This window comes from Falsihalocynthiibacter sp. BN13B15, assembly GCF_041205415.1.
Lineage (GTDB): Bacteria > Pseudomonadota > Alphaproteobacteria > Rhodobacterales > Rhodobacteraceae > Falsihalocynthiibacter > Falsihalocynthiibacter arcticus.
Map to the genome: position 1 here is coordinate 1 of NZ_JBGFCE010000019.1, position 43,087 is coordinate 43,087.

The following is a 43,087-nucleotide window of genomic DNA, read 5'->3' on the forward strand; positions in this document are numbered from 1 at the left end:
CAGACTGTCATTACCCATATTACCCGACAAAGTATCGTTACCAAGGCCACCAAAGAGATGGTCATCCCCATCGCGCCCATAGACGGTATCATGCCCCGCTCCCCCCCAAAGACTGTTGGCATTGTTGTCGCCCAGCAAAAGGTCGTTAAAGGCAGTCCCAACGAGGTTTTCGATGCTGGAATAGGTGTCGCCGGTGGCATCTCCGGAATTGGCGGCCACATAGAAAAGGTCTGCTCGAAGCGCAGAAGCTGCTTGGGTATAAAGGGCAGTATCATTTCCTGATCCCCCAATAAGCGTGTCTGCACCTTGGCCTCCGCTCAAGCGGTCATTCCCATCCTCTCCAGAAAGCAAATCATCACCGTAATTGCCAAATAATTGGTCATCTCCGGAACGCCCGAAAAGCTGGTCGATCCCACCATGCCCTACTAGGGTGTTGGCGCCATTGTCGCCAAAAAGCATGTCGTCATAATCACTGCCAATCAGATTCTCAATCAGTGTGTAGGAGTCGCCCTCAGCCTCACCTGTATTGGCTGCAGCGCTCAGTAAATCCGCTCGGACCCCTGCCAATGCACCAAAATATGAAGCCCAATCGTCGCCTTCGCCGCCATTAAGATCATCCCCACCGCTACCGCCTGATAGAGTGTCATCCCCATGATCCCCCAATAGAGAATCTTCACCTTGGCCGCCAAAGAGAATATCGTTGCCTATGCCCCCAAGGAGGATATCGTTTCCCCCATGGCCGTAAAGGGAATCATGACCGGCATCACCTTTAAGTTGGTTTGCGGCTTCGTCGCCGCCCAAATAGTCATCAAAGGCAGTTCCCTGCACGTTTTCGATCGAGGTATAAGTATCCCCATTTGCCGCACCTGTGTTTTCGCTCGGATCATCCAGCTCGACGGTCACCCCCATCGTAGCCCTCAAATATAAAACCCAGTCTGACCCCGCACCACCGTCCATCGCGTCGCCTCCGCCCGAACTGAACATAAAGTTGTTTTGCGCATCGCCGGTCAAAATATCGGCATGAAGTGATCCAATAAGCCCTGCAAAGGTGCCACCAATGATCACATCTCCGTCAGCATCACCACCACTCGCAACGCCCGTTTCAAGATTGATATTCACACTGGTTGAGGATGTGAAATAGCTCAGGACGTCTTGGCCGCCTCCGCCATCCAACGTATCCGCCCCTGCTCCTCCTTCAAGAACGTCATCGCCTTCACCGCCGTGTATGAAGTCACCACCTTGTGACCCAATAATCGTTTCGTCACTGCTGTCTCCGCTTATTAGAAACGTGTGGGTATAGGCGTCGTTAGCATCAAAAACCGTAATTCCCGCTAGGGTGAGAAAGGTGATATTTCCCATCGCTACTCTTGTTATTTCCTGCGTGTTCGCATGGCTATCTAAAATAAATTCCGCCGTAGAGGATATCCCCGCGCCGAATTGATCCGCATTCAAACGAAGTGTCCGTGTCCCCGTGGTATTGCCCGCGCCAAAAACAACACTCTCGATCGAAACCAATGTGTCATTGTCGAGCGCGTGTTCCAGTGAACCTAGCCCCCCTAATAGAAGCCAGTCGTCGTCGTCACCGCCATCAAAAACTTCGCCAACATCATCGTCTCCCTCGCCAAGAATAAAACCCGCGTGATTGAGGAGATCACGGCCCCCTTGACCCATTAACGCATCAACACCGCCACGCCCAGTAAGGGTATCAGCACCATTCCCACCCCATAAAACATTGCTTCCACTGTCGCCGCTAAGTTCATCATCGTAACCCGTTCCTAAAACACTCTCGAACCCAACATAAACATCGCCCTCGCTGTCGCCTCCGGAGCTTGTTTCGCTTTCCAAATCTACGACAACAGAAGAATTTGAACCCGCATAACTTAAGATATCAACGCCCTCACCACCGTCGAGTGTATCTCCGTTTCTGCCGCCTTCGATGATGTCTTGGCCGCTTCCGCCATTGAGTGTGTCGTATCCAACGCCACCCCAGATTGCGTCATCACCGCCGTTCCCATTGATCGTATCGTTCAGCCTTGTCCCAACAATGAAATCCGCAACGGAAGCTCCCGTAACAAATAAACTCAACGTCGAAACTGTTCCAGAAAACCACAGATTTGAGAGGTCTAAGCTCGCCTGACTCCCCATTTGGATGTAGATTTTTTCATAAGAATCCCCCCATCCGTCTACGTTTATTTCTGCAGTTAGGGATATTCCGACCCCAAATTGATCCCCACTTAAAAAGACTTCTCGCGTACTTCCGATCCCCGGATCCGAGATTTCCAAGTAATCAATAGAGACGAGAGTATTGTCACTAAGTGTATGGGAAATAGTGGTGGACGCTTCACTACCCATAAGTTTGAGAACGTCAAAACCGTCGCCGCCCTCAAATACATGGTTTCCTGCGGCCACAGAGTCGCTGTCGAGCGTGAAAGTATTGCCGCTCACGCTCTCACCGGCCTCAACTTGCTCACTTGGCGTGCCTGTTTTAGGAATGGCTTTCAATGGGGCGAAATCATAAAGTAACCGCGAGAAATCAGCATCAGGTGCATCCATAGTTCTCACTGCCATCTTCAATACCCCTGCAGGAATTCGATCCGAATTGTTGCTTGCCGGAACTGGAGTGTTCTGTGCCCGAGACAACAATCACAGCGCCAGATGGCCCATGCGAAAGCATTATTCGTTGTGGAAATCTAAAAATGTATTAACAACACCAAAGCGAATTCGTGGCATTTCATTCAAATTATCGGAATATTAGCCAAGACGGCTTGTTTCTGACCGCTTTGAAAAAAGTGAACCAAACTGGAAGTATTTCTGCCTAATTTTACTGACAATAACTGGGGAAATCGCCCTATCTGGACCTTCTCGGGATCAAAGTTCCGACAATTAGGCTCATTTTAACCGATAAATTGGATGATTAATGTCGGGCAAAATCACCCAACGAGAACGCGACCGGTCCGTTCTAGGCCGCGGCGTCGAGGACGCTTCGCAACTGCTTGATCTTCTGGGGATCGGTTTTATTCATAAATTCAGGTGCAAAACCAAAGCCTACCGTGGTTTTGTCTTGCTCCACAGGGCTGCTACAGGACGCATGAAAGGATCGCACGCCGGTTGCACGTCCGATCTCTAGGATATTGCGCGCGTTCACACCACTCCCAGCCACGATTTCAATGCGCCCTCGCGCGCGTTCTTGAAGTTTGCGCAAACACGCCATCCCGTCTTGCGCATTGAAGGAACTGCCCGAGGTCAAAATGCGCGAAAAGCCAAGGTCAATTGCTTGATCCAACGCAACAAAGGGGTCATCTAACGTATCAATCACACGGTGGAGGGTTCGGATAAGGCTGCCCGAAGCGGCGATCATCTTGTTGAGGACAGGTAAATCAAGCATCGCCTCCGCCGTTGAGGCTCCGATGACAATCCCAGCCAATTTCGCAGATTTAACAGCGTCAATATCGCCTAAAGCGACGTCAATCTCATGGGGTGAATAAATAAAATTTCCAGCCCGAGGCCGGATCATGGCATGCACAGGCACGAAACTGGTGCGCGCCAAGGATATCTGCCCCGCAGATGGCGTCAGCCCGCCAACGGCCAAAGCACTGCATAGCTCGATTGTGTCCACGCCGTTTTGACAGGCCTGCAATCCCTCGGGCGTGTCAATGCAGACTTCAAGCTTAAAGGGGTTGGCCTCCATCAGTTTAAACCAATTCGCCAGTAAATTCCGCCAAGGTTCCTCGCACTGTCAAATCATCGCGCAAGACCAGAACATCCTCTAAAACGCGCCCCTCAAGCTGCCCTAAATGCTTCAACCCCATACAGGCAGCAGGTGTCGAAGTCGCCATTTTCAGCGCCTCAAGGAGGTGCGTTCCTGTGCGCTCAACCAAACGTTTCACGCCCTCGGCTTGAGTCACATGCGCACCCGCAAGGCTGCCTTCCGAGTTGACCAACATGCCTTCGCGCAGGTAAATATTCTTTCCGTAAAGTTCGAAATGATCTTGGCCACCAACCGTCGCCATGGCATCGGAAACCAGAAACATACGGTCGCGTATGGGGCGTGCGCGAACGGCAAGCCCGATCATTTCGTCAGCGACATGGAAGCCATCGCAGATAATTCCAGAATAGAGGTCGGAATTGATAACCGACCCGACCGCCCCCGGCTCACGTCCGAGCATCGGCGACATGGCATTAAACAAATGCGTCGCACAGCGCGCGCCGGCCTTGATCGCCACCGCCATTTGCTCTGCCGTGGCCGCCGTGTGCCCAAGGGAAACAACCGCGCCCAGAGCCGCAAGTTGCGAGATATACTCAGGTTTTGTGGCTTCAGGTGCGAGAGTAATCATTACAGGAATGCCCGCTTTGCGAAGCCGCGCCACAACCGAAAGGGTGCGCTCATCCATGGGCCTAACGAACGCGCCCAGATGCGTTCCGCGCCGTTCCAGCGAAATATGGGGCCCCTCAATATGCAGCCCCATAATGCTTCGATCGCCCTGTGCTGTCACCGCAGCCTTGGCCACAGCATCCATCACGTCCGGCCCATCGGTGATGACCGTGGGCATGATCGCAACCGTGCCAAAACTGCGATGCGCCTCGGCAATCGTCTGCATTCCTTCACGTGTAGGCGTCTGATTTAAAAGGACATCTCCGCCACCGTTGACTTGCAAATCCACAAATCCTGGCGTTACAAGCCCCTTAATTGGCCGCGCGTATTCCGCTTTGGGCAAAGGGTCCGATGTAACTTCAACAATGACCCCTGCTTCAACACGTAGGCTTGCATGTGTCAAAATCTCATGCCCTGTAAAAAGCTTTTCTGGTTGCAACCAAAGCGCCATCATTCCCCCTTCGCGTGTTCAGAAGTACCAAGATCAAACGCCTGCGCCTGTTGATGCTGAAAGCCAGCATAGGCCGCACCGCGTGCGCCACTCGCATCACCGCCCTGCGCCAAAACAATCGCAGGTATGGCAAAGTCGCCAAATTGAGCGTTTTGGGTCGCCGCCGTGAGCGCTTCAATCGCACCGTCAATTTTGGACAGGCCACCACCAATGACGATCACATCTGGATCAACAGCCAAAGTAAGGTTGCACAGAAGATCTGCTGTAAAGGCACACCAAATCTCCCAAACGCGTTGCGCCAACAGATCCGTTGCACGTTGTGCGATAATGTCTGGCGGGCTTACGCGTGCCCCCATGATCGTTTCGGCAATTCGGCTCATTCCCGGACCCGCAATATAAGTCTCGCTACAACCACGACGTCCACAGCCACATTGCACGATGGGCAAACCGTATTGCTCCACAAGGTGCGCAGGCGCTGACATATGGCCAAATTCGCCACCGGTCATCGTGGGACCCGCATGGATGTCGCCTCCAATGGCAACGCCGCCGCCAACTCCCGTTCCCAAGATCAGGGACATGACCGTCCGATGCCCTTTTCCCGCGCCAAAAATCGATTCCGAAAGAGCCAAAGCACGACAGTCGTTGATGAAAACAACCTCACGCCCCGCCGCGCGTTCAACATCCCGATGAAGGGGACGCCCCGTTGCACAAAGGTTGGCCGTAAGCGCCAATTCCGTCGCAGGATTGATCAAGCCCGCCGCGCCAATTCCCAGCGGAACCTGATAGCCAGCTTGGGTATCAGTCCACGTCACAAGCCCCGCTAAAGCCGCAATAAGCGCGTCATAGGTTTGCGGGGTCGGCACACGTTTGCGCGCGACAACCTCCCAATCGTCGCCAAAAACTTGGAGTTCGATCTTGGTGCCCCCCAAATCTATGCCTGCTGCTCTCATTTCACCACCGGATATAGCTTTACGCCCGCAACTACACGACTAAGCGTGCCGCGACCAGTGAAAGGGTCATCAACATTCAGGCCCAAAGCTTCGGCCCATTGCACCCCAGCGCTTTGCGCGGATGCCACACACAACGGAGCAGCCCAAACTGCCCCAAACGGCATAGCAATATCAAGGTCGCCGCCAACTCCAACGGCCTGCACGCGTGCTCTGGGGAACTGACTGCGCAGCTCTGCAACAAGGTCCATATCATAGGCATTTGCAGGGGATTCTGGGCTGACGAAAACCGTGATCGCCGTAGTATCGGTCACGAAGGATTTTGGACCGTGGCGAAACCCAAGCGAACTATCCCAGAGCGCAGGGATTTGTCCCGCAGACAGTTCCATAACTTTGAGCGCGGCTTCACGGGCGGCGAAGGCCAGCGCCCCCGATCCCACATAAACCGCGCGCTCAGGGAGAGGCGTTTCCGCCCCCATCAAAGGCAAAAGATCGCGCAATTGATCCGACAAGGCAGCGAAACGTTCCACCACATTACAGGGCGTATCAAACAACGCCAATGTGGTCAAAAGCATCGTAGAGAAACTGCTGGTCATAGCGAAACCCGCGTCATGGGTCGCATCTGGTAATACAATAACCTTGAGTGGCCCCGAACTGGGCCGCGTGGCCAATGCGCCATCGCGATTACAGGTGATATGTAAACGTGGCGCAGTCGGCGCTAGGGCATCTAACGCGTCCAATGTCCCGATACTTTCAGTGCTATTCCCAGAGCGTCCAAAACTGACAACAAGCGGGCGAACCCCAGACAAAAACGCCTGCGGACGGCTGACAATATCTGTGGTCGGAACGGACCTAAACCGTTTCCCCTCCAAGCCCGCCGCGACAATGTCGCCAATATAGGCGCTTGTTCCCGCGCCACAAAACCAAACTTCCTCAACGTCCAGTGACGCAATCCACGCACGCAGACCCGCCACGTCCAATGCTTGCCCCCAATCGCGCCAAATATCAGGTTGTTGATGGATTTCGGTCCAAGTGGCCCAGCGGCCAAGGGCGTTCAAATCGGTCATGTGGTTTGTGTTACCTTCGAAAGAGTGGTCGGAGCATCAGGGTTTAAGCCCAGCGCCAATGCCGTTTCTAAAATCACCGAATACATGAGCGTCAGGAGGAGCGCGGCACTCGCCGCAGGGGTCAATCCCTCAACCCCAACATCGGCGGGACTGATGCGATGCACGTCACAACCTACCCCCCGAAAACGGGCTTCTGCTTGGTCCAAACTGTCTTTTGTGCTGGACAAACCCGTGTCCAAGATCAGGACCATAAGCGGGTTTGTCGCGAGTTCAAGCGGGCCGTGCAGCACTTCAGACGACGAGTAAGCCTCCGCATGCAAAGCACAACATTCCTTAAGTTTCAGCGAAGTCTCGATAGCAGTGCCATAACCCGTATCACGGCCAATCACATAGATATTTCGCGCCCGCAGCAAAGCGGATTTTAGTGCTTCGGAATGGGGATGAATGGTCGTCGCGGTCTTAAGGGTTTCCACAGAAGCTTGCGCACGTTCGCGGTAAGTAGGGCTAAGCGACGAGAGCAGTGCCATCCCAGCGCCAATGGACCCGACAACGGTTTTCGTCGCTGGGACCGCAAGCTCTGGTCCCGCGCCAATCGCTACCGTCGTATGCGCGGCGACTTCTACTGCTGAGTTGGGCTGATTTGTGATGGCAACCACCGAGGCGCCGTGCGCGGCAGCCCCTTTGGCCGAACGCACCAAATCATCACTCGCACCCGATTGCGAAATCACAAGAACCGAAGCGCCGTCCATTTGAACGCCCTGCCCGACGGAAAAAACCGACGGTGGCAGGGAGGTCACAGGAATGCTCAACTCGCGCATCATCTCATACGACAGGATATTGGCCGCCGCGTCAGAGGAACCACGCGCAATCGTGTAAATCGCTTTGGTGTCGACCATAGACGCAACATCCACGGCTTGTGACGCGGCGCGGCAGAAAACATTCCGCGCCTGAGCTGTTTCTTTGGCCATATGTTGGCCTGCGATTACGTGTTCCATGCTCATGCCCTTAATTTCCAACTGTCAAATTCCGCCCAAGTTTCGGACAAATCTACTATTCCACCCGCAACGCGGGCCTGATCCAAAGCCATTGCCACAAGCCCCGCTTCAAGCGCATCAACAACGCCCACAGGTAAGCTTTTGGTTTCACCGCGCAAAAACGCTGCAATATCGCTGACCATCATATGATCCGCGCCGTAATGCGCCGACATTTTCGCAGGGTCGCCCTTGGTATAGTCATGATCGGCAATTGTTTCCCCGTCGCGCGCGGTGGCCTTGAGATAGCCGCGTACGAAGTCGCCTTCGGCCATGCCCAGCGCCCCCATCACACAGAAACGCCGATGCTCGTCGGGCGTGTTCAGATTGGTATGAAAGGCCAAACTCGCGCCCGTTTCATATTGCAAAATCGCGGTTTGATAGTCGATGATATCGCCATCCGAATGGAAGGCATCAGGAACGCTCTCCCATGCACTGGTTTTGCGATGCATGATCTCGTTCTCGGTGTTTGACGTGGGTGCAAATTCGGGAACAAAGGATTTGCGGCCACCAAAACTTGCCACCCGCGTCGGACGAGAGCCCGTGACCATGTTATAAATATCAATGTCGTGGCAGCATTTTTCGAGCATAAATCCGCCCGACCATTTTATCATCCGCCGCCAATCGCGCATAAAGAACGCACCGTGATAGGGCGCGATATGCTCGTTCGCCTCAAGCGAGGTGATCGGCCCCAAGCGGTCCAGAATGGCGCGCAAATCCACCATATGTTGCGAGTAGCGCAGCACAAGGCCAACCATCACTTGATCGATACCGTATTGCGCCAGAAGCTGGGCCAATTCCATCGTGTCATCTTTGGTGGTCACGACGGGTTTCTCGGTGAAAATCCGCACACCCGCCGCAAGGCCGAGCTTGATATGCTCCAGGTGGAAGCTGTTGGGCGACCCGACAAAAAACAAATCCGGCTTGGTTTGGGCCAGCATATCGGCCACGTCATCAAACCGCGGCACATCCTCGCCGATCATATGAAGATAGGTCGGTTGTGGATCGAAATACCCGACGAATTCAATTTCCGGCATGGACTCTTTCAAGATCGAAAGAACATGCCCAGCGCGAAGCCCAATACCTGCAGTTACAACTCTCATGATACGAGTTCCGGTGCGGATTGGCGGCGCAAGACATCGCCTTGAGCGTCAAACACATGGCAATCCTGTGGGTTGATCGACAGGATGATATTTTTGCCCTCAATGATGGGCACATCTCCCGGTAGCGACGCACTAAACCGAGTTCCGTCGCCCACAGTGCCATGGGTGATCGACACCCCGCCCAAGCGTTCAAGGACGCGCACGTTTACGTCTAAACCACTCTCTCCCAGCGCGACATTCTCGGGGCGAATACCCACCTCAACGCGGTCGCCGACGTGTACGGTGCTGGTGTTCACGGGGAGAGTCATTTTGTGACCGCCCTCTAGCTCAACCGACAATCCATCGCGTACAGAAGTAACCTCAGCGGGGATGAAATTCATATTCGGCTGACCGATGAAGCTTGCGACAAATTTCGTGGCAGGGTGGTGATACAATTCCATTGGCGAGCCAAATTGCTCAACACGCCCCGCGTTTAATACAACAATGCGGTCGGCCATCGTCATCGCTTCGACCTGATCGTGGGTCACATAAACCATGGTCGCATCGAGTTGACGGTGCAATTGACTCAACTCGACCCGCATGTCGCCCCGCAAAGCGGCATCTAGGTTTGAGAGCGGCTCATCAAACAGGAACACTTTGGGGTTACGCACAATCGAGCGCCCGATGGCGACACGCTGGCGTTGGCCGCCCGAAAGCTGCCCGGGTTTGAGTTGAAGTTTGTCCGTGAGTTGCAGAATTTCGGCAGCACGGCCTACGCGGTCGTTGAGTTCGGAGCCGGATATTTTTTGAACCCGCAGCGGGAAGGCGATGTTTTCAAAAACCGTGAGGTGCGGGTAAAGCGCATAGGACTGAAACACCATCGATATGCCCCGATCCACCGGATGCGCTTTGCTAACGTCCTTGCCTTCGATGATAATTTCACCACTGGTCGCCTCTTCTAGGCCTGCAATGATCCGCAGCAAGGTGGATTTACCACAGCCAGACGGGCCCACAAAAACAACGAATTCCTTGTCTTCGATCGCGAGACTGATGTTGTGCAGCACTTTCGCTGTGCCAAAAGATTTACTGATTGCATTCAGGTCAAGCGTAGCCATGGCGCATGCGTCCTATCGTAAAGGTAAGAAGGGAAAAGTAATGTGGGCGGCCACGTGGGCCGCCCAACAAGAGACAACTCTTAAAGAGCGTCGTCGAGTTCAACACCCGCGATGGTCACAAGGTTTTCAACGGTATCATCCTCAAGGATGATGCCCTGAACCATATTTGTGAATACGGATTGCAACGATTTGAAATCTTCAACCAGCGGCTCTGGTCCACCTGTGGCAATCGAGGCAGTGAACGTGGGCCACATGCCATCGGCGTAGTACAGATCGGTTTTACCCAAGGCTGCATAGTCAAGGATCGGTGTCAGGCCCCATGTGCTGTCGAGGTCATACTGGCTGTCACCAGAGGTAATGGCTTGGGCCAATTCTTGCGCCAATTCTTCGTGGCCTGAGCCTTTGAACACAACGATCGAGTCGGTGATCAAGATTGTGCCGCTTACGCCCGATGGACCTGCGGGAATAGGAGCAACCATTTGGTTGATGCTCTCGTTGTGCTGTCCGTAACCCCAAGGACCCGAGATATACATCGCGATCTTGTTGTCGTTGAACAGATCTTTGAGCTGATCGCGTTCCCAAGCCGTTGGGCCGTCTTGCGAAACGTTCACAAGTTTACCATAGAACGCAAGGGTTTCGCGTGTTTGCTCGCTGTCGAGCATGTTTGCGCCCGTTACGGGATCAACCACCGCACCGCCATTGGAATAGAGGTAATTCAGGAACTGGTGCATTGTGTTGTCGAAGTCTTTACCTGCAAGGCCAATGCCCGCGGCGTCAGTGTTGTTCACAACCCCTTCGGCCAAAGCATAAAGGTCGTCCCAAGTCGCAGGTGCGGCGCAGGTTTGGCCGGACGCTTCGATCAGGTCACAATTCATATAAAGCGCTTTTGTCGAGAACGCGTGTGGGTAGCCCCAAGCGGTTCCTTCAATCGTCACAGTGTTCAAAACACCAGGTTGGTAAGGCGTGGCAGGATCGATGTTCGCAGGAACGATCAGGTCGTTATTGGCCAATTGGCGCAATGTTCGTGAGCCCATATAAGCCACAGAAGGCGGATCGCCCGCAGCGGCCAACGTCAGGGATTTGTCTTGGCATGTCCCCCATGGCACCGCTTCAAGGTTTACCGTCACGCCATCGTGGTCAGCGACAAACTTGTCGACAACGGCCTGATCGGCCTCGCGCACTTCGCCGCCACACATGATGAAGTGCAGTTCCTCATCGGCCTGTGCCGCCATAGCTGTGCCAGACAGTAGCAAAGCCCCGAGTGTAATTTTCATTGATTTCATTTTTGTAGTCTCCCTAGGTTGAACTTTTTATTATTCTTTGACCGCGCCTGCTGTGAGACCAGCGACGAGGTATTTTTGCAGGAACAAGAAGATGACCATGACAGGCAACACACCCACCAAGGCAGCGGCCATCATTTCGTTCCAAGTCACCGATTGATAACCGATGAATTCGTAGAGGCCCGCAGGCAAGGGTTGCAGTTCGCGGGTCTGGTTGAATGTGATTGCGAAGAGGAATTGCTGGGCATAGGCGCCGATAAACACGGCCACGCCCACAACGATCAATCCTGGGGTCGCCAGCGGCAAGACCACACGGCGCAGAGTATACATGCGGGACGCGCCATCGACAAACGCTGCCTCCTCCAATTCGCGCGGAATTTTCTCCAAGTAGGAGCGCAACAGCCAGATACCCGTCGGGATCAAGAACGCCACACCCGGAACAATCATCGCCCAATAGGTGTTGAGCAAGCCAAGGCTGCGCAGCACCCGATAGAGTGGGATCAAGAGGACCGCTCCCGTAAACATGTTTACTCCCAAAAAGATGGATAGCGAGAGGTTTTTGAACGGAAACTTGAGCCGCGCATAAGCATAAGACGCTGGAATGACGAAGAACATCGTGATTGCCGTCACCGACGATGCAATGAAGATCGAGTTAAAGATATAACGTCCGAGCAGAGGCACCGTGATCCACATTTGCTTATAGGCATCAAAGCTGAAGTCATCGGACCAGAATTGGTAAGGGCTGCGGAAAAGATGCTCCAAGGGGCGCAGCGACGTCATAAACATCTCAAAGAACGGCAGCAGCATGAAGATCAGGAAAAGCGTGATACTGAAATAGATGCCAACCATTTGTAGCTTTGTGTAACGGTCCATCATCTTACTTCACCCCATATTTCTTGTTCACCTTGTTCAGGAAGAACAAGTATCCCAGCGAGAATGTCCCCAGCAGCAACACAATAATCACCGCCCGCGCCGAACCTTCGCCGAATTTATAATTGCCAATGGCGGTTTTATAGGTGTCCACAATCAGGGTCGTCGTCGCGCTACGAGGGCCACCCTCGGTCAAGATCCAGATGATCTCAAAACTGTTGAACGTGAAGATCGCGGACAAGAGCGACATCGACACAATCACAGGCATAATTTGCGGGATCGTGATGCGACGGAAGCGATACCAACGCCCTGCCCCATCCACCCATGCGGCCTCATAGAGATCACGATTCACACCCTGCATGGCCGCTAGGAAAAACAGCGTCACCATAGGAACGCCCACCCAAACATCCGTCACAATCGCCGAATAAAACGCCGAGGATTTATAGGCCAAGAATTCAAACGGCCCGTCCGTCAACCCAACCCTTTGAGCCAGCCCAGACAGAACGCCGAAATACCCGTTGTACAGCCACAACCAGCCAATACAGCCAATCGCGATTGGAATAACCCAAGGCGGCATGACCAAAACCCGAAACAACGCACGCCCCGGCACGGCGGCATTCAACAGCACCGCCCCAATCATTCCCAGCACCAATTTGAGCGCCACCGAGAGGAACATCCAATAAAACGTCCGCACGATTGTTTGGTGGAACTTCCTGCTGGCGAGTAATTCTTCGTAGTTGGCCGTCCCGATGTATTTCTCGCCGCCCAAGCCCGCCTCCATAAAGGATAGACGGACGGTCTCGACCAGAGGCCACGCAACGATCACCCCAATGAAAATCATCGCAGGCCCCACAAGAAGCCATGCAAAAAGGCTTTCCGAGATAACGCTGCGCCGCTTCACTTCAGGCGCGTACACTTCATTTGGAACATTCGTGGCAACTGTCAATTTCATCCCCCCAGATACACCTCAACGAATCAGAGGCGTTCTCTAACAATACCAAAAGGTGTCAATATTTCTACAGTTTTAATACCAAAAGGCGCGACATCAAAAACCTGTTGTTTTACAAGTATATTATGGTAAATTGAACTCCAAAGCATGCAATTTTAAATCGAAATAGGTTTCTTTTTTATAATACCACTGGAGTGATTCCCGATGACCGAAAATTCTGAAATCTATGCTTTGGAGCACTGGTTCAATTCTGGGAATGGGCCGCGCTATCAACAACTACATCGTCATATTGCGAATGCTATCTCATCGGGGAAACTCCTGCCGGGGTCGCGCCTCCCTGCAGAGCGCGACATGGCGGAACTGGCTGGAATCAGTCGCGTCACCGTTCGCAAGGCTGTTGCCAAACTTGTGGCGGACGGGTTGATTGAACCGCGCCACGGGGCGGGGTCTTTTGTGCGAAACACCACCCAAAAACTCAAACAATCGCTCTCGACCCTCGTGTCCTTTACCGAAAACATGTCGGCGCGCGGGGTGGTCCCCACCAGCGAGGTGTTGTCAGCAGGGTTGTTCGCGCCCAGCCCTCAAGAGATGATCGCCCTTGGCCTCTCCGCCACGGATCAAGTTGCGCGGGTTCAACGTTTGCGGTTTGCGGGCAACGTGCCGATGGCGCTTGAAACCTCCTCACTACCGCAAGACATCTTGCCCTTTCCCGAGCGTGTGAAAGTATCGCTCTATGCCATTCTGCGCCAAACGCGACAGGCCCCGACCCGCGCCATTCAGCGGGTCACCGCCGTCAATATTTCGGGCCAAGAAGCCAGCCACCTAAAACTACCCGATGGAACGGCCGTGTTGAAGATCGACCGCACAGGCTATCTCGCAACGCGACGCCCCATTGAATACACAACGGGTTTTTACCGATCCGACATCTATGATTTTATTTCAGAACTTGGGGTCGAATAAATGGACTATACTTGCCGCCTCGATGGGCAATTCATGCGCTGCACACTCACACCAGATCGCGCCTTGAAAGCTCCCATTTTCTGTTTTTCGGGGATGGGTCCGATCACAGCAACTTCGGGCGGAGATCGTGTCCGCGGCACGGGCAGTTATACAGAAATCGCCCTGCCCGACCTTGCAGCAAATGTCGCCCACACCGTGATACTTGAATACTCTGGTGGCTTCAAACCAGCGAACCGCGCGTGGATGCCCCTTGGGCCCTACTTACGTGTTGAAAACGAATTAATCCCTCTGCCCCCAACCCCCGCAGGCTTCCGCGCAAAACCTCAAGCGGCGCCACCCGCCTTTGCGGGCCTGCGCCTTGTCCCGCAACCCACGTCCTTTGTTGCAACAGATGAAAGCGTGGACCTTACCCACATCAGCGCCTCGAACGACGCCTTTGATGCCGTGGCACAACTGGCCCAACGGCGCGGGTTTGAACCCTTTTTATGCGATGGCGGGCTGCCAGTCGTCTTCAAGCATGATGCCTCCCCCAAAGACGCCTATACCCTCGATATTCAACCTGATGGAATTTCAGTCTCCGCCAACTCCTACGGCGGACGTTTTTACGCAGGCATCACTCTTTTGACCCTTCGAAACACCCACGAGGGCAAAGTCCCCTGCGGGGTAATCACCGACAGTCCCCGCTTTAACTGGCGCGGACAACATCTTGATACGGCACGACATTTCTATCAACCTGAAACGATCCACGACTTACTGGATGTCATGGCCCTGTTGAAGCTCAATCGCTTTCATTGGCACTTTGCCGATGACGAAGCTTTCCGCCTTCAAATTGATTGCTTCCCCGAACTTTGGCAACGCACGGAAAAACGTGGCGAAGGGCACTTGATGCCTGCGCTCTTTTCAGGCGCGATTGAGGCCGGAGGGAGCTATTCGAAACAGGACGCGAAGGCGATCATTGAACATGCCAAAGCCCTCAATATTGAGGTCCTGCCTGAGATCGAAGCCCCCGCCCACGCCCTTGCAACAACCTACGTTTTCCCCGATGTCCGAGACCCCGCCGACAATGGTGCGGAAGTTAGCGTGCAAGGCTATCACGGCAACGCGATGAACCCCGCGATGCCGAAAACTTGGGAGGTGCTCAACGCGATTGTCGTCGAGGTTGGCGCGCTGTTCCCGTTCGGGCATCTGCATCTTGGATGTGATGAATTGCCAGAGGACACATGGATGGGCTCTCCCAAGGCGCGCGCTTTGATGAAAGAGCATAATCTGGAAACTACCCAAGATTTACAGGGCTGGACCATGGCCAAACTCGCGCAAACCGTCGCCGACGCAGGACTACGCCCCGCAGCATGGGAAGAGGCCGCACAGGGCTCAAATGGCGGCATCGGCAACAACGCGATCCTGTTCACATGGACCGGCCAAGGCCCCGGACTCGCAGCGGCGCGGCGTGGCTACGATGTTGTCATGTGCCCCGCACAACATGCCTATCTCGACATGGCCCACACCGACGACACCGACGATTGGGGCGCAAGTTGGGCCGCCTTCGTGTCCTTGGGTGACACCATCGCATGGGACCCCGTGCCCGATCCCGAACTCGCTGACAGGATTATCGGTGTGCAAGGCGCGTTTTGGTCGGAGTTTACCACCGAAGATAGTCAACTTTGGCCGATGATCCTGCCACGTATTTTGGGGATAGCGGTCAAGGCGTGGCAAACGGAGGACATGACCGAGGACAGCCTGACACGCCTCGCACATCATTATCGAGACATGTCTTTGGCACCGTAACTTCACCCCAAAAGGGCGATCCCCCCCAACACAAACGCCGCAAGGAACGTTGTTTGAGCGACGATGATTAACATCGCCTTTGCGCCAACGCTTTTGAGTTGCACAACCGAGGTTTTCATTCCAACCCCCGCGACGGCCGTTACGAGCATGGCGCGCGAGACCGTGTCAGCGGGGGTTTTCACAACATCGGGAATGAGGTGAAAGGAATTCGCAACTGCGAGGGCCAAGAACCCCAAGACAAATAACGGCAACAGCGGTGGTCGTTTTGCCCCTGCGGGAACGGAATGCCGCAAAACGAGTGCCCCAAAGAATACAACGGGTGCTAAGAGTGCGACGCGAAACAATTTGACAACGGTTGAAATGTCCCCGACCTCATCAGAAATCGAGTACCCCGCCCCAACGACCTGCGCCACATCGTGGATCGTTCCGCCCAAAAACAACCCTGAGGACTTTGCGTCCAAGCCAAGGACTTCCGCCAAGATCGGATAGAAAATCATCGCGAGAGTGGACAGAAGCGTGACCGAGATCACTGCGAACGAAAGGTCGCGTTCGCTTTCGGGACGATCCGGTAAAAGCGAACTAATCGCCATCGCCGCAGACGCCCCACAAATCGCCACAGATCCCCCCGTCAGGAAGCCAAACAAGCGATCCTTGCCAACCAAAGGTGCCAACGCGACCGACAACAATATCGTCGCCATAACGCTACCAACGATCAACGCCAAATTGAGCGGGCCGATCAATTGCAGCATCTCGCCGCTGACGCGTATTCCCAATAAAGCCACACCAATGCGTAAAACAACCCGCGAGGCGAAAAGGATTCCGGGGGCGGTGCGCTCGTCTTCTGAGAGGAATTGAAGCGGCATGCCCAGTAGAATCGCCATAAGCATCACAGGCGCGCCGTAGTGATCAGACAAAAACTGCGCCGCCATGGCGACCATCGCCGCCAGCAACACTCCGGGTGCCAAAATCCCAAGGGGGGATTTCTCAATTGATGTGGCGGATGCAGCGGACGATTTGGTCATGGGAAAATTCCAACAGAATAGAGTGGTATTTGCGCGGGGACAGTTCGATTATTTCTGAGCAATAAACTCAGACCAAAGCACGGTTTGCCCCGAGGTCGCGCTCAACTGGGCCGCCATGCCCATGGCGACAGCCTTCCAGCCATCTTCTAACCCTACGTCCGGCATATCACGCTCGCCACGCACCAAAGCCAGAAAACCTTCGTGCTGATAATAGGTGGCGCCATTGTGATCGCCCGCTTCAAGCAAGCGCGGATCGACGGGGATTTCGCGGGCTTCAGGGCCTTTAGGCGCACGCGGGCTGACGATCAATTGAGGGATAGGAGCCTCGCCCAAATGCTCGGGCCAAAAACGACCAGGCCCCGGAACCAGCGCCTCAATTTTTCCCTTCGACCCAACCACGCTAACTTCCTCTTGATAGCGCGATCCTTCGGCGAACATACAAAGTTCCAACATCGCCCGCATCCCGTTTTCGAAATCCACGATGACATAGCCATTGTCCAAAATATCGGACGGTTTTCCGTCGTAGGATTCATCAAGATGGTTCACGTCTTGCCCCGCACTCGCCATAATGCGTGTCGGCTCGGAACCCGTTAAAAGGCGCATCAAGTCAAAGAAATGGCAGCATTTCTCCACGAATGTGCCGCCAGATTTAGCGTTAAATCGGTTCCAGTCGTTGACCTTTTCCAAGAACGGAAAGCGATGTTCGCGGATCGAAAGCATTTTGATCCCTCCCGTCGCGCGCTCAACCTCTTGGCAAAGCGCCGCAATCGGCGGCATGTAGCGATATTCCATCGCCACCCAAACGGGTGCGGAATAGGACGCTTGAAATGCGAGGACACGCGAAAGCGTTTCAGGGTCAGTGAACAGGGGTTTTTCAACTAAAATGGGGAGCGAGCGGGTTTTCGCAATCACCTCAAGTTGCTCAAGGTGCAGGAAATTCGGACTCACGATAACCAAGCAATCTAGCGCCTCAATCGCGAGCAACTCCTCGACACTCGCGCAAAAGGTGGCTTTGGGAGCGAATCCGGCCGCAATTTTCGCCATCGCCGCGTCCGGTTCAAAAATCGCCGCTACACGTGTGCCGGGCAAAAGCGCGATATTGCGCAGGTGCTCTTGCCCCATCATGCCACAGCCGATGATTCCGTAATTGATTGTCTTCGTCATGTTCATTCCTTACTTAATGCGCTGCACGTAAAGCGCACGATCTGTGTCAAACCAAGTGCGCGAAAACTCAACGGCCTCTGGCTCCTGCGCCCAACTCAAGCGCTCAATGTATCCCGAAATTTCGCCAACGGGCTTGCCGAATTCATGCGGTGCCCACGCAGGAACGGCTTGAATTCCCACACGATCTTCGGCACGCGAAATCCAAAATCCAAGTTGCTTTTGGTAAAAATGATAAAGGGAGTCAGAAAGTGCCCCAGCAGGGACGGTGCCTGCGTTTTGATCAAGCCAAATCTCTTCAATCGCGATGACTGTATTGTTTAGAAAACGCAAACGGCGAATGCGGGTTGCCGCTTCGGACGTACCAAACTTTGGTAAATCTGAAGGTTTCGTCAGCGCCTGAATGTCAAGAATATTGGCACGGGGCAACCCGCCCCCGTCAAGCAGCTCAAGTCGAAACATGGAATAGACGCTATTCACTTCGCCGCCGTGACGCACATAATTCCCCGACCCCTGAACGCTTTCCAGAAGGTTCTTTTTGATGAGAATCGCCAAGGCCTTTCGCAGCGTCCCAACCGAGGTATTTAGCGAGTCCGCCATGGCCCGCTCGGGCGGCAAACGCTCTCCATCCATCAACCGTCCCGCACTGATATCCCGAATAAGCAATTCGCTTATTTGAACATACATTGGCAGTGCATTCGGGCTCTCATTCGACGAGACCATGAGCTTCCTCCGCATGCGACAGTCTGCCGCAACAATAATTGATACACTATTGATCTATATCAAAGACAGTGCTATGCAAGCAAAAAATGAAGCGAACTTCGGGAGATTTGATATGAGTGTTGTTCCAATAACATCGCCCAGCTTGGAAGCAGCAGAAGTGTCTTGGTTTTCCGCACTTTGCTCGGATGACTACCAGTTTTTAGGGGTTCCGGACGGCGATTTGCGCTCTAGCTGGGCCCATTGCAGCAACATCGTCAAAACCGCCGAAAAGCAAGGTTTTCGCAATATTCTGTGTCCGTCATCCTATCAGGTTGGCCAAGACACGCTCTCGTTTGTCGCGGGCTGTGCGCCCATCACAACAGACATCAATCTCCTCGCGGCCGTGCGCTGTGGCGAAGTGCAGCCGATCATGTTGGCGCGCACGATCGCAACGCTCGACCACATGCTTGAGGGTCGCTTGACCGTCAATATCATCAGCTCCGACTTCCCCGGCGAAAAGGCCGAAAGTGGCTTTCGCTATCAACGCTCCCGCGAAGTTGTAGAGATTCTGAAGCAAGCGTGGACACAGGACGAAATCAACTACGAAGGCGAGGTTTATAACTTCAAAGGCCTTACAACGGACCCTGTCAAACCTTACCAAATCGGCGGCCCTCTTCTGTATTTTGGCGGCTATTCCCCTGCGGCGCTTGAACTTTGCGGACAGCATTGCGACGTTTACCTAATGTGGCCCGAAAAGCAGGAAGAGCTCGCCGGCCGCATGCGCGCCGTGAACGCCGTTGCCGAAAAGTATAACCGCACATTGGATTACGGCCTGCGCGTTCATATGATTGTGCGCGACACCGAAAAAGAGGCGCAGGAATACGCGGAATATATAACCTCAAAACTCGACGATGAATATGGTCGCATGATCCGTGAACGCGCGTTAGATTCAACCTCCCTCGGCGTTTCCCATCAGGCCAAAAACCGCGAACTTGCGGATGAATTCGGCTATATCGAACCCAATCTTTGGACAGGTGTCGGTCGTGCGCGCTCAGGCTGTGGCGCGGCGCTTGTTGGCTCTGCGGATCAGGTTCTTAGCAAGATCGAAGACTATCAAAAAATGGGCATTCGCGCGTTTATTTTCTCGGGATATCCGCACATCGAAGAGGCCGAGTATTTTGGCAAACTTGTGATGCCCCACCTCAAAACTTGCTCGTTGCCACAGGCCTATGGCCGTGTCCCGAGCCATGCCCCCAACACCCCTCTCGCAGCAGGAGTTCGCCGTTAATGGAACGCGTCGCAGTATCAGACACCTTAAATTTAAGCCGCATTGTATATGGCATGTGGCGGATTGCGGACGACAAAGACACCTCGGTCAAACACGTCGAAGCCAAGATCAACGCTTGCCTTGAACAGGGCATCACCACCTTTGACCAGGCCGATATTTATGGCGGCTATACAGCGGAAGCGGTTCTAGGAAATGCCCTGCGTGCAGCGCCCTCTCTGCGGTCCCAAATGCAAATCGTCACAAAATGCGATATCGTCGCCCCGATGGGCCGATACGCGGATGCGACGGTCAAACATTACGACACTTCGGCGGCGCATATTAATGCCTCGGTCGAAAATTCATTGCGTGACATGGCGACCGATCACATCGATCTTTTGCTCATCCACCGCCCCGACCCTTTCATGGACCACTTTGAGACAGGCAATGCGCTCGACGCATTGGTGCGCTCAGGTAAGGTTGGCGACGTCGGCGTGTCAAATTTCAAGCCATGGGACTGGGAATTATTGCAATCTGGCATGGATACAAAACTGGTCACCAACCAGATTGAAGTGTCCTTGGCGGCGACAGAGTCACTCACGAACGGCGACATGGCCTTTCATCAGAAAAACAATCAGCGCATCATGGCATGGTCGCCCTTGGGTGGTGGCGACTTGATGGTTTCCGAAACGGAAGTCGGAGCACACCTAGTTGAAATCGCAGAAGAAAATAATGTCGACACCGCCGCGGTTGCCGTGGCATGGCTTCTGGCGCATCCGGCAAAAATCTTGCCTGTCATGGGCACAAATAACCTCAAACGGATCGCAGCGTTGTCGAATGCCCTCAAAGTCAAGATGGATCGCCAGACGTGGTTCCGCCTGTATTCTGCAGCTATCGGCGGTGAGGTCGCGTAATGGCGTTTGCGTCTCGCCAATTCACACCGGACTCCGACAACGCCCGTCAATTGCGCGATGCGTTTGGACGTTTTTCGACGGGGGTTACGGTTGTTACCGTTGCCTCAGAAGACGGCCCTATCGGGATGACAGCGAACAGTTTTTCGTCGCTGTCGTTGGACCCAGCATTGGTTCTGTGGTCCCCTGCGATTGGATCGCGTCGTTATAAATACTTCGCAAATGCCGAGTACTTTGCAATTCATATACTGAGCGACGAGGACAAACACATTTGCGAAGGGTTCGCCAAAAATGGTCACGCATTTGATGCACTAGAGCATCGGACAAACAGCCACGGCGTGCCGTTGATTGAAAGTTGCCTCGCGCGCTTTGAATGCCGTCATGTTGCCACGCATCCTGGAGGGGATCATGTCATCGTTGTCGGCCAAGTTGAAAATGTTGAACTTCGAGACGGCAATCCGTTGACGTTTTATGGTGGAAAATATGGGAAGATTCAGGCCGCATAGGGTTTGAAAAGTTTCCTCATTCCGAGGGAACGACAGGGGGGAGCCTGATGAATATATTACTGACGCTCGTGTCACCATTAAGCCTCGTGAACGAGACGCTCCTGCGAGTCGGGCGCGCCATTGGTGCAGTCGCGATTGCCCTCATGGTCCTCGCCATTCTGGTGCAGGTTTTTTTCCGGTATATTTTGAACAACGCCCTGCCGTGGCCCGATGAGGCCGCACGGTTTTGCATGATGTGGATGACTGGCCTGATGGCTCCGACGGCGTTTCGCCGTGGCGGTTTTGTGGCCATCGACATGTTGCTTTATTCCTTGCCCCGTACGATCGCGGGCGTGATAAATCTTATCCTGCTTTCGCTGTCATTTATCGTTCTTGTGGTTGCGGTACAAATCGGCTGGGGCGAAGTCACAGGATTTGGCGGACGGTTCACAACTGCCTCGCTTTATGTGCCAATGTCGTTGGATTTCACCCAATGGCTGCGCGTGCCACGCTCTTGGATGATGGCCTCCCTATTGGTTGGAGTGATCCTTCTGCTGAGCGTCAATATCGAGTTGATTTTGCGCACACTCGTTAAACTCTTTGGGGGCGAGGATCGCCTTCCCATCATCGAAGCCGCATCCATCGGAGGGTCCGAATAATGCTTATATGGTTCCTTCCCCTTTTCCTCATTTTCCTTCTGGTTGGCTTACCCGTGTTTTTCGGCCTTTTGGCAGCCCCCGGAATCCTTCTATTCCTGAACGGTCAAGAAAAGGACATCACACTCCTTTATCGCAACGTTTACAATGGGATGGACAGCTTCCCTCTCATGGCGATCCCCTTCTTTATGTTGGCGGGCGAATTGATGAACAAGGGCGGCATCACCATGCGCCTTGTGGAATTCGCACAGGCCCTCATGGGCCACCTGCGCGGCGGCTTGGCGCATGTGAACGTCCTGTCATCGATGCTATTTGCAGGCCTCTCTGGCTCGGCGGTAGCGGACACATCGGCCCTTGGTTCGATGCTAATTCCAGCGATGGAAAAACAAGGCTACTCCCGTAAATTCGCCGCCGCGATCACCGCAGCGTCGTCGGTGATTGGCCCGATCATCCCCCCGTCTGGCATCATGATCATCTATGCCTATGTGATGGGCGAGAGCGTCGCGGCGCTGTTCCTTGCGGGGATTGTCCCCGGCATTATGGTGGGACTTGGCCTGATGCTTATGGTTAAATTCATGGCCGATAAATACGACTTCCCCGTTGCAAGCCGCAAATACACATGGCCCGAACGCGGCCAAGCTTCCATCAAGGCGTTCTTTCCGTTGATGACACCCGTCATCATTCTGGGCGGGATTCTGGTTGGGGTTTTCACGCCGACAGAGGCGGCAGCCGTCGCCGTGGCTTACGCTTTGATCATCGGCTTTTTCGTACTACGCACCCTTACACTCAAAGACATTCCCGACATCCTAACACGTGCTGGCCTCACGTCTTCGGTTGTGATGCTGCTGGTGGGGGCTGCGATGGCGTTTAAAACCGTTGTCAGCTTGAGCCACGCCCCCGAGCAACTCGCCCAGTTCATCCTATCACTTTCGGAAAACCCGCTCATCCTGTTGTTCTTGATCAACATTCTGTTGTTTGTGGTCGGCATGTTCTTGGATGCGGGCCCCGCGATCATCATTCTGGGACCAATTTTGGGGCCAATCTTCATCAGCCTTGGCGTCGATCCCATTCACTTTGCGATCATCATGTCTGTCAATCTCACCGTTGGCCTTGCAACCCCGCCGATGGGCTTGGTCCTGTTCGTCGCATCCGCCGTTTCTGGCGAGCGTGTCGAAGCCATTGCTCGCGCCATTCTGCCATTTTTGGCGGTCGAAGTTGTTGTGATTTTCCTAATCACCTACATCCCCGCCATTTCCATGACAATTCCACGACTAACCGGATTTGCTAATTAACCACGAGTATTCAGGGAGGAAACACGATGCTCACTAAGACCATAACAACCCTCGCGCTTTCGGCGCTTCTAGCAGGGACCGCACTCACTGCGACGGCCGCTGACTATAAGCTCCGTGCAACAGCGAATTCCAATGAAAACGACGAAGACTATGATGGTCTGGTTGTCTTCAAAAACTACGTCGAAGCGGCCTCCAATGGCGCGATCGAGGTGGAACTCTTTATTGGTACACAGCTCTGCTCCAACGGTGCGGAATGTTTGCAAGGCGTGGCCGACGGCACCGTCGACATCTATATTTCCACTTCGGGCGGCGCATCGGGCATCTTCCCTTATGTGCAAGTTTTGGACCTGCCCTACCTGATGGCGGACGACCGTATCGCCGAGCAAGTTTTGTCGGGCGATTTCACCCGCACAATGCGCGACATGGCGCTTGAGGATTCCGGAGATGCAATCCGCTTGATGACCATCGGCAACACCGGCGGCTGGCGCAACTTTGCCAACACGAAACGCCGTGTGGCAGAACCCGCCGATATGGAAGGCTTGAAAATCCGGACCGTTGTTGCGGATCTTCCGCAGGAACTCGTGAAAGCAATGGGCGCGTCTCCGACTCCGATCCCATGGCCAGAACTGTTTACCTCGTTCCAAACTGGCGTCGTTGAAGGCTCCAAAAACGGCATCACAGACATCATGGGCATGAAATTCCCAGACGCCGGCCTGCAATACCTCACACTTGACGGCCACGCTTACATGGGTGCCCTCTGGTGGATGTCCAACGAAACCTTCATGGAAATGCCCGAAGATATGCGCCGCGTTGTGGTAGACGGTTTCTATGCCTTGCAACAGGCAACTTTCGCGTCACCAAAGCGTAAATCCATCCAAGCCTATGAGGATTTCGTAGCGGGTGGTGGCGATCTTTATGTGCCAACGCCTGAGCAAAAAGAGGCCTTCAAAGTGTCTGCAGCTCCTGTTTACGACTGGTTCAAAGCCAACGTCACACGCGGCGACGTCATCTTTGAAGCTCTGACCACAGCTGTTGCCGAAGCAGAAGTTGAAGTTAATGCCGCACGCGCGGCCGACCTAAACTAAAAAACAGAGGGCGCGGTTCAAGCCGCGCCCTTTTTCCGTTTTAAGACCTCCACCTAACGAAACGGGTACATCCAGCCCTTGTAATCATTGACCAAAACATGCGCCTTCTCAATTTCCGCCTGCGTCATCTTTTTGACGATCTCTTCCAGAGAAATTGCCGCGTCGGGGTCTCCCCCGATGGCCGAAAGCGTGTACCACATATAGCCTCGAACCAAGTCAGGTGCCGCCACACCACGGCCCACCTCGTAATACCAACCGATCCCCGATTGCGCGCCGGGATGCCCCTTGAGGGACGCGCGCAAATACCATTCAAACGCCCGCACATCGTCTTGCTCAACCCCAAGTCCAAGCGCGTACATCACGCCGATCAACTCTTCGGCGTCGGCATTGCCACTGCGCGCGGCGGGCAAAAACTCCTCCATCGCGGCGGAATAGTTATCGGCCTCCATAAAGTCGCGACCCTCTTCCACCCCTCCGAAGGCGGGGCTAGCCGCAATCAAACTCGCAAAAACAAACTGGCGCATGTCGCTCTCCTTTTGTGCGTTTCACAGCCGGTATTGGCCGAACTTCCTGCGCCCCTTACGCCAGACGACTTTATCGTCTTTGACGCGAAACAGGCGGCGATTGGTCAACTTTTATTTTACGATAAAATACTGTCAGGGAACAGAAATATCGCCTGTTCCACCTGTCATCATCCCAAGTTTGGCACGTCCGACGGCCTGTCGCTTGGAATTGGTGAGGGTGGCGTTGGGCTTGGCATTGACCGCACCGCAGGCAGCGGCGACAGCGCGATCAAAAAACGCATTCCACGCAACGCCCCTGCCCTCTGGAACCTCGGCGCAAAATCCCTGCACACGATGTTTCACGATGGCCGCCTCTCCATCAACGACAAATACGCAAACGGCTTTGACAGCCCCGCCGAAGAATGGCTGCCACAGGGCCTCGAAACGCTCCTCGCAGCCCAAGCGGTTTTCCCCCTGACCGCGCAGTTTGAAATGGCCGGAAATCCAAGCGAAAACGAAGTCACAGGTGCCGTTCATGACCGCATTGATGCAGGTTGGCCGATCCTCGCGAAGCGCGTGCGCATCATACCCGCCTATGGTTCCGCATTCGTTGACGCCTTTGAGTACATTGAACGCCCCGAGCAAGTTACCATCGTCGAAATAGCCAACGCTTTGGCGGCATTTATGGGGCTAGAATGGCAGAGTTACGACAGCCCGTTTGATCAGTACATTCAAGGCGACACGACCGCGTTAAACACACTTGAACTTGCGGGAATGAACCTCTTCTTTGGCAAAGCGCAGTGCTCTAGTTGCCACGCAGGGTCCCTCCTCACGGATCAAAAATTCCACGCGCTTGCCCTGCCTGCGTTCGGACCTGGGCGCACACGTCGCTTTGATCCCATGCCACGCGATGTGGGCCGTATGGGAAAATCAGACCGCCAAGAAGATGCCTATAGGTTCCGCACTCCCATGCTTAGAAATATTGAAAAAACAGCGCCTTACGGGCACAATGGCGCATACCCAACGCTTGATGGCATTGTCCGACATCACATTGAAGCCGAGCCTAATTGGGCCCGCGATTTACTGGTCCTGCCTGATGCCGCATGGATTTCACAGGTCGATTTTGCCATTCAAAGCGACACACGCGAAATGGACCGCCAACGACGCGTGCGCGACACCGTGCCCCTTGCCCTCAGCGATAGCGAAATTATCGAAATAGTCGCTTTTTTGAAAGCCCTCACGGGAACAACATTGAACGATCCCCGTTTTGGAATACCGAATTCCGTCCCTAGTGGATTGCCGCTTGATTAGGGTAGCTCCCTGCAGACTAACGACGTCTTTGTAGGCGACGGAAATCTCAGCAAGAGGCTTAGGTTGGAATGATGTGAAACCGTGCGTTCCAAAGGTTTTTATCTTAGCGAGAAAGCTGCGACTTATTTCCCGCTGACATATGGCCGTTACAAAACTACCCTATCAGCTAGCAAGTGCGCTTCGCATGCATCGCAGGGATCACCCTGTTTTCTAAATCTAAATTCGTCGGGCCGATCCATGGCCCGCTTACCGCAGGCGTGCGTCCTAATCGGCTGCGCCATCAAAACACATATGCCCAATTGGGCATTTACTCGACTGGAGTATACTTAATGACCCGCGTTTCAATTCTTTCTGCTGCCGCTCTGTCCATGATGGCTAGCAGCGTCGCTGCTCAAACTGAAATCACTTGGTGGCACGCAATGGGCGGCGCCCTTGGTGATACAGTGAACCAAATCGCGACTGACTTTAACGCCAGCCAGTCTGACTATCAGATCACACCAGCCTTTAAGGGCACTTACGAAGAAGCGCTGACTGCGGGCATCGCGGCCTTCCGCGCAGGCGAACAGCCAAACATTTTGCAAGTGTTCGATGCGGGCGCGGCAACGGTGATCGGCGCAAAGGGTGCCACGATCCCTGTGCAAGATTTGCTGACGGAGAATGGCGTAGATTTCGATATTAACGACTACATTTCCGGTGTGCGCTACTTCTATGCGGATAGCGATGGCAAGATGATCGGCATGCCGTTCAACTCTTCCTCCCCGATCATGTATTACAATCTGCAAGCCATGGAAGCCGCTGGTGTTGAAGCACCAAAAACATGGGAAGAATTCGAAACCGTGACCGCTCCGGCCTTGGTTGATGCAGGGTATATTCCGCTGGCGCAATCGCATTCGCCTTGGATTTTTGCGGAAAACTTCATGTCCCGCCATGACCTGCCGTTCGCCACGAATGACAATGGCTATACTGGTACAGACACAGAAATTTTGATCAACTCACCCGAGATCAAAATGCATTGGTCACATGTGAAAGATTGGCTGGATTCAGGCTATTACGCTTGGTATGGCGCGGGTTGGGGTGATAACCAAACACCGTTCGAAGAAGGCAAAGTTGCGATTTGGTTGGGGTCTTCAGGCTCCTTTGGTGGATTGTCCAAATTAGACCTACCGTTTGAATTCTCAGCAACATATCTCCCCTATTGGGAATCTGTCACAACAGAGCCGACGCAAACATTCATTGGTGGCGCTTCGTTGTTTGCGATGTCTGGTAAATCTGACGAAGAGAACCAAGCAACGGCCGCGTTCTTTGACTTCCTGACATCCCCAGAAGTTCAATACATGTGGCACCAAGAGACCGGTTATGTGCCGATCACAATCGCAGCCTATGAAATGGCACAAGCGGATGGGTATTATGATCGCGCACCGGCTGCAGAAATCGGCATCAAGCAATTGTCTTTGCCTGCTGGTGAGAACACAAAAGGGTATCGCATGGGGTTCTATGTGCAAATCCGTGACGTGATGAACCGGGAATTCGGCCGCATCCTTGGTGGCGAGACATCGGTTGATGATGCCTTTGCGACAATGGAACTTGAGGGCAATGAGTTGCTTGCCAAGTTTGCCCAGACTCAAGCGCAATAATCACTTTTCATACCAAGACCTGATGGCCGCTCTGCGGCCATCAGCGTATTCACAAGGACCCGCTATGAAACGCGCTGCTTTCACCAACCGTTGGTTACCGATCCTGTTGCTCGTGCCACAGATCTCAATCATCGGCATTTTCTTCTACTGGCCTGCCATCCATGCGCTGCGCTCGTCATTCTATCTGCAAGACCCCTTTGGATTTAGCGAAACATTTGTTGGGTTTGCCAACTACGCATCGCTATTCAATTCCGCGTCCTATGGGCGCGCTGCGATATTCACAGTTTCTTTCACGCTACTTGTCACCATCCTGTCGCTTGGCATTGCTTTGTTGCTTGCCGTAAAGGCCGACAAGGTTGTGCGCGGGGCCAAGACATACCGCACACTTTTGATGTGGGTTTACGCCGTTGCGCCTCCTGTTGCGGGTGTGATGGGGCTGATCCTTTTCAACCAAAGCTGGGGGCCGATCTCCGATCTCTTCAAAAGCCTTGGTTGGGATTTTGCCCTTGGCGTAAATTATTACGACACGGCCTTCGCGATGGTTTTGATTTCCGTCTGGAAGCAGATCCCCGTCAACTTTATTTTCTTCCTGTCAGGGCTACAATCCATCCCCAAATCTGTGCGCGAGGCCGCGATGATCGACAATCGATCCGCCGCTGGACGCTTTTGGGATGTGACCTTTCCCTTGCTGGCCCCAACAGGGTTTTTCCTGTTGATCACCAATATCACCTATTCGCTTTTTGACACGTTCGGCATCATCGACACGGTGGTGAAGGGCGAGCCAGGAAACAACCCGATGACCCTTGTGTACAAGGTTTATGTGGATGGGTTCCGAGGCAACGACCTTGGAGGATCATCGGCGCAATCTGTTGTCTTGATGGTGCTTGTTTTGGCGATGACTGTTTTTCAATTCCGGCTCGTTGAGCGCCGCATTCACTATACATGAGGCCCGATATGAACACCGAAATAGTGACCCAATCCGCCCCCCGCGCGCGGATCAAACTGTCGCTGGTCTTTGACCATGGCATCCTCATCCTTGGCGCGGCCTTTTTAATCCTGCCAGTCCTGATGCTTTTGCAAATGAGCACCATGCCGGACCTCTTCAACATGAAAAACGGGCCGAGCTTCGCCATTGGCGATCAACTTGATGAAAACTTTCGCAAAGCAATGTTTGAGGCCGACGGGTTTTCAGGCGCGAACACCGGCGTGCGGATGCTTTGGAACTCGCTGATCCTTGGGCTTGGCTTCGCAGTTGGCAAGATTGTGCTGGGCATGATGGCCGCCTATGCAATTGTCTATTTCCGTATGCGGTTTGCGACATTCGCGTTCTGGATCATCTTCACGACGCTGCTCTTGCCGCTTGAGGTGCGTATTTTGCCGTCCTATGAGATTGTGCAACAGCTTGGCATGGTCAATACGTATCAAGGGCTTATCATCCCGCTGATTGCATCCGCCACGGCGACCTTCTTTTTCCGCCAGTACTTTCGATCCATCCCCGAAGAACTGGTGGAAGCCGCCCGCATTGATGGCGCCGGACCGTTCAAATTCTTCGTCGATATTTTGGTGCCGCTTTCCCGAACGATGATTGCCGCGATGTTCATCATCATGTTCGTCTATGGATGGAACCAATATTTATGGCCCACGATGATCACCACTGATGAGGATATGTTCACCCTCGTGCGTGGCATCAAGCAGATCAGGCAATCTCTCGAGGGCACCAGCCTGCCCGAATACGGACGCGCAAATATGCTGGCCCTTGTCGCCATTCTGCCCCCCGTTTTAATCGTCATCTTCTTCCAAAGCTGGTTCGTCAAAGGTTTGACGGAATCGGATAAATAAGGAAAATCTCATGGCTCAGGTCACTCTGTCCCAGATCTCTAAGGTCTACTCCAACGGCTTTACCGCCGTACACCCCGCAAGTTTCGATATTCCGGATGGCGAATTTGTTGTTCTTGTTGGCCCGTCTGGATGCGGAAAATCAACAATGCTGCGCATGATTGCGGGTCTGGAAGATATCTCGAGTGGGGGTTTAAACATCGGCACACGGCAGGTGAATGACCTCGACCCAGCCGACCGCGATATTGCGATGGTTTTCCAAAACTACGCGCTGTATCCGCATATGAGCGTGCGCAATAACATCGGTTACGGATTGAAAAATCGCAAGATTGCCAAGGCGGAGATTGACCGCAAAGTACGCGAGGCCTCAGCGATGCTGAACCTTGATGATTACCTTGATCGCAAACCAAGCCAGCTTTCTGGCGGTCAACGTCAACGTGTTGCCATGGGCCGTGCTATTGTACGTGATCCCGCCCTGTTTTTATTCGACGAACCCCTCTCAAATCTCGATGCCAAGTTGCGCACACAAATGCGGATCGAGATCAAAGCCCTCCAACGCCGCCTTGGTGTGACGGCTGTTTATGTGACCCATGATCAGGTAGAAGCCATGACAATGGCGGACCGCATTATTGTGATGAACGAAGGGCGGATTGAGCAAATCGGCACGCCAACCGAGGTTTACAACAGGCCTGAAACCACGTTCGTGGCGTCGTTCATGGGCGCTCCACCGATGAATTTGATGGCAGGCGTTGCGAGGGACGGGCAATTGCGTATCGGGGTTCAACCGATCCCAGCGCATGACCGCTCCACTTCAGGGGAGGTGACGATTGGTATTCGTCCAGAAGATATCGTTCCCGATGTAAATGGAGATATTACAATCGACATTACCCTTGTCGAAGAGCTTGGTGCGCATCGCCTTTTGCACGGCACTCTTGCGGGCCAAGACATCAGCATTCACGTCGATAAAGATAACATCATAAACGTAGGTTCGCTGCGGGTATCCCTAAAACCAAACGCCGTGTCCCTGTTTGATGCCATAACGGGGGGACGCCTAACATGACTTATGTCGCAGAGCTTCCCCTTGTCACAGCAGACCAAAAATCCAGCATCATGACTGCGCCACGCACCGCAGAATCTCACCGCGCATTATTGCGATCTCTGCCCAGCATGAATGCCGTTCAAGTGGGGGGCGACGCCTGCGAAACGGCCTTGCCAAAGCAGATTTCAGCCGTGGCATGGAACGTCGAACGTGGTTTGTTTCCACTCGAAAATGCGGAGCTACTGGCGGATTTAAAACCCGATATCGTGCTGCTTTCTGAGGTCGATCACGGCATGGCGCGGACTGGGCAACAACATACAACTGAGGTCATGGCGAACGCGCTGAATATGCAATATGCATTTGGCGTTGAATTCCAAGAGCTTGATTTGGGCGGACCAACAGAACGGGCTTATTGCAGCGATAATTTCAACGCGTGCGGCTGGCACGGCAATGCGATCTTAAGCTCTGTGCCCTTCATCGCAGTAAAACTTATCCGTCTTGATGATCATGGCCATTGGTTTTCCTCCGATGAATTGAACGCCGATCCAGAACAGCCTCGCGTTGGGGGACGCATGGCAATCGCTGCGATTTTGCCTAGGGATGGCGGAACGATCTGCGTCGTCTCGACACATTTGGAAAGCAACGCGGACGCGAGGTATCGTGCCGTGCAATTTGAGCGCTTGCTTGATGCCATTGATGATTTTGCACCTGATATGCCTGTGCTTATCGGCGGGGACCTTAATACCGGCAATCACCAGCCACCCGATTTTGACTGGAAAGACGAAACCCTATTCGCACGGGCTGAGGCGCGTGACTATACTTGGGACGCAACGCCATCAGGAATGACCACCAGATCAAGCCTGATAACACCACATCCTGACCGGAAAATGAAACTGGATTGGTTTTGCACGCGCGGATTATCTTGCATCGATACAGCACTTGTCCCCGCGCTATCGAAAACAGGAAAACCGCTCTCAGATCACGAAGCGATATGGTGCTCTGTTTCATAAAACCCGCACTGAACCGGGCCTCCTGAAGACAATTACACTCCTTGGATTCATGTGAAGCTCAACTTGATAGGTGAACCGGGTCCGACAGATGCCTATTATAAATGCTCGGACAAAAGCACCAAATGCGAACAAGGTTATGTTTACACAGTATGGCAACGGGCTGTCGCCCCAAGCGTTTGAGATTATGGAGCAGTCCCGCACGGGCGTCATCGGCTTTCCCTACGGTTGTTTGCGACTGTGGAAATAGGCCATCCCTAACGCCCTGCCCCCATGTCGGTTCGTTTAGCCGAGTTTTTTTCATGACTTTGTCCTGTATTGCATGACCGGCAGCCCGCCGATTCCCCAATCTTCAAGCGCAACCTCGTCAATCACGACAAAGGTCGTCTTTGGATCTTTGTTCAGCACGTCTTGTAGCAAGCTGCTTACACCTGCAATCAGCTGTGCTTTCTCTTCGTTGGTCGGACCGATGCCATCCGGACCACCTTCGCGGGTAATTTTGATGTTTACATAGGGCATGGATTACGTCCTTCGCGGAATATAGGTAAAAGCCTTGGTGACGATCCGCCATTCTCCACCGTGACGGATCAACGTCAGGTAATCGAGATAATCGCGCCCCATCATGCTCATCCGAGCCGTGACCTTAGCGAGACTCTGGCTACCAAAAGCAATTTCAAGGATGGCCTCATCACGCGGATCTCCGCGTTTGGCAGGCGGCACACGACCGTCGACCCGCGACATATAAGTATCGAGATCAAGATAGAGTTCATCTCCCTCTGTCGCACATACATAGGCGAGGTTTGGATGAAAAACTTGACGGAGCACGGAACTGTCTGCGTGATAAAGACCCTCAAAATATCTTTCTATAAGCGCGACTACCTGTGCGTGATCTGCCGAATTCATTGAACCAACCCTTCGGATTTCATGGCTTTCAGGACAGAGGGGCGTACCGTAATCCGCGTGATATACTCAGCAAGAGATGGCCAGCCAGAAAGGTTAATACCAGTAAAATTGGCCCAATTTGCCACAGTAAAAAGATACGCATCAGCAACGGAGAACCGGCTGCCTACAATCCATTCGCGTCCATCGGAAAGTTGCGTCTCTAGCCGGTCAAATTTAGCGGCTACTGCAACGCGCGCGGCTTCCTTGGCGGCATCCGACGATTGAGTATTAAAAAGCGGACTGAACGCTTTATGCAATTCGGCCGCGACCCAATTGAGTGTTTCTTGTAGGCGCGCGCGCTCCAGAGTGGTCGTCTGTGACGCCAGTCCCGCTTCGGGGAAACAACTTGCGATGTACTGCAACACCGCCGCGCCTTCAGTCAGGACCTCGCCATCCTCCAATTGTAGGGCTGGCACATACCCATTGGGGTTGATCGCGCCGTAGTCATTACCAGTCTCGGTACGCCCAAGATCAGTGTCGACTTTCTCGATTTCGAATGTCGCACCCGTCTCACAGAGCGCGATGTGGCTGGCAAGAGAGCAAGCTCCTGGTTTGTAAAATAGCTTCATTTTTTCGACCTTCTATTGAAATGATGCTTTTCAATAGCAGCGGACTCGTTCTGCTGATAATATTAAGTTTAAATCAACATGATCTAATTTAGTGATCGATATGAAGCTTGAACAACTTGTAACTTTCGAAGCCATCGTGACGACCGGAACGTTCCGTAAGGCTGCAGAACGCTTGAACAAATCTCAAAGTGCGATAAGTAACGCGATCCGTCTCTTGGAGGACGAGCTTGAGCTGACCTTGTTATCCCGCGAAGCGTATCGCCCCAAGCTCACCGCAGAGGGTGAAATTTTCTTTCGGGAGTCGTCCCGCGTTCTCGCCCAGATGCGAGAACTGGGCGCAACGGCTGCGCGACTGCGCGCACGTGAAGAACCCGAACTGTGCATCGCTATCACCGCCACACTCTCGCTTCAGCACCTATTGCCGGTTCTGGAGGAAATTGATCGTCGCCACCCGGCAACCCATATTCGTCTCTTGACCGAAGTAATGGGCGGCCCGATCGAACGTCTCATGGAACAGCGCGCAGACATTGCAATCGCGACGCTTGAAAGTGTTCCCTTGGACGAAGTAGAAACGCAACGCTTTGCAGAGGTTACCATCCGGCCCGTGGCGTCGCGCCGTTTTGCCAAAAGGCTTGGTCCGGGAGCGAAGTCCATGACGGCCATGCAGACGTTTCCACAAATTGTTGTCTCCGGGACTGGAGGGCCAGAGAACAAGCAAAGCCGTGACCTGCTGCCAGGTGGCCGTAAGTGGACAGTCTCTGATTTCGCCGCAAAAAAGCAGGTCATCTTGTCCGGACAAGGCTGGGGGGGATTGCCTGATCACCTTATGCAGGATGAAATCGCAGCAGGCACACTCGAAACCCTCGTTGTCGAAGGTTTTCCCCCGCGCCACTCCGAGATTTTTGTTTTGCGACGCCGAGATCAGGCACCAGGACCTGTGGCGTCCGCGCTTTGGAGTTTGTTGGTCGCTAAAGGAACTGAGACGTTAGCACCCCGATAATGAAACATCAGGTTGGCAGCCATTGATCGAGGGCTCCTGTTCCGCTTACGATGCTCTTGCATGACGATAGCTGCCTTTCAGGCAAGGCGCAGCATCGTTCATTTTGGGCTCAAACCTTCCGTGCGCTACATTGAGTAACAAGGCCTAGTCTGGGCCGTTCGTGTCGGTGGCAGAATGGGTTGGAAGCAGTCGTTCGCGACACTATGCGGCAAGGTCTGCTGTGCTGAACAAAGCCGACATCATATTATGGCTGACCAAGTGTTTTATGTTTTAGGTTAGGCAACGAGCTTCTTCTGCTTTGCGAAAGGACTTAATCCCAACCAGATCTGCATGGTCTTTGCGACCGCGCGCTCGCCCAAAAACTCTATCTTGTCCCGCTCACTTTCTACTGTGCCCAGACCCATCCATATGGCTGTCATCGTTCGTAAATCGGTCGTGACAAAAAGATTGATCTCAAACCCCGGATCGGACCAGCAAAGATCGACGTCGCCACCGGGTTCGATGACGAGCCACCAGTGGCTCTTGGTCGAAGGTAAATCTGAATACAGAAACTGAACCACGGTGCGCCCAGCGGGCAGCGGCGACGGATCGAGATTGCGGCACATGTCCCACATCAACAGCGAAGGATCAAGATTCTTCAATGAAAGTGAAGATTCTATCCATTTTTGCCCCCATATCCCCATGGCTTCCACAACTGGACGAAGATCCTTTCCTGCTTCTGTAAGATGGTATTCGAATATCCCTTTCTCGGACTTTAGCAGTCGACGTTCGACGACACCCGCTGCCTCAAGTTCTTTCAAGCGTGTTGATAGAAGTGCGGGAGACATCTTTGGTACGCCGCGGCGCAAGTCATTGAATCTGGTGGTTCCAGCCACGAGTTCCCGCATCAGAACCATTGTCCAGCGCGTGCACAGCACTTCGGCGGCCATGGCAACGGGGCAAAATTGCTTGTATCCAGCTTGTGACATTTTGAGCCTCCTCTTTCGGGTTAGGCCAATAATACACCTTCGGGATCGTCACGCCTAGTTCAGAAACTGAATCTCGTAGTTCAGACACGTGACTAGTCTAGACGTTAGGTCTTTTGTTATCGTTTGGAAACAAGCCTCCGGTGCATCGCCAGCGGCGCAAAGTTCAAAATGGAGTGAGATAATGAGTGTTTATTTAATCGCAGACATTAAAATTACCGATGACAGTTGGGTGCCAGAATATGCCGCGAATGTTCATGACCTAGTCGAAAAGCACGGTGGGAAGTACCTGTCCCGCAGTGGCAATATCAAGACGTTGGAAGGGGTGGACAAAGATAGCACACTGATCGCAATCATTGAATTTCCCAGCCGAGACGCCTTGGACGGTTTTGCATCAGATCCAGCATACGCCCCCTACGGTCAGGCCCGCCGAGCAGGTAGCGTCAGCAACTTTCACGTAATCGACGATACAGATATCGCCGGTGCAATACCCTACTTGCAAGCCGGTTAACTGGGTGAAACTCGTTTCAGCGGAGAGCCGTTGGCACGATCCTCACCAATGTCAGTTTGGGTTCAAACCTGCCGTTAGCTGCAAAAGTTGCCGCGAAAGAAAGCTGGGATAGTGGCAAATCAGTTTAAGTCGTCACCTCTTGTTTTAGGGGGCATTCTGGGCACCATAGCGGAGCAGAACTTGCGCTTGCATAGATGACATCGCTTGGCACGACGCCGGAGGCATAATCTAAAAACCTACCCGAACCGTATTCTCAGAGGGCCGCGAATTTGCAACTGTCGAATTACCAATTGCTGGGCTGATGTCTGATGTCTGATGTCTGATGAACGTTCAGAGGTCGTTGCTCAAAAGGTCGCCAAAATGGTAACTGCGATGATCGAATGTTGCTGCAAACTCAACAACGCCTAAATCCAGCATTCGCTTTTGGCACTTGTCGACATTCCGAAAATCCGCATCTCAGACCTTGGAATTATTGACGTTACCAAATTCGAAAAAGTTAACTTGTTCGTATAAATTGTGGGGGAAAGAGAAGGGTTTCCTCTTCCAAAAACAGTATTTTGCCAGGGAGATACGTTTAGTTATTCCAATAAAACGCGCCTATGCTGTTGTATTAGATCGCGTGACCTCATGGCAAAACATAAATGGAACGTCGCCCTCAACAGTCAAAACAAACCGATGCAATAGCGTCTGTGTCTCGGCTTGCACGGTGCAGGAATGCTGCACGCCCCAGGGTATGGCAGCTTCAACGGACCGCATCGCATTGAGTGGCTACTAAGATCAATGTCCGGTAGCAGACATCCGACCGACTGTATTGCTGCGCGTTCGACGAAGGTCTGCTCGAGCTGCAACGCAGCGCCGTTCGTGTCGTCGGCAAAAGGGTAGGAACTAGGCCTGCGCTGCAATTGAGAAACTTGGCCTCGATTCTGGCGAAGCGGACATTCTCGGCCAGACGAAACACTCGTCGCCAAGTACCTCCTCTAGGATCTAAAAGGAAACGTTCGCGCTAAAATCTCTGACGTCAGCGTAAAACATCAGTCAGAAGGAAGCTATCATGTCCAGTCCTTATGATGACCCGTGCGAAAGAAATCAGCGCACTTTTTGAATCTTCAGCTTGTCTTGCTTTGCTCTATTCTTGGTCGATTCCTCAGAGCGCATGAGAGCTTTGGCAATGGCCTTCAAACTCATCCCTTTTGTTGCCAGCAGATGCAGTTTTTGAATTTCTTCATGCGTCCAAGCTTGGCGGTGGCGTTCATAGCGTTCTGCCATTGGTTTCGTCTACCTTATTATTGTGTCGGTTGTATTATAAAGCATGGCCGTGCAGATGGCGCCAGTACAATGGCCATAACGGTTATGGAAGGTGACCTGCCCCCCGAGGCTCCCTCATTCATAACGAGAGTTTGCGGGTTTGGATTTCATATTCTTCATCGTCAGTTTGGGCAAGCGCGTCGTGGGCAGAGCCCTCAAGTTGCTCAAGCGCCCGGCGCGCTTCAGTGGGCGTTTTGTTCCCGAGAGACGAGTGCGGTCTGATCTGATTGTAGTCGTATCGCCAAAGCGCCAGTTTTCTGCGGGCATCGTCTAACGTGTCGAAGATCTCCTCATTCAGCAGTTCGTCTCTCAGGCTGCCATTGAAGCTTTCGATGAAGCCATTCTGCTGCGGTTTGCCCGGATCGATGTAATGCCAATCCACGTCGTTATCGCCAGCCCACTTCAGGATCGCGCGACTGGTAAACTCCGTCCCGTTGTCACTGACAATACAAGCAGGCTTTCCGTAGACGCGCACCAGTGCGTCCAATTCACGGGCAACCCGAGCGCCAGAGATGCTGGTATCGGCCATCAGGCACAGGTTCTCACGGCAGCAGTCGTCATTCACAGCCAGCATGCGGAACTTGCGAGACGCGCCAAACGTGTCAGACACAAAATCCAAAGACCAGCGCTCGCCTGGGCGCAAAGCCACAGGCATCGGTGTTCGTGATCCACGCGCTCGTTTACGGCCCCTGCGCCGCCTGACACCCAGCTTTTCCTCGGTGTAGATACGATACAACTTCTTGTGGTTCATTATCATTCCCTTGCGTTCCAACAGCACGCCGATCCGGCGATAACCGAACCGACGCCGCTTGCCGGCAATCGTCTTCATCTCTTCGCGAACTTCAGGATTGTCCGGCGGATGATCACGCCGAACAGTCTTTGGATCGACACCGACCAGCCTGCACGCACGACGTTGCGAGATATCATGATCCCGCATTGCCTTGCGTGCTACAGCCCGTCGCAAATTCGGTGTCGTCAGTTCTTTCCCAGCAAATCTTTCAACACAACATTGTCGAGCATCGTGTCCGCCAGAAGACGCTTCAGCTTGGCGTTCTCGTCCTCCAGCGATTTAAGGCGGTGGGTGTCGGAAACGTTCATGCCACCGTATTTCGCTTTGAACTTGTAGAACGATGCAGGGCTCAGCCCATGTCTCCGACACACCTCAGCCGTTGGCATTCCAGCTTCTTGCTCTTTGATCATCCCAATAATTTGGGCCTCAGTAAAACGACTCTGTCGCATTTGTTTGCTCCTTCGAAGGTTGAGCAAACTCTACATTAAAACGAGGGAAGTTTCGGGGGGCAGGTCAAAGGGCGTCGGTTGTTTAAAAGTGGTGTAAAAGTCGTCCGACATGCCCGCGCCATTAGGAAACTAGCTTTGATGGCACAGATACGAATGGGGGCAATCGCCGAGACCGTTGGCTTTGCTAGGCTTGAGCGGTTGCAAAGCGGGCATTGCCTGTCGCGTGGATAGGCCCATGCGCGGGGTATCTGGTCATGGTTGTTCAACTAGGTGAGGTCGCGCGCGTCAATCGGCAATGGCGAATTGCGCTTATAAAACATAGGGTGAAGATTTGAAACAAGTCCGTTTTCGGGGTCATTGAGTGACTCAAAATGGAGAAACCATATGCAACTGAAACGCGGAATGGTACGCGGATATACGTCAGCAACCGTGAATCCTGTCCAGCGCAAACTAAGGCGTTGCCAAAAGGCGGGGTCCATAAATATCCACACAAGACGAGGCGGTCATCTAGTATCTTTCCATTCTGCGAGTGTGTTCGCAACCATTGGCGCATCGGAACACTGCCTCGCCAGCATTGGTAAGATCAAGCCCCACTGAGTTTCCTTTGGTGGCCCAGACGGTTTGAAACCCAGCTTAGTATAGGCAGAAATCGCCCTCTTATTGTCAGGATGAGGATCGGTCGCGATGACGGGTGCACCCTCATCAAAGAGTGTCTGCATTCTTGCGCCAATAAACGCTGATCCATGTCCAACACCAATCATTTCTGGGTCACCGATGTATTGGTCAATTCCTCGCGCTCCCTTGGGAAGTTTGGCAAAATGATGATCTTCCCAGCCGTGCACCGTATAGTCCTGCATGAAGGCAAAGGGACGTTCATCCATAGAAACGATCCAACGAGATACACGAGGATCGCTTATTTCTTCTTGATCGTATGGCTCATCCGAGTCCCACCACTCGCGAACATGCGGACGCGCTAGCCACTCCTTTAGCAGGTCGAGATCATCTATCGTCACTTGGCGAAATTTATATTTTCTAGCTGTCCTCATTCCAACAGTGTAGCACATTGCCCGTTGGTCGGCATGGGCTCGTTGCTGCTCGCCATTGCTCGTCAATGCGAATGCCATGAAGGTCCGGTTTCAGGCTCGGCAATGAGGGGAGTATCCTCATCCGGACCAACTATCCTACCTCATAAGTTAAACAACTTGGCAGTATTTATTCGCCCCCCATTTATTCTCGCGCCTTTTTATCTGCTTTCACAAAGTCACCAGACGCATTAGGCATCCCTATCTTCGCTATCCAGGGAAAAATCATGGCGCAAAAAGCCACCATTTATAAAGTTGAACTTTCCGTTTCCGATATGGATCGTCACTATTATGAGACCCATAAACTGACCGTTGCCAAACATCCTTCAGAGACGGATGAACGTTTAATGGTGCGAATTCTCGCTTTTGCGCTGAATGCCCATGAGCAATTGGAACTGACTAAAGGCCTTTCAACGGATGACGAGCCAGACATTTGGCAAAAAAGCTTGAGTGACGAATTGGAGTTATGGGTGGCCTTAGGCCTGCCGAGCGAAAAGGTTGTGCGTCAATCCTGTGGCAAAGCCAACGAGGTGATTGTCTATTGTTACGGCGGCCGCACGGCTGAGATGTGGTGGGAGAAGATCAAAAACAGCACCACGCGGTTTGAAAACCTTCAAGTCATCAATTTTTCAGAGAAGGACACCAGTGATCTGGAGAAACTGGCAAGCCGCTCAATGAAGCTGCAGGTTAATATTCAGGATGGCGAAGTGATGGTCAGTGTTGAAGATAGCATCGTTTATCTCACCCCGATCAAATGGAAAAATACTGATCATTGATCGTCGACCAACTCACAATGCGTAAAAGAGCTTGGCATCTAGAATGCTGCGTAGTTGACCGATGTCCGCTGTATTGACGGACTTCAGTTGCTCTGACGCCTAACTTAATCAGATGTGGCTTGCCAGCGACCGCTTCGCACAAGCCGCACCGCACCGCGGTTTACGATGACGAAACTCCATTTTGCGCCGTACTTATCGCGGGTGAAATGGACTTAAACCGAACTTTTTCCACCAGTGAGAATTCTCATCAACAGAGCGCCAAAGCAGACTTTCGTTACCCGATTGCCCCATAGAAGGCCGACGTTGACATTTTGGGCGGACACCTAAAATTCGGTATGATGGCGAAACCTCGAGGCCTCCAAACCAGGTCGGTCAATGGTTTTGCTGAGACACAATGACGACTAGCTCAAATTAGTTTTAAAACAGTCTTTGAACAATTGGCGAGCATTTGACACGTGATGGCTATGTTTTCAGAAAAATTTTGAAAAAACCTATATTTACGGCAAATTGATTGTGACGCGTTGCTGCAATAATTCGACCGCTGCCAGAAGATGAGATTTGTTGGTTTCTTTGTCGCTGTCAAAAATCATTGCCGACAAATAGGGGATCGTGATCGCTGCTATTACATCGGCTCCTTCCCCGCCTGTGACGGGGGCGGATAGCTCCGTAATGCCCGGAAATTCTGGGTTTGGTGCCTCTGTCAATTTGGACGAAGACCGTGCCGCATCCGTGTTTTGGGATGCTGTCAAGGTACAGACTCGCACGGAACTATCGGCCACTTCGCTTCGGTGGTCCACTCGTACGGAAATGGATTAGCCTTTCGTCGCATCAGCCTGAGCAACAACAAAGAGCGCGTCACCGCCCAATACGGACAAATGACAGGAAAGACAGACTTGTTCGGACATTTCCGCCAACACCAGCATTGCAACTTCAGCGATCCGATTGTGCATGGAACGATCGGAACCAAGAACGGAAAGGTCATCCGTGAGGACATAGCGATCATCTGCGGCGCGGGAGATGAATTGCCGCTCTTCGAGGACGATCATCATGCGGAAGATTTCCTTTTTTAAGCAACCGACACCAGCTGCTATTTGCGAAAGCCACAGCTCCCTATTGGACAATGAGAGCAACTCAAGGATATCAAGCAATCTTGAGGCAAAGCGTCGAAGCAATCGGCTTTGGTATCGTATTCTGGATATTGGCCATATTTTGAGCAATAGAAACAGCGGACCAGAAAATCGATTCCCCATGGACAACACTGGCGTTCGTCAGACCTTCGATACAGATAGGGCTAGGTTATCCGTTATCCTCGCCAATAAAGGCAGACAACTTTGCCACCTCCAAAAGGGTATTACCGATCGCGATTTTGCATGTGGAAGCCAGACTATTCCAAGTGGCACATCTGACGATATGCACCCCTAGGCTCCCGAGTATAAATTTGACTTGAAGTATGGACGATTACGTTCGTTTGCAAAGATACTTCCCAAATTGAATCTCTAGATACCTTGCTAGTGTCCGTCGTCATATAAAGTTGGACGTCAGAACGGTTTGAGCACAGGAGGCTCTGGTTCGTTTGTGTGATTAATTATGCCGCTTGTTTTTGATGTTGCAAGCGGCGTTGGCGGATAGTCTGCTTTTTGATCTTCTCCCGTTCTCTGATAATGGCTTTGTCCCGGCCGAAGTAGACGTCGGCGGGCGTGACGTTGTTCAGGCTCTCGTGGTAGCGCTGGTTGTTGTAATAGTCGACGAACGTTCCGATCTGGCGTTCGAGATCGCCGGGCAGGTAATAGTTTTCCAGCAGAACACGGTTCTTCACGGTCTGGTGCCATCGTTCGATTTTGCCTTGGGTTTGTGGGTGGTATGGCGCCCCACGGACATGCTTCATTTTCTGCCCTTCCAGCCATTCGGCCAGGTCACCAGAGATTTAGCAGGAGCCGTCATCCATTGCTCGGCAGTTGATACGCAGTATCAATGCGAGAGGCTGAGCAGGCGCGGCTTGTGGCGCACGACGTGTAATCGGCGGAGCAATACTCGACCACAGTAGCGGCGGCATTGTGTTGTCGCGGGCGGCTTAAAAGTCGTCCACTTTAGCCCTTTCGTTTGATGGGAGGGCTTGGGGATTTTCACTGTGGAATTGTATTTGAAGGTACGGCGGGCCCACTTTCAGGATGGGTTGAGCGGACGGCAAATTGCTCGGGACTTTGGAATTAGCCGAGACAGCGTTTCGAAGATGCTAACGTATTCTGAGCCGCCTGGATATCGGCGGACGGCTGCAATCAAGCGCCCAAAGCTGGATGCGTTTATGGATCAGATTGAACATTGGCTGTCCGACGACCAAGGGCGGCCCCGTAAACAACGCCACACAGCCAAGCGCATTTTTGAACGGCTCCGCAATGAATGCGGGTTCGACGGTGGCTATACCATCGTCAAAGATTATGTGCGCAGCAAGAAGCGTGGATCACGTGAGATGTTTGTGCCTTTGAGCAATCCGCCGGGACACGCACAGGGGGATTTTGGTGAAGCTCTCGTCGTCATTGGTGGCGTGGAGCAAAAGGCCTATTTTTTGCTTTGGATCTGCCACATAGCGATGCATATTATGTCCGAGCGTATCCCGCTGCAAACACCGAGGCTTGGTTGGACGGTCACGTTCATGCATTCGCGTTCTTTGGCGCAGTGCCGCAGTCAGTTCTCTATGATAATGACAAATGTTTAGTTGCCAAGATCATGCCGAATGGCACACGCAACCGGACCCAGCGGTTCAGAGGTGGTCGCGGAATTTCGGACCAGTTGTTAAGGTGGATCGCACGATGAGAGAAGTGATCCAGAATGAAAAAACGAAAGAACCATTCGCCAGAGTTCAAAGCCAAGGTCGCGCTTGAAG

The 43,087-nt window shown here is 53.1% G+C and carries 42 protein-coding genes and 3 pseudogenes; 19 read left to right on the forward strand and 26 right to left on the reverse strand.

Translation table 11 applies throughout. From position 1 onward, the window contains the following. The 11 genes from AB9F26_RS20325 to AB9F26_RS20375 form a co-directional block, all read right to left on the reverse strand. Positions 1 to 2,568 (reverse strand): calcium-binding protein (locus AB9F26_RS20325; RefSeq protein ID WP_369768938.1); only part of this gene is annotated, 2,568 nt, incomplete at its 3' end. A gap of 391 nt (positions 2,569 to 2,959) precedes the next feature. Continuing rightward, positions 2,960 to 3,688 carry a copper homeostasis protein CutC gene (locus AB9F26_RS20330; protein ID WP_369768939.1) on the reverse strand — a complete coding sequence of 243 codons (729 nt, stop codon included), beginning with the start codon at positions 3,686 to 3,688 and terminating at the stop codon, positions 2,960 to 2,962. Between the two features lie 4 nt (positions 3,689 to 3,692). Continuing rightward, positions 3,693 to 4,823, reverse strand: coding sequence for an N-acetylglucosamine-6-phosphate deacetylase (gene nagA / locus AB9F26_RS20335; RefSeq protein ID WP_369768940.1), 1,131 nt, complete (start codon positions 4,821 to 4,823; stop codon positions 3,693 to 3,695). Next, positions 4,823 to 5,773: an ROK family protein gene (locus tag AB9F26_RS20340; protein ID WP_335585944.1), complete on the reverse strand. Its 951-nt coding sequence runs from the start codon at positions 5,771 to 5,773 to the stop codon at positions 4,823 to 4,825. Before AB9F26_RS20340 ends, nagA begins: the two co-directional genes overlap by 1 nt. After that, positions 5,770 to 6,837: a tagatose-bisphosphate aldolase gene (locus tag AB9F26_RS20345; protein WP_335585943.1), complete on the reverse strand. Its 1,068-nt coding sequence runs from the start codon at positions 6,835 to 6,837 to the stop codon at positions 5,770 to 5,772. The genes AB9F26_RS20340 and AB9F26_RS20345 overlap by 4 nt, the downstream gene beginning before the upstream one ends. Beyond that, the gene (locus tag AB9F26_RS20350; protein ID WP_369768941.1) at positions 6,834 to 7,832 is read right to left on the reverse strand and encodes an SIS domain-containing protein; all 999 of its coding nucleotides are present in this window, start codon (positions 7,830 to 7,832) and stop codon (positions 6,834 to 6,836) included. The genes AB9F26_RS20345 and AB9F26_RS20350 overlap by 4 nt, the downstream gene beginning before the upstream one ends. A gap of 2 nt (positions 7,833 to 7,834) precedes the next feature. Beyond that, a complete protein-coding gene (locus tag AB9F26_RS20355; RefSeq protein WP_335585941.1) occupies positions 7,835 to 8,971 on the reverse strand; it encodes a Gfo/Idh/MocA family oxidoreductase in 1,137 nt (378 codons plus the stop codon). Then, positions 8,968 to 10,065 (reverse strand): ABC transporter ATP-binding protein, encoded by a 1,098-nt coding sequence (locus tag AB9F26_RS20360; RefSeq protein WP_335585940.1) that lies wholly within the window; start codon positions 10,063 to 10,065, stop codon positions 8,968 to 8,970. The genes AB9F26_RS20355 and AB9F26_RS20360 overlap by 4 nt, the downstream gene beginning before the upstream one ends. A gap of 80 nt (positions 10,066 to 10,145) precedes the next feature. After that, positions 10,146 to 11,348: a sugar ABC transporter substrate-binding protein gene (locus AB9F26_RS20365; protein ID WP_335585939.1), complete on the reverse strand. Its 1,203-nt coding sequence runs from the start codon at positions 11,346 to 11,348 to the stop codon at positions 10,146 to 10,148. A 30-nt stretch (positions 11,349 to 11,378) separates the two neighbouring features. Next, positions 11,379 to 12,221 carry a carbohydrate ABC transporter permease gene (locus AB9F26_RS20370; RefSeq protein ID WP_335585938.1) on the reverse strand — a complete coding sequence of 281 codons (843 nt, stop codon included), beginning with the start codon at positions 12,219 to 12,221 and terminating at the stop codon, positions 11,379 to 11,381. Position 12,222: 1 nt separating this feature from the next. Continuing rightward, the gene (locus AB9F26_RS20375) at positions 12,223 to 13,167 is read right to left on the reverse strand and encodes a carbohydrate ABC transporter permease (RefSeq protein WP_369754665.1); all 945 of its coding nucleotides are present in this window, start codon (positions 13,165 to 13,167) and stop codon (positions 12,223 to 12,225) included. Positions 13,168 to 13,368: 201 nt separating this feature from the next. Here AB9F26_RS20375 and AB9F26_RS20380 point away from each other — a divergent pair, with 201 nt between their 5' ends. Both AB9F26_RS20380 and AB9F26_RS20385 read left to right on the forward strand, forming a co-directional pair. Next, complete coding sequence (locus tag AB9F26_RS20380) at positions 13,369 to 14,124, forward strand: GntR family transcriptional regulator (protein ID WP_335585936.1); 756 nt, start codon at positions 13,369 to 13,371, stop codon at positions 14,122 to 14,124. After that, positions 14,125 to 15,909: a beta-N-acetylhexosaminidase gene (locus AB9F26_RS20385; RefSeq protein WP_369768942.1), complete on the forward strand. Its 1,785-nt coding sequence runs from the start codon at positions 14,125 to 14,127 to the stop codon at positions 15,907 to 15,909. Between the two features lie 2 nt (positions 15,910 to 15,911). On the opposite strand, the gene AB9F26_RS20390 is transcribed toward AB9F26_RS20385, so the two are convergent. Genes AB9F26_RS20390 through AB9F26_RS20400 form a run of 3 tightly spaced genes read right to left on the reverse strand, consistent with a single transcriptional unit; the run spans position 15,912 to position 18,815 of the window. Then, the gene (locus tag AB9F26_RS20390) at positions 15,912 to 16,931 is read right to left on the reverse strand and encodes a YeiH family protein (RefSeq protein ID WP_369754667.1); all 1,020 of its coding nucleotides are present in this window, start codon (positions 16,929 to 16,931) and stop codon (positions 15,912 to 15,914) included. A gap of 48 nt (positions 16,932 to 16,979) precedes the next feature. Then, entirely contained in the window at positions 16,980 to 18,095 is a 1,116-nt protein-coding gene (locus AB9F26_RS20395; protein WP_369768943.1) for a Gfo/Idh/MocA family protein, read from the reverse strand. 9 nt (positions 18,096 to 18,104) lie between these two features. Further along, on the reverse strand, positions 18,105 to 18,815 hold the full coding sequence (locus AB9F26_RS20400; protein WP_369758061.1) for a GntR family transcriptional regulator: 711 nt from the start codon (positions 18,813 to 18,815) through the stop codon (positions 18,105 to 18,107). A gap of 112 nt (positions 18,816 to 18,927) precedes the next feature. On the opposite strand from AB9F26_RS20400, the gene AB9F26_RS20405 reads away from it, so the two are divergent. Genes AB9F26_RS20405 through dctP form a run of 6 tightly spaced genes read left to right on the forward strand, consistent with a single transcriptional unit; the run spans position 18,928 to position 24,487 of the window. Further along, positions 18,928 to 20,082 carry an LLM class flavin-dependent oxidoreductase gene (locus AB9F26_RS20405; RefSeq protein WP_369768944.1) on the forward strand — a complete coding sequence of 385 codons (1,155 nt, stop codon included), beginning with the start codon at positions 18,928 to 18,930 and terminating at the stop codon, positions 20,080 to 20,082. Further along, positions 20,082 to 20,972 carry an aldo/keto reductase family oxidoreductase gene (locus AB9F26_RS20410; RefSeq protein ID WP_369768945.1) on the forward strand — a complete coding sequence of 297 codons (891 nt, stop codon included), beginning with the start codon at positions 20,082 to 20,084 and terminating at the stop codon, positions 20,970 to 20,972. Before AB9F26_RS20405 ends, AB9F26_RS20410 begins: the two co-directional genes overlap by 1 nt. After that, complete coding sequence (locus AB9F26_RS20415) at positions 20,972 to 21,475, forward strand: flavin reductase family protein (RefSeq protein ID WP_369754672.1); 504 nt, start codon at positions 20,972 to 20,974, stop codon at positions 21,473 to 21,475. Before AB9F26_RS20410 ends, AB9F26_RS20415 begins: the two co-directional genes overlap by 1 nt. Positions 21,476 to 21,522: 47 nt before the next feature. Then, positions 21,523 to 22,113 (forward strand): TRAP transporter small permease, encoded by a 591-nt coding sequence (locus AB9F26_RS20420; RefSeq protein ID WP_369768946.1) that lies wholly within the window; start codon positions 21,523 to 21,525, stop codon positions 22,111 to 22,113. Next, positions 22,113 to 23,402 carry a TRAP transporter large permease gene (locus tag AB9F26_RS20425; RefSeq protein WP_369768947.1) on the forward strand — a complete coding sequence of 430 codons (1,290 nt, stop codon included), beginning with the start codon at positions 22,113 to 22,115 and terminating at the stop codon, positions 23,400 to 23,402. The genes AB9F26_RS20420 and AB9F26_RS20425 overlap by 1 nt, the downstream gene beginning before the upstream one ends. 26 nt (positions 23,403 to 23,428) lie before the next feature. Then, positions 23,429 to 24,487: a TRAP transporter substrate-binding protein DctP gene (dctP, locus tag AB9F26_RS20430; RefSeq protein ID WP_039003289.1), complete on the forward strand. Its 1,059-nt coding sequence runs from the start codon at positions 23,429 to 23,431 to the stop codon at positions 24,485 to 24,487. Positions 24,488 to 24,540: 53 nt separating this feature from the next. Here the strand turns inward: dctP and AB9F26_RS20435 are convergent, their stop codons facing one another. Next, complete coding sequence (locus AB9F26_RS20435) at positions 24,541 to 25,011, reverse strand: tetratricopeptide repeat protein (RefSeq protein WP_335585926.1); 471 nt, start codon at positions 25,009 to 25,011, stop codon at positions 24,541 to 24,543. Positions 25,012 to 25,044: 33 nt separating this feature from the next. On the opposite strand from AB9F26_RS20435, the gene AB9F26_RS20440 reads away from it, so the two are divergent. From AB9F26_RS20440 to AB9F26_RS20465, 6 genes are all read left to right on the forward strand, one after another. Next, on the forward strand, positions 25,045 to 26,301 hold the full coding sequence (locus tag AB9F26_RS20440; protein ID WP_369768948.1) for a cytochrome-c peroxidase: 1,257 nt from the start codon (positions 25,045 to 25,047) through the stop codon (positions 26,299 to 26,301). 329 nt (positions 26,302 to 26,630) lie between these two features. After that, positions 26,631 to 27,935, forward strand: a complete 1,305-nt coding sequence (locus AB9F26_RS20445; RefSeq protein ID WP_335585924.1) for an extracellular solute-binding protein — start codon at positions 26,631 to 26,633, stop codon at positions 27,933 to 27,935. Positions 27,936 to 27,999: 64 nt separating this feature from the next. Beyond that, the gene (locus tag AB9F26_RS20450; protein WP_039003293.1) at positions 28,000 to 28,881 is read left to right on the forward strand and encodes an ABC transporter permease subunit; all 882 of its coding nucleotides are present in this window, start codon (positions 28,000 to 28,002) and stop codon (positions 28,879 to 28,881) included. A gap of 8 nt (positions 28,882 to 28,889) precedes the next feature. Further along, positions 28,890 to 29,774, forward strand: coding sequence for an ABC transporter permease subunit (locus AB9F26_RS20455; RefSeq protein ID WP_335585923.1), 885 nt, complete (start codon positions 28,890 to 28,892; stop codon positions 29,772 to 29,774). Positions 29,775 to 29,784: 10 nt separating this feature from the next. Next, entirely contained in the window at positions 29,785 to 30,831 is a 1,047-nt protein-coding gene (locus AB9F26_RS20460) for an ABC transporter ATP-binding protein (protein ID WP_369768949.1), read from the forward strand. Further along, the gene (locus tag AB9F26_RS20465) at positions 30,828 to 31,820 is read left to right on the forward strand and encodes an endonuclease/exonuclease/phosphatase family protein (protein WP_369768950.1); all 993 of its coding nucleotides are present in this window, start codon (positions 30,828 to 30,830) and stop codon (positions 31,818 to 31,820) included. The genes AB9F26_RS20460 and AB9F26_RS20465 overlap by 4 nt, the downstream gene beginning before the upstream one ends. A 297-nt stretch (positions 31,821 to 32,117) precedes the next feature. Here the strand turns inward: AB9F26_RS20465 and AB9F26_RS20470 are convergent, their stop codons facing one another. From AB9F26_RS20470 to gstA, 3 genes are read right to left on the reverse strand one after another with little or no spacing between them, the layout of a single operon-like run. Next, entirely contained in the window at positions 32,118 to 32,336 is a 219-nt protein-coding gene (locus AB9F26_RS20470; RefSeq protein WP_369768951.1) for a 4-oxalocrotonate tautomerase family protein, read from the reverse strand. Positions 32,337 to 32,339: 3 nt separating this feature from the next. Next, positions 32,340 to 32,720: a nuclear transport factor 2 family protein gene (locus AB9F26_RS20475; RefSeq protein WP_369768952.1), complete on the reverse strand. Its 381-nt coding sequence runs from the start codon at positions 32,718 to 32,720 to the stop codon at positions 32,340 to 32,342. After that, positions 32,717 to 33,328 (reverse strand): glutathione transferase GstA, encoded by a 612-nt coding sequence (gstA, locus tag AB9F26_RS20480; protein ID WP_369768953.1) that lies wholly within the window; start codon positions 33,326 to 33,328, stop codon positions 32,717 to 32,719. The genes AB9F26_RS20475 and gstA overlap by 4 nt, the downstream gene beginning before the upstream one ends. Positions 33,329 to 33,428: 100 nt before the next feature. On the opposite strand from gstA, the gene AB9F26_RS20485 reads away from it, so the two are divergent. After that, entirely contained in the window at positions 33,429 to 34,328 is a 900-nt protein-coding gene (locus AB9F26_RS20485) for a LysR family transcriptional regulator (protein WP_369768954.1), read from the forward strand. A gap of 275 nt (positions 34,329 to 34,603) precedes the next feature. Here the strand turns inward: AB9F26_RS20485 and AB9F26_RS20490 are convergent, their stop codons facing one another. Then, the gene (locus AB9F26_RS20490; protein ID WP_369768955.1) at positions 34,604 to 35,296 is read right to left on the reverse strand and encodes a winged helix-turn-helix transcriptional regulator; all 693 of its coding nucleotides are present in this window, start codon (positions 35,294 to 35,296) and stop codon (positions 34,604 to 34,606) included. A gap of 181 nt (positions 35,297 to 35,477) precedes the next feature. Between AB9F26_RS20490 and AB9F26_RS20495 the strand changes: the two genes are divergently transcribed. Both AB9F26_RS20495 and AB9F26_RS20500 read left to right on the forward strand, forming a co-directional pair. Then, positions 35,478 to 35,804: a DUF1330 domain-containing protein gene (locus tag AB9F26_RS20495; protein WP_335585915.1), complete on the forward strand. Its 327-nt coding sequence runs from the start codon at positions 35,478 to 35,480 to the stop codon at positions 35,802 to 35,804. Positions 35,805 to 36,048: 244 nt separating this feature from the next. After that, positions 36,049 to 36,317 (forward strand): annotated as a pseudogene (locus AB9F26_RS20500) (adenine deaminase C-terminal domain-containing protein); the annotation flags it as partial. 573 nt (positions 36,318 to 36,890) lie between these two features. On the opposite strand, the gene AB9F26_RS20505 reads toward AB9F26_RS20500, so the two are convergent. From AB9F26_RS20505 to AB9F26_RS20515, 3 genes are all read right to left on the reverse strand, one after another. Next, positions 36,891 to 37,070 carry a hypothetical protein gene (locus AB9F26_RS20505; RefSeq protein WP_335585914.1) on the reverse strand — a complete coding sequence of 60 codons (180 nt, stop codon included), beginning with the start codon at positions 37,068 to 37,070 and terminating at the stop codon, positions 36,891 to 36,893. 118 nt (positions 37,071 to 37,188) lie between these two features. After that, a protein-coding gene (locus AB9F26_RS20510) for an IS3 family transposase (protein ID WP_369768956.1) occupies positions 37,189 to 38,348 on the reverse strand; the annotation gives its coding sequence in 2 pieces (ribosomal slippage) (positions 37,189 to 38,099 and positions 38,099 to 38,348; 1,161 coding nt in all). Positions 38,349 to 38,851: 503 nt separating this feature from the next. Continuing rightward, positions 38,852 to 39,472 (reverse strand): GNAT family N-acetyltransferase, encoded by a 621-nt coding sequence (locus AB9F26_RS20515; RefSeq protein ID WP_335585913.1) that lies wholly within the window; start codon positions 39,470 to 39,472, stop codon positions 38,852 to 38,854. Positions 39,473 to 39,657: 185 nt separating this feature from the next. Here AB9F26_RS20515 and AB9F26_RS20520 point away from each other — a divergent pair, with 185 nt between their 5' ends. Next, complete coding sequence (locus AB9F26_RS20520) at positions 39,658 to 40,206, forward strand: YaeQ family protein (protein ID WP_369768957.1); 549 nt, start codon at positions 39,658 to 39,660, stop codon at positions 40,204 to 40,206. Positions 40,207 to 40,703: 497 nt separating this feature from the next. On the opposite strand, the gene AB9F26_RS20525 is transcribed toward AB9F26_RS20520, so the two are convergent. From AB9F26_RS20525 to AB9F26_RS20540, 4 genes and pseudogenes are all read right to left on the reverse strand, one after another. After that, complete coding sequence (locus AB9F26_RS20525; protein ID WP_335585911.1) at positions 40,704 to 40,955, reverse strand: hypothetical protein; 252 nt, start codon at positions 40,953 to 40,955, stop codon at positions 40,704 to 40,706. Positions 40,956 to 41,018: 63 nt separating this feature from the next. Then, the gene (locus AB9F26_RS20530; protein WP_369768958.1) at positions 41,019 to 41,378 is read right to left on the reverse strand and encodes a helix-turn-helix domain-containing protein; all 360 of its coding nucleotides are present in this window, start codon (positions 41,376 to 41,378) and stop codon (positions 41,019 to 41,021) included. Further along, positions 41,294 to 41,491, reverse strand: a complete 198-nt coding sequence (locus AB9F26_RS20535) for a DUF4910 domain-containing protein (RefSeq protein ID WP_369768959.1) — start codon at positions 41,489 to 41,491, stop codon at positions 41,294 to 41,296. Before AB9F26_RS20535 ends, AB9F26_RS20530 begins: the two co-directional genes overlap by 85 nt. 300 nt (positions 41,492 to 41,791) lie before the next feature. Further along, positions 41,792 to 42,130 (reverse strand): annotated as a pseudogene (locus AB9F26_RS20540) (integrase core domain-containing protein); the annotation flags it as partial. A gap of 249 nt (positions 42,131 to 42,379) precedes the next feature. Here AB9F26_RS20540 and istA point away from each other — a divergent pair. After that, positions 42,380 to 42,972 (forward strand): annotated as a pseudogene (istA, locus tag AB9F26_RS20545) (IS21 family transposase); the annotation flags it as partial. Positions 42,973 to 43,087: the final 115 nt, after the last annotated feature.

Coding starts and splice junctions, on each gene's coding strand:
- AB9F26_RS20340 (WP_335585944.1), bottom strand. CDS start 5,773: ATGAGAGCAGCAGGCATAGATTTGGGGGGCACCAAGATCGAACTCCAA.
- nagA (WP_369768940.1), bottom strand. CDS start 4,823: ATGGCGCTTTGGTTGCAACCAGAAAAGCTTTTTACAGGGCATGAGATT.
- AB9F26_RS20450 (WP_039003293.1), top strand. CDS start 28,000: ATGAAACGCGCTGCTTTCACCAACCGTTGGTTACCGATCCTGTTGCTC.
- AB9F26_RS20350 (WP_369768941.1), bottom strand. CDS start 7,832: ATGGAACACGTAATCGCAGGCCAACATATGGCCAAAGAAACAGCTCAG.
- AB9F26_RS20490 (WP_369768955.1), bottom strand. CDS start 35,296: ATGTCACAAGCTGGATACAAGCAATTTTGCCCCGTTGCCATGGCCGCC.
- AB9F26_RS20495 (WP_335585915.1), top strand. CDS start 35,478: ATGAGTGTTTATTTAATCGCAGACATTAAAATTACCGATGACAGTTGG.
- AB9F26_RS20465 (WP_369768950.1), top strand. CDS start 30,828: ATGACTTATGTCGCAGAGCTTCCCCTTGTCACAGCAGACCAAAAATCC.
- AB9F26_RS20410 (WP_369768945.1), top strand. CDS start 20,082: ATGGAACGCGTCGCAGTATCAGACACCTTAAATTTAAGCCGCATTGTA.
- AB9F26_RS20380 (WP_335585936.1), top strand. CDS start 13,369: ATGACCGAAAATTCTGAAATCTATGCTTTGGAGCACTGGTTCAATTCT.
- gstA (WP_369768953.1), bottom strand. CDS start 33,328: ATGAAGCTATTTTACAAACCAGGAGCTTGCTCTCTTGCCAGCCACATC.
- AB9F26_RS20435 (WP_335585926.1), bottom strand. CDS start 25,011: ATGCGCCAGTTTGTTTTTGCGAGTTTGATTGCGGCTAGCCCCGCCTTC.
- AB9F26_RS20395 (WP_369768943.1), bottom strand. CDS start 18,095: ATGACGAAGACAATCAATTACGGAATCATCGGCTGTGGCATGATGGGG.
- AB9F26_RS20515 (WP_335585913.1), bottom strand. CDS start 39,472: ATGGCATTCGCATTGACGAGCAATGGCGAGCAGCAACGAGCCCATGCC.
- AB9F26_RS20385 (WP_369768942.1), top strand. CDS start 14,125: ATGGACTATACTTGCCGCCTCGATGGGCAATTCATGCGCTGCACACTC.
- AB9F26_RS20445 (WP_335585924.1), top strand. CDS start 26,631: ATGACCCGCGTTTCAATTCTTTCTGCTGCCGCTCTGTCCATGATGGCT.
- AB9F26_RS20455 (WP_335585923.1), top strand. CDS start 28,890: ATGAACACCGAAATAGTGACCCAATCCGCCCCCCGCGCGCGGATCAAA.
- AB9F26_RS20375 (WP_369754665.1), bottom strand. CDS start 13,167: ATGAAATTGACAGTTGCCACGAATGTTCCAAATGAAGTGTACGCGCCT.
- AB9F26_RS20390 (WP_369754667.1), bottom strand. CDS start 16,931: ATGACCAAATCGTCCGCTGCATCCGCCACATCAATTGAGAAATCCCCC.
- AB9F26_RS20415 (WP_369754672.1), top strand. CDS start 20,972: ATGGCGTTTGCGTCTCGCCAATTCACACCGGACTCCGACAACGCCCGT.
- AB9F26_RS20460 (WP_369768949.1), top strand. CDS start 29,785: ATGGCTCAGGTCACTCTGTCCCAGATCTCTAAGGTCTACTCCAACGGC.
- AB9F26_RS20400 (WP_369758061.1), bottom strand. CDS start 18,815: ATGGTCTCGTCGAATGAGAGCCCGAATGCACTGCCAATGTATGTTCAA.
- AB9F26_RS20505 (WP_335585914.1), bottom strand. CDS start 37,070: ATGGCAGAACGCTATGAACGCCACCGCCAAGCTTGGACGCATGAAGAA.
- AB9F26_RS20420 (WP_369768946.1), top strand. CDS start 21,523: ATGAATATATTACTGACGCTCGTGTCACCATTAAGCCTCGTGAACGAG.
- AB9F26_RS20355 (WP_335585941.1), bottom strand. CDS start 8,971: ATGAGAGTTGTAACTGCAGGTATTGGGCTTCGCGCTGGGCATGTTCTT.
- AB9F26_RS20360 (WP_335585940.1), bottom strand. CDS start 10,065: ATGGCTACGCTTGACCTGAATGCAATCAGTAAATCTTTTGGCACAGCG.
- AB9F26_RS20365 (WP_335585939.1), bottom strand. CDS start 11,348: ATGAAATCAATGAAAATTACACTCGGGGCTTTGCTACTGTCTGGCACA.
- AB9F26_RS20485 (WP_369768954.1), top strand. CDS start 33,429: ATGAAGCTTGAACAACTTGTAACTTTCGAAGCCATCGTGACGACCGGA.
- dctP (WP_039003289.1), top strand. CDS start 23,429: ATGCTCACTAAGACCATAACAACCCTCGCGCTTTCGGCGCTTCTAGCA.
- AB9F26_RS20345 (WP_335585943.1), bottom strand. CDS start 6,837: ATGACCGATTTGAACGCCCTTGGCCGCTGGGCCACTTGGACCGAAATC.
- AB9F26_RS20330 (WP_369768939.1), bottom strand. CDS start 3,688: ATGGAGGCCAACCCCTTTAAGCTTGAAGTCTGCATTGACACGCCCGAG.
- AB9F26_RS20475 (WP_369768952.1), bottom strand. CDS start 32,720: ATGAATTCGGCAGATCACGCACAGGTAGTCGCGCTTATAGAAAGATAT.
- AB9F26_RS20405 (WP_369768944.1), top strand. CDS start 18,928: ATGAGTGTTGTTCCAATAACATCGCCCAGCTTGGAAGCAGCAGAAGTG.
- AB9F26_RS20370 (WP_335585938.1), bottom strand. CDS start 12,221: ATGATGGACCGTTACACAAAGCTACAAATGGTTGGCATCTATTTCAGT.
- AB9F26_RS20470 (WP_369768951.1), bottom strand. CDS start 32,336: ATGCCCTATGTAAACATCAAAATTACCCGCGAAGGTGGTCCGGATGGC.
- AB9F26_RS20520 (WP_369768957.1), top strand. CDS start 39,658: ATGGCGCAAAAAGCCACCATTTATAAAGTTGAACTTTCCGTTTCCGAT.
- AB9F26_RS20425 (WP_369768947.1), top strand. CDS start 22,113: ATGCTTATATGGTTCCTTCCCCTTTTCCTCATTTTCCTTCTGGTTGGC.